The organism is Streptomyces sp. NPDC102467 (assembly GCF_044765445.1).
GTDB lineage: Bacteria > Actinomycetota > Actinomycetes > Streptomycetales > Streptomycetaceae > Streptomyces.
In genome coordinates, this window is the sequence record NZ_JBIWKA010000018.1 from 56,385 (window position 1) to 111,567 (window position 55,183).

Genomic DNA, 55,183 nt, shown 5'->3' on the forward strand with positions numbered 1-55,183 from the left:
TTCCCGTTCGGCTCGTAGGTGCGGTTCGGTGGCGTCCGACGCCCGTTCTCGTCTCCCGCTCGGCAGCCGGCTCGACCATTGAAGAAGGCTGTCGTGAAGAACTTTCTTGCCGCGGAACGCGCTGTCCGCACCGCCGCGCCCTTCGGGCTGCTGGAGGCGGTGCGCGAGACGTTGAGCGAGCACTACGGCGCCCTGAGCGTCGAACTGCTGATGGCCGACTACGGTCTCACCTTCCTGCAGCCGGTGACGGAGTTGCCGCACACCTCCGAGCCGCTGTCCGTCCACGGCAGCCCGGCGGGGCGGGCTTTCGCCAGCCAGGATCCGCGCAGTCATGCCGTGAGCGGCGGGGGAGCGGTGGATCTCTTCCTGCCGGTGACCGTCCGCGGCGACAGACTCGGCATCCTTTCCGTGCGGGTTCCGGAAGAGAGATGCACGCCGCAAGAGGTGGCGGAGCTCACCGATCTCGCGGAGATCCTCGGCCGCGAGATCGTTGTCGCCGACCGGGACACCGACGTCTATCTGCAGGCGCGCAGGGCCAGCCGACTCACCCTGGCGGCGGAGATGCAGTGGCAACTGTTGCCGGGGCGGGCCTGTACCCGTACGGAATACGCGATCGGCGCGCAGCTCGAGCCCGCGTACGCCATCCACGGCGACAACTTCGACTGGGCTGTGACCAGCGAGACACTCACCCTCACCATCACGAACGGCATGGGGGAGGGGATCGGCGCCGCGCTCCTCACCAACCTCGCCGTCAACGCCCTGCGGAACGCCCGGAGGGCCGGAATCGGCATCGCCGATCAGGCGGCCCTCGCCGACCAGGCGCTCCATGCGCAGCACCGGGGCGAGGAGTACGTCTCGACCCTGCTGCTCTCCTTCGAGCTGGAGACGGGCCGGGTGTGGGCGGTGGACGCGGGATCGCCCCAACTGTGGCGACAGCGTGGCATGACGGTGGAGCACATTCCCTTCGAGGCTCAACTGCCTCTGGGCATGTTCGAGGAGACCGACTACGTGGCGCAGGAGTTCCACGTGCGGCCCGGCGACCGTCTGCTGTTCGTGAGCGACGGCGTCTATGCCGCGCTGTCCGAGACGGGGGAGGAGTACGGCGAGCGGATGCTCGCGCGGGCGATCCAGGCCGCGAGCCTGCTGCCGGCGTCGGCGGTGCCCCGCGCGATCCTGCAAGAACTGGCGGACTACGTGAACGCTGTCGCCGACGATGACGCCCTCGTCGTGTGTTTGGACTGGTTCGGACGCGAAACCCGGTCCTGAACCCGACCCTTCGCGGGCCCCACGGCGGAGCGTCCGGGGTGGTGGTTGCCAGACACCTTCAGTCATGCAACTGTTGCCCTATGGAAACTGTGACCGTGCATGCTGAACCCGGAGCGGGGCAAGTCCGCTGCCGTCGGCGACGGTTGCTGTCCTGAGATTCCCCAGCGAAGGGTGGTGGGGATCCGCAGTGCGCGGGTCCCACATGATGATTTCCCCCACGGAGCCGACTAGCTCCCGAGGTACCGACGCGGACACCGCCGTCGGCCCGCGTGACCCGTATCCGACGGTCACCGTGGACGAGGCGGGCCGCGTCCTGTCCTGCAACGACCAGGCGAACGCGCTCCTCGAAGGCCTGCGCGCCGGGGCGTTGTTGGTGGACACGGCGCCCGCCTGGCTGGCCCAGGCGCACGCCGAGGCGCTCAAGAGCGAGGACCCCGAGCTGCCGGTGGCGTGGGGCCGGGTCGACGAGCGGACGGTGGACGCCTTTCCCAGCCGCGGACCCGACGGAGCGGTGTCCTGGTGGCTGGTCGACGACGGCGATCTGCGTTTCGCGAAAGACCAGTTGGAGAGCGAGCGGACCCGCTCGCGGGTTCTGCAGGAGGTCTCCAGCGAGCTGCTGGCATCGCTGAACGCGGACCGCTGTATGGAGGTGACCGCCCGGATGGCCGCGCAGCATCTCGCGGACGCGGCGGTCATCGTCGGTGTCCGCGCAGGCCGGACGTACCCCGTCACCCGCTGCACCACCGGGGGGCAGGTGGTGCAGGAGAAGATCACGCTGGACCCCGGCGACCTGCCGGGCCTGTCCGAGGCGCTGCTGGGCTTTCCGCCGGTGCCCTCGCGCTGGATCGATCCGGCCCAGGTCCCCGAGTGGGCGGTCCCGGCGCAGTTCACGGCCAACGGCGGACAGATCGGCTCGGTCGTGGTGGTTCCGCTGCCCGGTCACGGCCTGCCCGCCGGTGCCATCGTGATGATGCGCCACAGCGAGGAGGCGGCGTTCACCGAGGCCGAGGAGGCCTTCGCCCGGCTGTTCGCCGCCCGCGCCGGCGCGGCGCTGTCGGCCGCCCGGATATACGCCGAGCAGACCCACATCACCGATGTCCTGATGCGGGAGTTGCTGCCGCCCGTGCTGCAGGGCGTGCGCGGCGTCGACTTCTCCGGCCGCTACCGCGCGGCTGCCGCCAGCGAGCGGATCGGCGGTGACTTCTATGACGTCTACCCCGCCGACAGCGACGAGGCGGAGACGTTCGCGGTCCTGGGCGACGTGTGCGGCAAGGGCCTCGAGGCAGCCGTGCTCACAGGGAAGATCCGCAACACGATCGAGGCGCTGCTCCCGTTCGCGGCCGACCACCATCGGGTACTCACCCTGCTGAACAACGCGCTCCTGACCTCACATCACACGCGCTTCGCGACGCTGGCCCTCGCCTCGGTGAAGCGCGAGGGAAGTCGCGTACGGCTGCGCGTGTCGAGCGGAGGTCATCCCACTCCGCTCATCGTGCGAAGCGACGGGCAGGTCGAGGAAGCCGACACACAGGGCATGCTGATCGGCGCCCTGCCCACCGACATGGTCAAGGTCACCACGGCAACCGTGGAACTCCAGCCGGGGGAGACGTGCCTGCTGTACTCCGACGGCATCACCGAGGCGCACGGCGGCCCGCTCGGCGACGTCATGTTCGGTGAGCAGCGCCTTCGCAACACGCTGGCCCGGTGCGCGGGCCTGCCGGCCGAAGCGGTCACCGAGTACGTACAGATGGTCGCGTCGCAGTGGATCGACGGCGGCCCGCACGACGACATGGCCGTGCTGGCCATCACCGCACCGCGCAATAACCACCTCACCGCGGTGGACGGCCACACCCGGGGCAGGTTCACAGCATGACAACAGGTGAGACAACCGCAGGCGCCCCCGCGGCGCTGACCTACAGCGACCTGCGCGAGCAACTGTGGCGAGCACTGATCGACTGCGACGACACGCACGCTGTCGCGCTGGTGCGCTACGCCGTGGGTGAAGGCGATCCCGCACGGGTGGCGGCGGTGGCCGAGCGGGTGCTCCTCGAACTGATCGCCCCGGCGCAGGAACGAGTCGGCGTCGAGTGGGCGGCCAACAGGATCACCATCGCGCAGGAGCACGCGGCGACCGCGATCAACGAGCGATGCGTCTCTGCCGTCGCCGACGCGGCCGCGCCCGTCCTGGGCAGCCCGGTTCGGGGCCGCGTGACGGTGGCGTGCGTGGACGGCGAATGGCACGCGCTGCCCGCCCGCCTGGTCGCCGAAGTCCTGCGCCTGCGGGGGTGGAACGTCGACTATCTGGGAGCGCAGGTCCCCACCGAGCACCTCATCGCCCACCTCCACCAGCGCCCTTCCGACGCCGTGCTGCTCTCCTCCTCCATACCCTCCCATCTGCCCACGGCCCACGCGGCGATCAGCGCCTGCCGGACCACCGGCACGCCCATCCTGGCCGGCGGCGCCGCGTTCGGCCCGCAAGGCCGTTACGCGCACCGGATGCAGGCGGCGTGGGCTCCGCACGCCGTCGGCGCGCACACTCTGTTGGAGCAGGGGCTCGACCGGCCCGTCGTCGACGCGGCCCGCCTGCCCGACCTGGATCTGCCGCACCTGTCCGACCAGGAATACACCTTGGTCAGACAGACGAAACGGCAGCTGGTCAAGCAGACTCTCGCCGACGTCGAGGATGCTTTTCCACCGATGCGCTCCTACAGCGAGCTTCAACGGGAGCGCACGGCCGAGGACATCGACCACATCGTCACCTACCTGGTCACCGCCCTCTACGTCGACGACGCCGAGCTGTTCACCACGTTCGTCGCCTGGACCGTCGGCATACTCGACGCGCGAGGCGTCCCTCCGCGGAGTCTGTTGCCCGCACTGGACTCACTGCTGCACCAGCTGAACGATTTCCCGCGCGCCACCGGCATCCTCGCCGCAGCGCGCGGAGCGCTGACCGTTCCCGGACCCGGGCAGGCCGCATGACTACCCACGCCGCACTGAACCTCGAGTCGTCCGCATCGCGCGGCGGCGTGCTCACGCTCCGCGTCACCGGGGCTCTCGACTACGACACCAGTGGCTACTTCACCCGGCACGCCACCGAGGCCCTGGCCGATCACCCCGCCACCCGGGTCCTGCGGTTGCACTGCGCGGGTCTGAGCGGCGTCGACTCCATGGGCCTGTCCACGCTCCTCGGGCTGCGCCGTCAACTCGATGAGGTCGGGGCGGCGCTGCGCATCGTCGAGCGTTCCCCGCGCCTGGACCGGCTGCTGACCATCACCGGAACCTTCGAGTACCTCGTCGGCGCGGCGGAGTCGACGGAGGCCGAGCAGGACTCGGCTGCTGCCGAGTCCGATTCCGGGGCCGAGGCCGACCAGGCGGACGCTCCGAAAACTGGCAGGCATGCGGGTGGAGTGTCGGGGTAATCGTGGCGGGCAGGGAAGAAAGCCAGTTCGAAGGGGCGGGGCAGATGATTACCGTGGCGACGCAGCACCAGCAGCGGACCCAGGACGCGGACACGCAGGCTCAGCAGTTGCTGGAGCGTGCCTACGAGAACCCCGCTTCCATCGCGCCGAGGGACGCTCGCGAGGTCGGCCGCCACTTCTTCGACCGCCTCACGCGTCTTGAGGAAGGCACGTCCGAGTACAGCTACGTGCGCAACGCGCTGATCGAGATGAACCTCTCGCTCGTCAAGTACGCGGCCTCCCGCTTCAAGCACCGCGGTGTGCAGGAGATGGAGGACATCGTCCAGGTCGGCACGATCGGCCTGATCAAGGCGATCGACCGGTTCGAACTGACCCGTGAAGTCGAGTTCACCTCCTTCGCGGTCCCCTACATCACTGGCGAGATCAAGCGGTTCTTCCGGGACACCTCGTGGGCCGTGCACGTGCCGCGCCGGCTGCAGGAAGCCCGTATCGAACTGTCCAAGGCCACCGAGGAGTTGCGCACCCGACTGGGCCGCATGCCGTCCACCGCCGAGCTCGCCGAGCTGATGCAGCTCGACGCGGGCGAGGTCGCCGAGGTCCAGAAGGCGTCGAACGGCTACAACTCCGTCTCCCTCGACGCGGCCGTCGGCTCACATGACGACGAGTCCGACACGATGCTGGCCGACTTCATCGGCATCGACGAGGACCGGTTCGAACTCGTCGAGAACTTCCACGCCCTGGCCCCGCTCATCGCCGACCTGGACGACCGCGACCGCACCCTGATCCACCTGCGTTTCGTCGAGGAGCGCACGCAGCAGCAGATCGGCGAGGAGCTGGGCTGCTCGCAGATGCACGTCTCCCGGCTGATCAGCCGCGTGGTCGCCAAGCTCCGCGCCGGCCTGCTGGCGACCAACGAGGGCTGACAGGGCGCCCGGCCTCGCCGGCGCAGGGCATCGGGGACGTCCCGGTCGGCGTCGATAGGGTGTCCAGGTGGAAAGTCGTGAACCTCACCCGGATCTGCAGGCCCTCGGCGTTCAGCTGCGTCGGCTCAACGGCGAGCTGAACCGCCTGGTGCACGGCTTCGCGGCCGGGCAGGGTCTGCACCCCACGGACGTCCAGGCGCTGGCCGCGATTCTGGATTCCGAGGTCCCGCTCACCCCGAGTGTGCTGCGGCATCGGCTGGGGCTCACCTCCGGCGCGGTCAGCGCGTGTGTGGACCGGCTGGAGCGGGCGGGACACATCAACCGGGTCCGCGAGAGCGCGGACAGAAGAGTCGTTCATCTGCACTACGTGCCAGGTGCCCAGGCTCGGGCGAGGCGGTATTTCGGCCCCTTGGCGGAGGCCGCCGACCGGGTCCGGAGCGGTTTCAATGAACCCGAACTCGCCGTTGTGCTGCGGTTTCTGAGCAACCTCAACGAGGAGCTCACGGAGACCAAGAGCCCGCAGGTGTAGGCGGGCCGCCTGCATCCGATGAGGCGGCCCGAGCGGAACCCCCTTGTGAGGAAGCCCCCGCTTCCCATTTAACTCAATCATTAAGATACTTTTCCGTTGAGTTTGTTTCCGCTGTCTGCCCTGGGAGAACCATGCCCCGCACCACACGAGGCGCCCGCTGGCTCGTGCCCCTCGTCCTGCTGATCGTCTGGCTTGCCGTCGGTGGCACGCTGGGGCCCTACGCCGGGCGGCTCGGAGAGGTCGCGACCAACGACCAAGCGGCGTTCCTGCCGCGCAATGCCGAGTCGACCCGGGTGATCGACGCCCAGCGCGCCTTTCAGAAGGACGAGACCCTGCCGGCGATCGTCGTATGGACCGCGGACGACAAGGGCTCCTTGAGTGCCGACCAGCAGAGCCGGGCCACCAGCGCGCTCGCCCGGCTGCGCGGGACGGCCGGGGTGGTGGGCCAGGTGTCGCCCGCGGTGCCCTCGAAGGACCGGCAGGCCCTGCAGGGAATCGTCCAGCTCCGCCCCGACCTCGGTGACGAGCTCTCTCCCACGCTCGACCGCATCGAGCGGGCGGCGGCCGGTGTCCCGGGCGCCACGGTCGCCGTCGCCGGACCGGCGGCGAACCAGGCAGACCTCTCGGGCGCGTTCGCGGGTATCGACGGACTGCTGCTCGTGGTCGCGCTGGTCATGGTCCTGGTGATTCTGCTGCTGGTCTACCGCAGCATCCTGCTTCCCTTCGTGATCATCCTCGGTGCGGTGTTCGCCCTGGGGGACGCGTGCGCCGTCGTCTATGTCCTCGCGGATCACGACGTCGTCCGCGTCGACGGGCAGGTCCAGGGGATCCTCTCGATCCTCGTGATCGGCGCGGCCACCGACTACGCCCTTCTGCTCACCGCCCGCTTCCGGGAGGAACTCGCCACCGGCACCGATCGGTTCGCCGCGATGCGGGCCGCCCTGCGCCGGTCGACCGGGGCGATCATCGCCAGTGCCGGCACCGTCGCCCTCGGCCTGCTCGCGCTGTTGCTGAGCGACCTCACCAACAACCGCGCACTCGGCCCGGTCGGCGCGATCGGCATCGTCTGCGCCGTGCTCAGCACCCTCACGTTCCTGCCCGCCGTCCTGGTGCTGCTCGGCAACGCCGCGTACTGGCCCGCGCGCCCGCGCCCCGCCGGTACCGCGAGCGGCGGCCAGGGGGTGTGGCCTCGTATCGCCCACGCGGTGAAGAAGGCGCCGCGCAAGATCTGGGCCGTCGCGCTGGGCGGACTGCTCGTGTGCGCGGCCTTCGCCCCCACCCTGGACTCCAAGGGCGTGCCGCTCGACGAGATCTTCGTCAATGACGCTCCGTCGGTCGCCGCGCAGGCGACCTTGGCCGAGCACTTCCCCGGCGGCTCCGGGAACCCGGCCGTGGTGATCGCCGACGCACGCCATCAACAGGAGGTCAGCGAGCGGGCCGAGGCGACCGAGGGCGTGGCCGACGCGGCGGCCCTGACCGAACAGGGACGGCCCGGCGGTGGTCCGGCCCGCGTCGTCGACGGCAAGGTGCGCGTGGACGTCACGCTGAAGGACCCCGCCGACAGCGACGCGGCCAAGGCGACGGTCTCCCGGCTCCGTTCCGCACTGCACGGCATCGACGGGGCCGACGCCCTGGTCGGCGGCTACACGGCGCAGCAGTACGACACCCAGCACACCGCCGAGCGCGACCGCACGCTGATCGTTCCCGTCGTCCTGCTCATCATTCTGGTCATCCTCGTCGGACTGCTCCGTTCCCTCCTCATGCCGCTGCTCCTGGTTGCGACGGTCGCACTCAACTTCCTTGCCACGCTGGGTATTTCGTCGCTCGTCTTCCAGCATGTCCTCGGCTTCACCGGCACCGACGCCTCCGTTCCGTTGTACGGGTTCGTGTTCCTCGTCGCACTCGGCGTCGACTACAACATCTTCCTGATGTCCAGGGCCCGGGAGGAATCACTGGAACACGGTGTCCGCGACGGAATCCTGCGGGCCCTCGTCGCCACAGGCGGGGTGATCACATCGGCCGGTGTCGTGCTGGCCGCGACGTTCGCCGCGCTCGGTGTCATCCCGCTCGCGTTCCTCGCGCAGATCGCGTTCATCGTGGCGTTCGGCGTGCTGCTCGACACACTGGTCGTGCGATCGCTGCTGGTTCCCGCGCTGGTGCGGGACATCGGGCCGAAGTCCTGGTGGCCCGGACGCCTGAGCCGCCGGGAGTGATGTGACGCGCTGATCGTTCGGCCTCCCGTCGGACTCGTCCTGCGGGCGCGCCGCGAAGCGCCGGCGGGACGCTGATCACAGGGCTGGAGTCGCAGGTGCGACGTGGGGTACGTCTCAGCCGTACGACGTACATGCCGCCCCGCCCCAGGCGGCCGCGTTCCCCTACCCCTGGAGTCGATTCATGCCCTTCGATGTCGCCGCGATCCGCGCACAGATCCCCGCCCTTGCCGCCGGCTCCGCCCGCTTCGACTCCCCGGGCGGCACCCAGACCCCGCAACCGGTCATCGACGCCATCGTCGCGGCGCTGACCGGACCGCTGGCGAACCGGGGGCACACCACCGAGGGCGAGCGCAACGCGGAGCGCATCGTGACCGGTGCCCGCGCGGCCCTGGCCGACCTGCTCGGCACCACGCCCGACACGGTGGTGTTCGGCCGCAGCGCCACGCAACTCGCATACGACCTGTCCCGGATGCTGGCCAAGACGTGGAACCCCGGTGACGAGGTCGTCGTCACGCGGCTCGACCACGACTCCAATATCCGGCCGTGGATCCAGGCCGCCGCATCGGCCGGCGCGCTCGTACGGTGGGCCGACTTCGACCCGGCGACCGGCGAATTGCGGCCCGAACACATCGAGGCGCAACTGTCCGGGCGCACCCGGCTCGTCGCCGTCACCGGCGCCTCCAACCTCACCGGCACGCGCCCGGAGCTGGCATCGATCGCGGCCCTGGCCCACGCGGCGGGCGCCCTGTTCCACGTGGACGCCGTGGGCTACGCCGCGCACGCCGTCGTGGACCTGGCCGCGTCCGGTGCCGACACCCTCGTCTGTTCCCCGTACAAGTTCCTCGGCCCGCACCTGGGCGTGCTGACCGGCCGGCCCGACGTGCTGGAGTCCCTGCGGCCGGACAAGCTGCTGCCGTCCAGCGACAAGGTGCCCGAGCGCTTCGAACTGGGCACTCTGCCCTATGAGTTGCTGGCCGGAGCGCACGCCGCGGTGGACTTCCTTGCGGGCCTGGACCCGGAGGCGCAGGGCAGCCGCCGCGAGCGGTTGATCGCTTCGTTCGCCGCGCTGGAGCAGCACGAACACATGCTGTCGAAGCGGCTGGAACGCGGACTCGCGGAGCTGGACGGCATCACCGTGCACGCACGCTCCACCGGGCTTGCGCCGATCCTGCTGTTCACCGTCGCAGGGCATCAACCGGCCGAGGTGTCACGGTACTTGGCCGCGCAGGGCATCGACGCGCCGTCCGGTTCCTTCTACGCCGTGGAGGCCGCCGAACGCCTCGGCCTGGGCGCCGAAGGCGGCGTACGGGTGGGGCTCGCCCCCTACAGCAGCCCGGAGGACATCGACCGGTTGCTCGCGGCCCTGGCGATGCTCGGACGATCCTGAACCCGGGGGCGAACCCGTTGGATGGTGCCGCGTTCGCAGGGTAGGCGAAAGGCCCTGACGAACGGGGGTGTCCAGGTGACGAGCACATCGTGGAACGGGGACCGGCACGAGCACCGGCGCTGGGCGGCGCGGTGGGTGCTCGTCACCCTCATGGCATCGGCGCTCCTGGGCTTCCTGGTCGGCGTGCTGCTCGCCGGCACGGACGACTGGCTGGCGTCCGGCTGCCTCACGGGCGCGATCGCGCTGGTCTGCGCGACGGTCGCTCTCGTCGTGGTCTGGCGGCAGGAGCGGAAACGGGCGCGACGCCACGGTCTCACTGCCGGGCAACTCATGCTGATCGGCCGGGCGACAGGGCGGGGCAGCCCTCCCCTGGAGCCGGAGGTGAGGCCCGCGGTACTCGCTGTCCTGGCGCGTCAGCGCAGGGCGGTCGAGCAGCAGAGAAGCAGGGCGTACCGCTGGATGCGCATCGTGATGATCCCTCTGTGGGTGGTGATGGCTTCCGTCAGTATCGCGAGCGGATCGTACGGGCCCGCCGCGCTGATGCTGGGCGGTGCCGTGCTGTTCCTGTTGGTTCCGCTGTCGTTGCGCCGTCAGGAGCGCAGGATCGACGCGGCGCAGCGATCGGTCGGCGCCGCGCGTTGACGTGAACGCGCGCGGCGCGTAGCGCGTGGCCCGGCAGTTCACCTGCCCGGCCGGTACCTCCGCTCGATGTGGCCCTTGAGGTCGTCCGGGTAGAAGTAGACCGGGCGCAGGTCGCCCTTCGCATAGCGTTCGGCCTGGTCGTTGAAGTGCGGGGAGTCGGGGTGGCCGCTCGCGCCGCCTGCCGTGACCGCCCAGGCGCGCACCCGCGGCCCGAATTCCACCACCGCCACGAAGCTGTTTCCGCTGGTGCCGTAGTAGCGCTTCGTTCCCGGGTAGGACTTGGCGCCGAACGAGGCGAGGGAGCCCCAGCGGGACGAGGCGAAGGGCACCGGGATGCTCGGTTCGGCGTCGTTGAACTGCTGGACGATCGCCGCGTCGTTGCGCTGATAGCGGTTGATGTCGCCCCAGGGCACCTTCCAGCTGCCGAAGTCCCGCACCAGCCGCTGCGTCGCGGTCCCGAGTGCTCCGAGCCGCTGTGCGTCAGTGGCGCGGTCGGCCATGTAGTCCCATACCGACAGTCCGGCCTTCGCCGCCGCCTCGGACGTGAGTGCCCACAAGTCCTCACCCCAGAACACGGCCAGTGACGTCGCGGTCGACTTCGCCGCCCAGCGGTTGTCCCAGTCGCGCAGCAGAGCGACAGGCCCCTTCAGCGTGGCCTTCTGCCCTGAGCCCGTGGGCAGTTGGTCCCAGGCCGTCACGAGCCCGGGTATCAGCCGCGCGAAGGCGGTCAGGTACGGATCGAACGCGGCGTCGATCAACGTCCGCGGGGTGAAGTCGTCGCGCGCGGACAGGACGCGGACCGCCTGCGGCCCGCGCGGGTTCTCCCCGACCTTGTCGAAGTAGCGCGGATAGTCGGCCGCCTTCGGACTGTCCGAACCGGCCGCCGTCCACGGCCAGTTGTTGGAGTTGAACGCCCAGCCGGTCTTCGGGTTCACGACGTGCGGCATGCTGTCCAGGCTGTGCAGTCCGTGCCAGTCGGTCGCCGGATCGCTGCCGTCGACGGGCTGGAGATAGTCGAAGCGATCGGCTCGCTCCGGCATGAACTGCGGCATCAGGAAGGCGATATCGCCCTTCGAGTCCGCGAACAGCGTGTTGTTCGAGCTGTTCGCCTTCAGGCCACCTACCCGGAGGTACTCCGCGTAGTTCCCCGTCGTGGTGCGCAGGAAGCTCTGCTTCAGCGCCTCGACGGGCTTGTTCATCAGCGCGCACGTGATCCACTTGCCGTCCGCCTCGCGCACGACGGGCCCGTGATGTGTGGCGAACGTCGTGAAGCCGCGCTTCTCCTGCCCCCCGTCCTCGGTACGGAACGACAGGGTGACCGTCTTCGTCGTGACGGGGCGCAGTTCGTCACCGTAACGGTAGGAGCGGGTGCCGTCGGCCGCCGTGACGATCGTCTCGGCGAACTCGTCGATGTTGTCGACGCCGCTCGTCGTGTGCATCCAGCCGGTGTCCGCGTTGAAGCCCTGGTAGATGAAGAACTGGCCCCAGGTGGCGGCGCCGTAGACATTGAGTCCTTCGCGGCTCGTCACCTGTTGTTCCGAGCGGAAGAAGAAGCTGGTGTGCGGGTTGATCAGGAGCAGCGCGTGGCCGTCCCGGGTGTGACTCGGCGCGATCGCGAAGCCGTTCGACCCCGTGGGTTCGCGCAGCACCAGGCCGCGCTCCTCGTCGGTCATCGGCACGTCCCGGCCGGCGTAGAAGGCTTCGAGCCGGCTGAGCAGCACCGACTCGATGTCGCCGCCGATGCTGCCCTCCGAGAAGCTCAACGGCATCCACGGCTCGAACCGGTCGAGCACGCGCGGACGTACTTCGGGGTGTGTCGCGAGATAGTGGTTGAGCCCGTCCGCCCAGGCGCGCATCAACGTGCGCAGCCACTCCGGGCACTTCGCGTACTCCTTCTTCAGCGTCTCCGGGTCGAGGAAGAGCCGCTGCCGCAGGTCCTGCCAGATCGCGCTCTCGCCCTCGGCCTCGGCGAGGCGGCCCAGGGAGACCAGGTAGTTCTGTTCGATCCGGTTGAAGTCGTCCTCCGCCTGCGCGTACATCATCCCGAACACCGCGTCGGCATCGGTCTCGCCCACGACGTGCGGGATGCCCCAGTCGTCCCGCGTGATCGTCACGCGGGCGGCGTGCCGGAGCCGGCGGGCCTCGTCGGACGCGGTCCGCGCCGGTGCCGCGAACGCGGTGGTGGACGGTACGCCCGCCGCGGCCGCGGCCAGCCCCGCCGCCGTACCCAGCACACGCCGCCGGCTCACCCCGGTCTTCCGCACCTGACTCACGAGTTGCTCCACCTTTCACCCGGCATCGACGGACCCTGCGGTTCACGCGGCAGGACAGCCAGACCTCCGATGACTGTTCGCACCGACAGTCCTATCCACCACAGAGCCTCCTGACAAGACCGCGATCAAGAGTGACCGGAAGGGAAGACGGTCCGCTGGAGCACCGGTCCCTGGTGATGCGGCGCCCGGTCGGGGCAGGGGCGCCGCATCGGCCTCGCTACTTCGTGGCACCTTGGGCGAAGCCGTTGTAGATGTAGCGCTGGAGGAAGAGGAAGACGAGCAGCGTCGGCAGGATCACGAGGATCGCTCCGGCGGAGATGTCCTCCCAGTGCGCGCCGAACGGGCCCTTGAAGCGGAACAGGGCGGTGGAGATCGTGCCCTTGTCCTCGGAGGGCATGTAGAGGAACGGGATGTAGAAGTCGTTGTACGTCGTGATGCCCTTGACGATGACGACGGTGGCGATCGCCGGCTTGAGCAGCGGCAGAATGATCTTGCGGTAGATGGTGAAGGTGTTCGCGCCGTCCAGCCGGGCCGCCTCGTCCAGAGAGATCGGGATTCCGCGGATGAACTGCAGGAAGATGTAGATCGACACGATGTCCGTGCCCATGTAGAGCAGGATGGGCGCCCACCGGCTGTCCACCAGGCCGAAGCTGTTGACCACTTGGAAGGTCGCCACCTGCGTCGTCACGCCGGGCACCAGCGTCGCGATCAGGAACAGCGCCATGACCGTCTTTTTGAACCGGAATTCGAAGCGGTCGATGGCGTACGCCGTCATGGAGCCGATGAGGACGGTGCCGGTGACGGAGAACAGCAGGATGAACGCCGTGTTCCCGAAGGCCGTGAGCATGTGCCCGTCGCGGAACGCCGTCGCGTAGTTGGAGAAGTTGAGCCAGTCGTCCGGGAGGCTCAACGCGCCGCCGCCGTCGGACACTTCGCGGGAGGACTTGAGCGAGGTGAGGAACACGACGGCGAGCGGCACGAGGACCACGAGCGAGCCGACGACGAGCGAGAGATACGTCAGTGTCCTGCCGAGGCGCGGGCGCCTGCGTGCGGCGGGCCGGTCGCCGGTGGTGAGCGCGGTCATACGAGGTCCACCTTGTCGTCGGGCACGAGGCGTCGCTGGATCCACGTGACGAGCAGGATGATCAGGAGCAGCACCACGGCACAGGCCGAGGCCAGGCCCGTCTTGTTGAACTGGAAGGCGAGCTTGACCGTCTGGATGACGAAGGTCGAGGTGCCGGTCGCGCCGCCGGTCATGATGTACGGGATCTCGAAGACGGCCAGCGAACCGGAGATCGCCAGGATGACGCTGAGCCCGATGACGGGCCGGATGCCCGGCGCGATGATGTGCCGGAACTGCTGCCAGCGGCTCGCGCCGTCGAGTTGCGCGGCCTCGTACAGCTCACCGGGGATCGACTGGATCGCCCCCAGGAAGAGCACGAAGTTCAGGCCGGTGTACCGCCACACGGAGACTCCGGCCAGTGAGGTGTTGGCCGACTCCGGATCTCCGAGCCAGGCGTGGTCGCCGCCGGCGCCGAACCAGGACAGGATCGAGTCGAGGGTGCCGCCGTCCTGGAAGAAGTAGAGGAAGACGAAGCCGATGGCCACGCCGTTGATCAAGTAGGGGAAGAAGAGGATCCCCTTGAAGAGGTTGCGGAAGCGCAGGTCGAAGCTGAGGATCGTGGCGAAGTAGAGCGCGATCACGATCTGCGCGGCTGACGCGGCCAGATAGTAGAAGCTGACGAAGAACACCCGGAACAGCTCGGGGCGGGTGAAGAGCTGGGTGTAGTTCTCCAGACCGGTGTAGTTCCGGTCGGGGCTGACACCGTCCCAGTCCGTGAAGCTGTAATAGATCATGTTGGCCACGGGCACGTACGTGAAGGTGACCAGCAGCGCGAGGGGTATCAGCAGGAAGAGCCACGGAGTCATCCTGCGCAGGGGATGATCGCGCCAGGACCGGGGGAGCGGGGCGCCGCGGCCGGGGCGCACCCGGACGGCAGCGGCGCGCGGACCCGGTGCTGGTGGTGCTTTCGGTGTGGTGTCGGTCATGCGGGACTGCCCTTTCGTGGTCCGCGACGGGAACGACTGGCAGACGGGGGCCCGGCCCCGGCGGGCGGCGCGGGCCCCGTACGCCTGCGCGGGTCAGTTGCCGGCGGTCGCGGCCGCTTCGCCCCAGCGCTTGTCCAGCTCGGCGAAGTAGTCCTGCAGTGAGCCCTGCTGGGCGCCGCGGGCCAGGTCGATGAGCTTTTGGCGGTAGTCCTGCTTGGAGAGACCGATCTCGGAGGCGTTGTCGATCGCGTTGACCTGCTCTGTCCTGGCTTCCGAGCGCTCGACGAGCTTGACATCGTTGTCCTGATACGGCTTGAGGACGTCGGGGAAACTCATGGCCGTCAGAGCTGAGACGCCGCCCTCCTTGGCGGCGAAGCCCGACTTCTCGGTGAACCAGTCGATCCAGGCACGAGCGGCGGGCTTGTGGTCCGAGTGCGTGTTGACGGCCAACTGGTAGTCGGAGACCAGGGTGGCGCAGAACCGGCCGTCCTTCTGGGCCGGGAACGGCATGAAGCCGATGTCGTCCGGACTCTTCCCCGCCTTCGAGGCGGCGGCGCGCATCTGGCTGACGGCCCAGGAGCCGAGCATCATGCTGCTGATCTTCCCCTGGGCCAACTGGGTCTTGGACGCTTCCCAGTTGGTGGTCGTGGGGTCCTTCTCCGACAGCTTGTCGTGGACGATGTCATAGAGGAGCGTGTCGTTGACATTGAGCTCGCTGCCGGTGTTCCACGGCTTGTCGGTCGCGGCCAGCGCGTCCCATGCCTTGCCGTCGCAGCTGACCGAGCCGACGTTGTTGGTCCAAGCGCCGCTCAGCGGCCAGCCGTCCTTGAAATTGGTGTAGTAGGGCGTCGCGTCGGTCTTCGATTTGATCCGCTTGAGGTCGTCCAGGAACTGCGCAGGGGTGGTGGGCCAGTCGCTGATGCCGGCCTTCTTCCACACCGCCTTGTTGTAGACGAAGCCGTTGGCCGTACCGAAGTTGGCGATGCCGTACGTCTTTCCGGCGACATCGGTCTTGCCGGTGAAGCGGTACGTCTTCGCCATGTCCTCGGTGGCGCCGAGCGGGGCGAAGAACTTCGGGTAGTCACCCTTGGCGATCGCCGCGGGGATCAGCAGGACGTCGCCGTAGTTCTCGGTGTTCATCCGGATCTTGACCTCCCCCTCGTAGTCGGTGATCCCCTGGAACTTGATGCTCACCTTGGGGTACGTCTTCTTGAACTCGGCGGCGTACTTCTTCATCGTGCCGTCCTGCACGAGGTCGGTGCGGTTGGTGAGCACGGTGATGGTGCCCGACACCTTGGCGGGGTCGGAGGGCGAACCGGCCGTCTCCCCCGAGGAGCTCCCTCCGCCGCCGCACCCCGCGACGGTCAGCAGTGTGGCGGCAAGCAGCCCCGCGCTCAGCGGCTTCGTCCTCATGTGCCCAACTCCTTTCAAGGGTTACGGCTCAGGCCCTGCGGGCTGACGGCACTATGTCAGCCAGTAGTGAACCGGTAAAGCCTCGATTTCCGGCGCGATACCCAATCGTTACCCGTGCTCTGCCTGTGCACCTAGCAAGTAACCGCTCCACCAGGCCTGTTGCGTAGGTCGTCGACCACTGCTGAGGACTAGACCGGTTCATGAAAGGCGAGTTAGGTTGGCGGGCGTCTCATACGAACCGGGCCCGCGTCCGTCCGATTGGAGTCGCACTATGAAGGAGACCGCCCAGCTCAGCGAGGGATGGCGTCTCGAGCACGACGGGACGCACATCCCCGCCCAGGTCCCCGGCTGCGTCCACACCGACCTGCTCGCCGCCGACCTGATCCCGGACCCGTTCATCGGGCGGAATGAGCAGGAGATCGCCTGGGTGGGCCGCCGCGCGTGGACCTATACCCGCGACCTGTCGGCGGCCCAGACGTCCGACGACACCTACGAGCGGACGGATCTGGTCTTCGAGGGCCTGGACACCGTGGCCCATGTCACCCTCGACGGCGCGGAGTTGGGTCGCACCCGCAACATGCATCGCTCGTACAGGTTCGATGTGAGCGGCCGAGCAGGGGAGTTGAGCGTCGGCTTCGCATCCGCCTACGAAGAGGCGGCCACGGTACGGGCGTTGACGGGCGAGCGGCCCAATGTCTACCCGGAGCCGTTTCAGTACCTCCGCAAGATGGCCTGCAGCTTCGGCTGGGACTGGGGCCCGACGGTGGTGACGGCGGGCATGTGGCGCCCGGTCCGGCTCGAACGCTGGTCCACCGCGCGCATCGCCCAGGTCCGCCCGCTGGTCACCGTGGAGGGAACGCGAGGACGCGTGGAACTCCGCGTCGACCTCGAACGCACCGCCACCGGCACGGACCGGAACCTCGTCGCCCACGCGACGGTGGCCGGCGTCACGGCACGCGTCGAGGTCGACAGCGACACCGCCACACTGGTGCTCGACGTCCCGGACGTCCGACTGTGGTGGCCGCGCGGCTACGGTGAACAACCGCTCTACGACATCGAGTTGACGCTGTCCGATGGTGACGGGCCGCTCGATGCCTGGCAGCACCGGGTGGGCTTCCGGACGGTCGAGATCGATCGCGACACGGACGAGCACGGCACCGGATTCACGTTCGTCGTCAATGGTGTGCCGATCTTCGTGCGCGGGGTGAACTGGATCCCCGACGACGTACTGCCCTCCCGCATCACCCCCGAGCGCTACCGCACCCGACTGGAACAGACAGCCGCCGCCAACGTCGACCTCGTCCGCGTCTGGGGCGGCGGCATCTACGAGGACGAGGCTTTCTACACCGCCTGCGACGAACTCGGCCTCATGGTGTGGCAGGACTTCCTCTTCGCCTGCTCCGCCTACCCCGAGGAACAGCCGCTGCGCGGCGAGGTCGAGGCCGAGGCCCGTGACAACGTGGTGCGCCTGATGCCGCACCCCAGCCTCGTGGTGTGGAACGGCAACAACGAGAACCTGTGGGGCTTCCGCGACTGGGACTGGGAGGGCGAACTCGCCGGCGACTCCTGGGGCGAGGGCTACTACCTCGGGCTGCTGCCGCGCGTCGTCGCCGAGCTGGACCCCACCCGCTCCTACACGGCGGGCAGCCCGTGGTCCGGCTCCTGGGACCACCACCCCAACGACCCCGACCACGGCACGTACCACTCGTGGGAGGTGTGGAACCGGCAGGACTACACGGAGTACCGGGCGAACGTGCCGCGGTTCGTCTCCGAGTTCGGCTGGCAGGCACCCCCGGCGATGGCCACGCTGCGCCGCGCCCTGCCCGGCGAGGACCTCGCACCGGACTCGCCCGGCATGCTGCACCACCAGAAGGCCGAGGACGGCAACGGCAAGCTGAACCGCGGACTCGCCCGCCACTTCGCCCTGCCCGAGGGCGACTTCGACCGCTGGCACTACCTCACCCAGGTCGTCCAGGCCCGCGCCGTCGCCACCGGCATCGAGCACTGGCGCGCGAACTGGCCGCGCTGCGCCGGTACCATCGTGTGGCAGATCAACGACTGCTGGCCCGTCAGCTCGTGGGCGGCGATCGACGGCGACGGCCGCCTCAAGCCGCTCCACCACGAACTGCGCCGCGTCTACGCCGACCGCCTGCTCACTCTGCAGCCGGCCGCCGACGGGCCCGAACTCGTCCTGGTCAATCAGGGCCCCCAGCCGTGGACCTGTGAGGTGACGCTGCGCCTGATGCGAGCCGACGGGACCGTCGCCACGCGGGTCTGCCTGGGTCTGACCGCACCGGCCCGCGAGGTCGTACGGCTGCCGGTCCCGCCGGAGGTCACACCGGTCACGGGGTCCGACAAGGAGTACCTGGTCGCCGACTCCGACGGCCTGCGCGCGCTCCACTTCGAGACGCGGGACCGGGAGTTCGCCTACCCGGAGCCCCGCTTCGAGATCGCTGTCGAAACCGTCGGCCAGGAGCGGGATACAGTCGACGTCGTGGTAACCGCCCAGACTCTCGTACGCGACCTGCTGCTGCAGGCCGACCGCATCGCACCGCACGCCCGGGCCGACCGCGGCCTGACCACTCTGCTGCCCGGCGAAAGCACCCGCATCCGCGTGCGCGGCACCCGGGGCGCCGGAGCCAACGCCATCAGGGCCGCCCTCTTCTGTGTGGAACCCGCGTGAGCACACCCACGCAGCGCGTCACCATCAAGGACGTAGCCGCCGCCGCGGGAGTTTCCAAGGGCGCCGTCTCGATCGCGTTCAACCACAAGCCCGGCCTGTCCGCGGCGACCCGGGAGCGGATCTTCGCGGTGGCCAGGGAGATGGGCTGGGCGCCGAACTCCTCCGCGCGCAGCCTCTCCCGGCGGACCACGGACACGGTCGGCCTGGCCATCTGCCGCCCGGCGCGGCTCCTCGGCCTGGAACCCTTCTACATGGAGTTCATCTCCGGCATCGAGAGCGTGCTGGCCGAGCGCTCCTGCTCCCTGCTGCTGCGCCTGGTCAGCAGCAGGGAGGAGGAGATCGAGCTGCAGCAGACCTGGTGGCGCGAGCGCCAGGTCGGCGGGTCCGTACTCGTCGACTTCGACCGGGACGACGCGCGCATCGAACCGCTCAAGGAACTGGGTATCCCCGCGGTGGCGGTCGGCCATCCCGACCTGACCGGCGGCATCCCGTCCGTGTGGACCGACGACGCCACGGCCATGGGGGAGGCCGTCCGGTACCTGGCCGCCCTCGGCCACCGCCGGATCGGACGGGTCGGCGGACCCGCGGGGCTGGGGCACAGCGCCATCCGCGAGGAGGCGTTCCGGCAGACGCTCGAGGCCTTGGGGCTCGACGGGACGCTCCAGGTGGCGACCGGTTTCGCCGGCGAGGAAGGGGCGCGGGCCACCAGGTCACTACTGCTGCGCGCCGAGCGGCCCACCGCCATCGTCTACGACAACGACATCATGGCGGTGGCCGGTCTCGGCGTCGCCGCCGAGATGGGCGTGTCCGTGCCGGCCGAGCTGTCCCTGCTGGCCTGGGACGACTCCCAGTTGTGCCGCCTCACGCATCCGACGCTGTCGGCGATGAGCCATGACGTGCACGGCTTCGGCGCGGATGTGACGCGCGTCCTCTTCGACCTCATCGAGGGCCGTACGGTCACGTCCCACCCGGTGCCCATGCCGTCCCTGACACCGCGCGCCTCCACGGCCGCCCCGCGCCTGCCCCGGCCCTGACCCGGGGTGCTGGTGTGGCCCACACCAGTCGGCGTGGGCCACACCACCACCGCTCGGCGGGCGCTACGTCAGCTTCACCTCACCCTGATTGAGGACGCGCGGGTGGAAGTAGCCGGCCTGGAGCTCGGCATTGGTGTTGTTCCCCCGTAGCTGCTCCGACCACATCATGAAGTAGGCCCAGCGGGTCTGGCTGTCGAGCAGGGAGGCATTGGGGATCTTGCCCATCTCGGCCAGCGCGATCGGCTTGCCGGCCGCGATGGTCTGCAGCTGCTGGTAGTCGGACGAGCTCGGATAGTTCTTGTACCAGACGTCGAGCGAAGCGACGTCGACGTAGCCGGCGCCGGGGTAGTAGGTGGACCAGCCGCCCGCCGGGTTGTCCTGGACGTTCCACACCCAGATCAGGTTGTCCAGGCCCTTGGCGGCGAGATAGTCGTGGGTGATCCGGTAGAGCCGCGCACTGCCGTTCGTCCCCGGGCGGTGACCCCACCAGTTCCACGACTCGTTCATCTCGTGCAGCGGCCGGAACAGGACGGGCACGCCCGCTGCCTTCAACTGCTGCATGTACGGGACCACTTCGTCGAGCCGGCGCTTCCAGGCGGTGTTCAACGCCGTGCCATCGGTGACGACCTGAGTGAACTGCGCGTCCGTGATGGCGGACTTGACGCCGCCTTCGAACTCGCACGAGCTGCCCATGGTCGGCGGGCAGACGTGCCAAGTCAGCGCCACCAGCGAGCCGTTGGCCCACTCGGTCTTCGCCTGGTCGATGACGCGCTGCCGATCGGCCACGTCCTCGGCGCGGAACATCAGGTCGCCGCCCCACAGGCCCGGGTACTGCCCGGTGACGTCCTTGACCTGCTGGGTGTACTGGCCCGGATTGCTCGCGGGCTCCTTGTTGTGCTGACCGGAGACGATGTTCGAGCCGGTGATGGAGCGCAGGTAGTCGAGCACCTGCTGTTTCGAACGGGCGGGAAACGCCTGCGCGTCGGGGGCCGGAGCCAGCGCCACGAGTGCGCAGGCGAGCAGGGCGATGAGCAGCGCGGTGCCACGCGCTGGTGTCTTGGGCCGAGGTGTTCTGTGCAGCGATGTTCTATGCAGCGATGTTCTATGCAGTGGTGTTCCGTGCAGTGGTGTTCCGTGCAGTGGTGTTCCGTGCAGTGGTGCTCCGTGCATGGGGCAGTCCTTTCCCTGAAGGGTGGGGCACCGAGGACCGTGCCGGCGGGACACTTTGCACACGCTGGACATCGTTGTCTAGACGTTGAGCAAGTTAAGTAAAGGGCCAGTAATAAAGGAAGTTGGGCCTGGAGAGGCAGGGAAATAGCGAACTCGACCGGTCTATGGTGATGCCCCTATGAGCGAGCCACGGGTGACCATCAAAGACGTCGCGGCCCGCGCCGGGGTCTCGCGGGCCGCCGTGTCCCTGGCGTTCAACGAGAAGCCGGGCGTGTCCGACGCGACGCGCGCCCGGATCCTGCGGGCCGCCCGGTCCCTGGGGTGGCAGCCGAACCGTTCGGCGCGCGCCCTCGCCCGGCAAGGGGTGGGCGCGATCGGGCTCGCCATCCGTCGGCCCGCGCGTCAACTCGGCCTGGAACCCTTCTACATGGAGTTCATCTCCGGCCTGGAGAGCGTCGTCTCGGACCACTCCGGCGCACTGCTCTTGCGCCTGGTGAAGAGCGTGGACGAGGAGATCGGGCTACAGAGCCGCTGGTGGCGTACCGGGCAGATCGTCGGCTCGGTCCTGGTCGACTTCCGCGAACACGACCCGCGCGGGCCTGTCCTCGCCCGGCTCGGGCTGCCCGCCGTCGCGGTCGGCCACCCCTCGCTGACACGACCGTTCCCTTCGTTGTGGACCGACGACGCCACGGCCGTCGGGGAAGCGGTGCGCTATCTGGCGGCGTTGGGGCACACCGCCATCGCCCGCGTGGGCGGCGCCCCGGAGCTGGGGCACACGGCGATCCGCCGCGCCGCGTTCACCGCGGCCATGGGCGAACTGGGGCTCGGCGCGGGGCAGCAGAGGGACACGGACTTCTCCGGCGAATCGGGGGCCAGGGCCACGCGCTCGCTGCTGACCACCGTGCGCCGGCCCACGGCGGTCATCTACGACAACGACCTGATGGCCGTCGCCGGGCTGTCCGTGGCCGCCGAGATGGGCCTGCGTGTCCCCGCCGATCTCTCCCTGCTGGCCTGGGACGACTCCCAGCTGTGCCGGCTGACGCACCCGGCGCTCTCCGCGATGAGCCATGACATTCACGCCTTCGGAGCCGACGTGGCCCGCACGCTCTACGACATCCTGAAAGGCCAGCGCGTCACGGCCCGCCCGGTGCCGACCCCCACTCTCACCCCGCGCGGCTCCACGGCGGCTCCCTGCGCGACAGGAACGGCGCGGGGGCGGTCTGACACTCCCCAGTGCTATTGACCGCCCCCGCAGCACATCCTGTTGTTATGTGTCCCCGAACGTGTCGGCTACTCCTGCGATGAGGGGCGTACAGATGTGTCGCTGATCACTACCGGGTCAGGTGGCCAGTTCGCGGACGGTGTCGGCCATGCGGCTGAAGCGGGTGACGCTTTCTCCCTGGCCGTTCTCCTCCCCGGCCAGGATGCACAGCACCAGCAGGACCTGGCGCAGTTGCCCGAGCAGGGCGAGGGACAGCGGCAGGGCGGGGGAGTGCGGAAAGTCCATCCGGAGGCGCTCGAGTTGGGCGTGGACGGTGCGGGCGTCCTCGTGGTTCCGGGCGAGCCCGTATTCGAGCAGGGTGCAGATGGCCGTGACAGTGCGCTGCGGGGTGGCGATCAATCGCTCATCGGTCGGCATAGCTCACGGATAAGCCGGATTTCCGCGGTCGGCAACCGGGCGGGCGGTCGTCGACCCGGCCGCACAGGGGTGTGGCCGGGTGATTCAGAGGGCTCTCAGGGACTCGGAGTGCCGACGGCGGCGGCGCGCCGGGTCGGCGAGGACGGCCGCGCCGTAACCGGCGTCTTCAGGGTTGAGGTCGGTACCGGGCGCCACGACGCGGTCGATACGGTCCAGCACGGCGGGTTCCAGGACGATGTCCGCGGCGCTCAGCTGGCTCCGGAGGTGCTCCATGGTGCGGGGGCCGATGATCGCGGCGCTGACTGCCGGATGTGTGGTGACGAACGCCAGCGCCAGTTGGATCAGTGTCAGGCCCGCTTCGGCGGCGACGGCGGCGAGCTCGGTGGCGGCGTCGAGTTTCGCCTGGTTGCCGGGGATGTCCAGGTCGTAGTGGGAGAGCGTGGTGCGGAACGGCATGGTCCCTGTGCGGTGACTGGACAGGCGGGCGGCGTCGCGGTGCCAGCGGCCCGACAGCCAGCCCCCGGCCAGCGGGCTCCAGGCGAGCACCCCCATGCGGTACGTCTCGCACGTGGGCAGGACGTCGGCCTCGACGCCGCGGGCGAGCAGGGAGTACGGCGGCTGTTCGCAGACGAAGCGTTCGCGCCCGCGCCGGTCCGCGGTCCACTGCGCCTGCACGATCGTCGAGGGGGCGAAGGTCGAGGACCCCGCGTAACGGATCTTGCCCGTACGGACGAGGTCGGAGAGCGCGCCCAGGGTCTCGTCGAGGTCCGTGTCGGGATCAGGGCGGTGTACCTGGTACAGATCGATGTGGTCGGTGCCCAGACGGCGCAGGCTCGCCTCGCAGGCCCGGACGATCCAGTGCCGCGACGCGCCGCGCTCGTTGCGGCCGGGGCCCATGGGGCTCGACACCTTGGTGGCCAGGATGACGTCGTCGCGCCGCCCGGCGATCGCCTTCCCGACGATGCGCTCGGACTCGCCGCCCGAATACACGTCGGCCGTGTCGATGATGTTGACCCCGGTGTCGAGGGCCGTGCGGATGATGCCGAGGCCTTCGTCGAGGTCGGAATTGCCCCACGGGCCCAACATCATCGCGCCCAGACAGAGCGTGCTGACATGGACTCCTGTACTGCCCAGCGTGCGGTATTGCATGATCCGGGGCCCTTCCTGAGGTTGCGCCGCCGCAGGTAGCGGCTCGGCGTCCGGCTGCTACCGTCACCGATAAGCGGAGCCGAATCCGTTTGACCGACAGTAAGCGGAGCCTGCTCCGCTTGGCAAGGCCGAGGAGGCAACCCCCATGCCTGATCCGAACGTCCGGCGGATCCGGGCCGACGCGCGGGCCAACGAGGACAAGCTGCTCGCCGCGGCCGCCCAGGCCTTCACCCGGGACGGCGCCGCCGCGACCCTGAAGCAGATCGCGAAGGACGCGGGGGTGGGGATCGGCACCCTGTACCGACGCTTCCCGAGCCGTGAGCAACTCGTCGATGCCACCTATCGCTACGAGACGGCCCGGCTCGCGGCGCACGCGCCTGACCTCCTCGCGGAGTTGCCCGCGGACCGGGCTCTCCGGGAGTGGATGTCGCTGGTGCTGGACTACATCGCCACCAAGCACGGCATGGCCGACACGCTCAACAGCCTCCTGCAAGGAGACGCGGGGCTGAGTTCGCAGACGCGCGAGCACATGACCGGTGCGCTCGAGGAGTTCCGCCGTGCGGGGATCGCGCAGGGCGTGATCCGGGAAGACGTTCCTGCCGCCGACCTTCTCATGGCCCTGGCGGGCGTCACCCTCTCGGCCGGAACCGGCCGGCAGCGCGAGCAGGCGGAGCGGTTGCTCGACCTGCTCATGGACGGCCTCACCCGCGAGGGAGGCTGGCGCGCGGAGGTGGAGGGGTCCGTGCGATGACCGCAGAGAACCCGTGCGATGACCGCAGAGAACGCGTAAGACGACCGCAGAGAACCCTTGAGACGACCGAAAAGAAAAGGTCGAAAGACCCGCTTTTGAGGGGTCTCCGACGGAGCAGACGGTAGCTCAGGAAGGGCTTCGGGGTCCGGGATGCCGGACGGTGCTAGGAGATCGCAAATGTTGCTTCCCACGGCTCGTGACCTGCGTAGGGCGTTGACGCGTTACGCCGAGGCGGTCATCGAGGACGAGCGTTTCCCCACGACCGCCACGGCGCGGGAACGCGAGGACCGCGCGTACACGCTCTGCGTCATGACCGGGGCCGCCGAGGTTGCCGGGGCGCTGCACGCGGCGGATGCCCTTTTGGAACGGCGCGGCGCGCGAGTGCGGCGTGCGACGCGGTTGCCCGGGGGGCCTCCGCTGGAGACAGTGCTTCCGCTGGAGACAGTGCGCGGTGGCCGTGTCGGCACGCCGAAGGATGTGCCGCCCATGGTCACGCGGACGCCCGCGTCCGCGCACCGCGTCAACGATGCGGCGTGATCCTGTGAGGTGGCGCTTGCGGGCCTGGCTGAAGACCGTGGTCACCTGGGACCGGCCGGAGGATGCGGCGGACCGTCTCTCCTGAACAGCGGGCCCGCACCTGATGGTCGTCGTGGCCGTCGTGGTCATCCGGCGCTCCCGGGGGAGCGGTAGCCCAAGCGGCGCAGGTCGGCGGAGCGGCCGCCGGCGGGTTGCAGGTCGGCCCACGCGCCGATCTTGGCTCCGGCGGTGCCGTCCCGCAGGACACGCCCCTGCGCTGCCCGGCTGCCGGTGGCCGACCGGTCGTCGGCGGGTGTGGGCGCGGTGCTGTCGCGTCCGAGGAGGTCGAGGGCGGCTTGCGGACCGCGGTCGCGACGGGCGGCCGCGACGGTTTCCAGGTCCCAGACCCTCTCGCCGACGACGGTGCGGCGGGGGCCGCGGGCCTCGACGGTGCCGCGGACCAGGAGGAGCCCGGAGTGGAAGATGGTGTGGGCACAGGCGTCGTGCGAGTCCTCGAAGAAAGCGAGGTCGACGAGGCCGGCCCCGTCTTCGAGCGTCACGAAGATGACCCGCTTGCCGGACGGGATGGGCGGCGTCTGCGTGGACGCGCGCACCCCGGCGACCAGGACTTTCTGGCCGGGACGCAGACGCCGCAGATGGGTGGCGTCGGTGGCGCCGAGTTCGCGCAGCAACCGGTGGTGGTGCTCCATGAGGTGCCGGGAGACGTCGATGGACAGAACATCGAGTTCGGCGCTCATCCGCTCACGGCTGGACAGTTCCCGCAGTCCGCTGGGCTCGGAGGTGACGAGTTCGCCGCCGAGGGCGAGTTGCCCGTCGGCGGTGGTGCGGTTGCGGGCGTGCCGGTGCAGTTCACGGGCCTGCAGCAGGAGGTCGCGGCGCGTCAGGTCTCCCTTGACGGTATCCAGCGCGCCGATCCGGATGAGCCGTTCGGCGATCGGCAGCGAGGGTCTCGCACGCTGCCAGAGATCCTGCAGGCCGGCGTACGGCTGGTGGGAGGCGATGCGTGCGGCCTCGGCCTCGCTCATGCCCTTCACCGTGGACAGGGCGAGGCGCACGCCCCAGCCGCGGTCGGTGGCTTCGACCTGGTGCCCTGGCCGTGAGCGACTGATGTCGACCGGCAGGACGGGCACGTGGTGGCGGCGGGCGTCGGCGACGATGACCCGCATCGGCCACATCCCCGGATCGTGCTCGAGCAGCCCGGCGTACAGGGCGGCGGGATGGTGGGCCTTGAGCCACGCCGACTGCACGGCGGGCACGGCGAACGCGACCGCGTGCGCACGGCAGAACCCGTACGCGCCGAATTCCTTGACGATGTTCCAGACCTCGTCGACGACCGTAGGGGTGTAGCCGCGCTCGACGGCCGCGCCCTTGAACCAGGCCTCCACACGGGGCAGACGTTCGCGGTCGGCCAGGGCGCGGCGGGCGACGTCGCCTGCGGCCCGGTCGCAGCCGGTCATCCTCGCGAGGATCGCGATGATCTGCTCGTGCCAGATCACCACCCCGTTCGTGTCGTCCAGGATCGGCACCAGGTCGGGGTGCGGATAGTGCGGCGGTGCGCCGTGCCGGGCCGCGATGAACCGCGCGGGCATACCGCCCCGGACCGGTCCGGGGCGGAAGAGGCTGATGTCGGCGATGACGTCCTGCATGTGCCGCGGCTGGAGCCGCCCCACGAGGTCCATCTGGCCGGGGGACTCGATCTGGAAGCAGCCGAGTGTGTCCGAACGCCGGATCATCTCGAACGTCCGCTCGTCGTCAAGAGGGACGTGGTCGGGGTTGTCGAGGTCGAGCTGGCGGCCGGTGACGCGACGGATCTCGTGCACCGCGTGGGCCATCGCGGACTGCATCCGCACGCCGAGCACGTCGAGTTTGAGCAGGCCGAGGTCTTCTACGTCTTCCTTGTCGGCCTGCACCATGGGGTAGTCGCCACCGGGAGTGGGCTGTACCGGGAGTCGGTCCAGCAGCGTGATGTTGGACAGGATCACGCCGCACGGGTGCATCGCGTAGCCGCGCACGAGCGCGTCCAGGCCTTCCGCGAGTTCGAAAAGCGGGCCGAACTCGGCTTGCCGTGCGGCGAGTTGGCGTAGTTCGGGCAGCTCGGCGAGTGCGGATCGGATGTCACAGGCCCGGATGTGCGGGAAGCTCTTGGCGATCATGTCGACGGTCTGTGGCGCGATCCCCAGGGCGAGACCGGTGTCGCGCAGTGCGTGCCGGGCCCGGTAGGTCTCGGGCATGCCGGTCACCGCGACCCGCTCCGAACCGAACCGTTCGAAGACGCGGTCGTAGACCTCCAGGCGGCGCGCGGACTCCACATCGACATCGATGTCCGGCAGTTTCGTCCTGCGCTCGGACAGAAAACGTTCGAACAGGAGCCGGTGTTCGAGGGGGTTCGCCGTCGCTACGAACAGGCTGTGGTTGACCATCGACCCGGCCCCTGACCCGCGGGCGGCGACCCGGATGCCCATCGCCCGTACGTCCGCGACGACTTGGGCGACGGCGAGGAAGTAGCCCTCGAAGCCGAGCCGGCCGATGACATCGAGTTCGTGGTCGAGCTGCTGGGCCGCGCCCCTGTCACGGTCCAGGCCGCGAGCGGCCATGCCCGCCTCGCAGCGCAGGCGCAACAGCCGCATCGCCCCGCCCCGCTCCCGGTCCGCGCCGACCACGTGCGGTTCGGGGAAGTGCTGCGCGCCCAGGCCGAGATCGCGCACCGGATCCACGGCGCAGGAAGCCGCGGTCTCCTCCGTCTCGGCGAGCAGCGCCGCTGCCCGCTCGGGCCCGTGCCCTGCGGCCTCCGCGATGCGCGCGGCGACCGCGGTCATCTCCGTCGGACCTTTCAGCCACCGCTCGCCGCCGTCGAGGGCGCGGCGGTCGATGGGGCGCAGGAGTCGCGCCGCGTCCAGTACGTCGGCCAGCCGGTGCTGGCCGGGATCGGCGTAGCGGACGGCATTGGACACGATGACGGGCACTTTGCACCGGTCGCCGAGTTGCACGGTCCGCCCGGCCAGCCGCAGGGAGCCGGGACCGGTCCCGGTGTGCCCCAGCTGGACGGCCTCCAGGCGCAGGCCCGCACCGGCCACCACCTGCCAGGGCGCGAGCAACTGCTCCGCCACATCAGGACGCCCCGCCATGAGTGCCCGTACCGGCTCCGATGCGGGACCGAGCAGCACCAGCAGATCGTCGCCGAGGTGCTCCTGCAGCACCGGCCAGGCCGCCACGGGCACTCCGTCCTCGGGCGCGGCGTGCGCGGCGGAGACGATCCGGCACAGATGCGCCCATCCGGCCGCCGACTGAGCCAGCAAGGTCACCCGGAACCGCGCCTCCACCACGTGCGCGCCGCCGCGCACCGGTGTCCGCCCACGACTCGCCGGTCCCGGTGCGGGGGCGGCAGGGGCTACTCCGATGTCCACCCCGAAGATCGGCCGGACATCGGCGGCGACCGCGGCCTTGGCGAATCGGACCGCTCCGGCCACGGTGTCCCGGTCGGTCAGCGCGAGCGCGGTGACGCCTCGCTCGGCGGCGCGTCGGACCAGGTGGTGGGGGAGGGCGGCGCCGTAGCGGGCGGAGTAGCCCGAGGCGGTGTGGAGGTGGACCGATCCGGACATCCGGGCCACCTCCGATCACATCAGTCACGATTCAAGCCAGATGGCTGGATCTGTCACCAATGTATCGAACGTAATTCGAACACCGCGACTGTGCGGCCCCCCCCGGGGCTACGGGTGGGCTACAGGCGGGCTTCAGAGGAGAACAGGCCGACGGGCCCGACGAGCGGCAGCTCTTTCGGGTGCGCGGCCTTCGTAGCGGAGCGGTTCGTCAGGGACGACGGTTCGTCAGGGACGACGGTTCGTCAGGGACGACGGTTCGTAGGGGATGACGGTTCGTAGAGGATTACGGCCGCCATTCCTCCTGCCACAGCCCGTGCAGCTCGTAGCGCAGGGCGAGGGCCTTCAGGTTCAGCAGGGCGGCCAGTTCGTTGTGCGGCCAGGCGGCAGCGCTGTGGTCGGCTTCGCGGATCGTGGTCTCGCTGGTGCGGGCGACGGTCCTGCGGACCGCGATGTCCTGGAGCGTGCGGTGCGGCGCGCGGCAGGAGCAGCGGCAGCGGCGATGGTCGGGCGCGTCGGCCGGCGTGCATCCGGCTTCGTGGAAGAGGTCCGCGGCGGTCGCTTCCTCGTCCAGGCGGGCGCGCACGAAAGCGACCAGGGCGGCGAGCCGCATGGCAGAGGCCGTGCTGCCGAGCGGAGACGCGCTGGGCCGGGCGGGTTCGCCCACACCGTTCTCGCCGTGGCGCTGGGGATGGCGGCGCCGTAGGTCGGCGCGGATCTGCGCGGCCTGCAGCCGGATCTGTACCGCCTCGAACCGCACCTGGCGGGCCTTGGCAGTCGCGTCCCGCGCTTTGCGGCGCAGCTGCTCGCAACGCTCGAAGGTATCGGCAACCCTCAGGTTCGTCGGGCTGGGCATCGTGCCTCCTGACACATCACTCGCATCCCGTGCCGCTGCCACCGGACGGCGAGGTCCGGGTCCCTGCTGCGTCACCGTCCGGGGCGGCCGTGCGCCGAAGGTGATCCGAATCGCGGGACAGGACCTCGCGCGCACGGTACGTCCTCAGTCGGCCGACGCGCCGCGGCCCGGCGGACGCGCGACAGGCGTCGGCCGGGGGAGGCCCTGTTGGTCGATGACCTCTTGGGCGACGGTGCTCAGCGGCAGACGGTGGTGGCGCGCGTGGCGGCGCAGGGCGTCGAAGGCGTCGGAGGGAGAGATGCCGCGCCGGGCGGCGAGAAAGCCTTTGGCCTGTTCGATGAGGACGCGGCTGTGCAGGGCGGTCTGGAGCTGTTCGTTGACGGTGTCGGCCAGCTGGAGGGTACGGGCGTGGAGCAGCCCGATGGCGGCCGCGTCGGCGAACGCCTGGGCCAGAGCCAGGTCGGCGGCGGGCAGCGGGGTGTCGGCCGTGCGCAGGAGCAGCAGGCTGCCGAGAATCTCCTGCCGCGCCCGCAGGGGTACGGCACAGGCATAGGCACAGCCGGCGGCGCGGGCCCGGGTGGTGAAGTCGCGCCAGGCGGCGGGCGCACCGGCGAGGTCGCCGGGGGCGACGGCGGCGCCGCTGCGGTACGCGTCGGCGGCAGGGCCCTGGTGCACGGCGACCTCCAGCACCGAGGCCAGCGCGGGACCGGGATCGCTGGGCACCGGGCTGTACAGGGGTGGACCCGGGTAGGCCAGCAGCACCGCGGCGTCGGAGATATCGAGGATGTCGCGGCAGCGGACGGTCAGCTGCTGCAGGAAGTCAATGACGTCGAAGCCGTCCGCCAGAGTGTCGGCCAGCTCCACGAAAGTCTGGGTGATCTTCTCTTCCCTGCTCATCCCTACTCCTAGAGGTGCCGATACGGACCGCGTGCCCGTCCTACGGAACAGTCGTTCATGGGGGCGGCATTGCCGGGGCCGCGCGGGCGGACCCGGCCAGGAGCCGTTTGGAGAAGGCCACTTGGGCCCGCGGCAGGGGCGGACCCTCGCCCGCCGGAACGCCGAGTCGGCGGCCAAGTGCCCGGCCCGGCATCTCGCTTCAGGCCGATACAGACCCCGGGCTCCATCACTGTGCCTCCCACCGACGGGCATACGGGCTCACGAGGGCAGCCACGTTCCGTGTCCGAAAAGGCTACTCGCCGTCGGCCTGGCGGGCCCAGCTCTTGACCAAAGCGAACGCTGTCCGAGCGGAACGAGAGACGCACCGCGTCGAGACGCCGCCCCTGGGCCTGGCTTCCTAGGCAGAAGGGCAGGGCCCGGGGGCAGCGATTCCGTGGGGGTCTCCCTGGACGATCCGGGTGATGGCTGGTCCGATCGCGGTGAGGGGGAGCACGAAGTCCACCCGCCTCGTTCTGATCGCGGCCTTGGGCATGCCGCGGAACGGGGCGCTCTCAGGGTCCTGCACGATGACCGTGCCACCGTGCGCCTTGACCTCTTCCACTCCCTGGGCGCCGTCACCGTCCGAGCCGCTGAGCACGCAGCCGATGACCCCGGCTCCGAACGCCTTCGCCGCCGACTCGAAGAGCGGATCGGCCGCCGGCCGGGCGAAGTTGACCCGACCCTCATGGGTGAGCGACAGGACGCCGCCCTGCCGCACGCAGAGGTGGCGGTCGGGTGGGGCGATGTAGACGGTCCCGGCCCGGGGGACCTGCCCGTCCTCGGCCAGCGTGACCGTGAGCGCGGTCGCACGTGACAGGATGTCGACGATGCTCGTCTCGCGGGAGCGGTTCAGATGCTGAGCCACCAGCACCGGTACGGGCAGAGTGGCGGGCAGCCCGCCCAGCAGCACGGTGAGGCCCTCGACACCTCCGGCAGAGGAAGCGATCAGCACTGCCTCCCACTGGTTGTGGTCATCGTCCCGGTGGTGTGTCTGCACTGACGAAGAGTAACGCGTCCGCCCGGCCGAAAAGAGTCTCGGTCCCTCCGTCGTACGGGCACTGCGCGGCCGTCGTCCCGGCAGTCCGCGGTGCGCGATTCCGGCCGTTCCGTGGAGCCCGGTGTGGATCATCACTTGATTGGCGCCGACCGTGTCGGTACCCGCACGATCGGGGCCCGGGCTTCCGCCGTGGTGTGCTCGTCCGTGCGACGCCGGCGTCATGCCGTCCGCACATCCGACGTGAGGAGGCCGATGAACTGGCGTGATTTTGCTGTGCACATGGCGTCGATGGCACGCGGCTTCCTGGCCGAGGACTCCGTGCCCATGACTCTGGACAAGATCACCTCCGCGGCGGTGGGGCGGGTCGAGGGATGCGAAGCGGCGGGCATCCTGCTGCTGCGGAAGGGGCAGGCGGAGACCCTGGCCCCCACCGAACAACTCGTCATCGACAGCGACCGGCTGCAGGAAGAGCTCGAAGAGGGCCCCTGTTTCGACGCCGCCCGCACGGGCCATCCCGTCTTCCGTATCGCGAATGTGAGCACCGAAACGGTGCGCTGGCGGTCCTATGCTCCCCGGGCCGCCGCGCTCGGGGTCGGCAGCATGATGGGTTTTTCTGCTCCACACCGATGACAAGAGCGACCTGGGCGCCCTCAACATGTATTCCAGGCATCCCGGCGCGTTCACCGAGGACAGCGAGACAGCCGGTCGGCTGTTGGCCTCGCATGCGGCCGTGGCCTTCTCGGGTGCCCGGGAGCACGCCTCGATGCAGCAGGCCGTCGAGAGCCGGCACGTCATCGGCGAGGCCATGGGCCTGCTGATGGCCACGCCACAACCTGGACGAAGAGGCACCCTTTGACGTGCTGCGCCGTTACTCGCAGGACAAGAACATCAAGGTCCGCGAGGTCGCGCGGCAGCTGTGTGAAGGCGGCACGCTGTAGAGCGGGGGCGGCTCTCCTGGCTACAGCCTGAACCAGGAGAGCCTCGACGCGGCAGACCCCCGGAGGGTTTCACTGCTGCGCGCGCCGTCCCTCCTGAGTCCCCCGCCGGACGGCAGCCACACCTGTGGTCGGGGAAGAGGACCAAAGTCCTGCTATGAGCACGACTTAGGTGGGCAAACCGGACAGTGGAGAGGCCCTGAACCACGGGTGTTGGACGGATGAGCAAGGAGATAAGGAGATGACGATGCTGCTTCCCGCGGTGGGCGACCTGCGTCGCGCGCTGACTCGGTATGACGAGGCGGTCGTCGAGGACGAGCGATGGCCCACGGACGAGACGGCTCGCCTGCGCGAGGACTGTGCCTACACGCTCTGCGTGATGACCGCCACCACCGACGTGGCGGCGGCGGTACGCGCGGCGGACGCCGCCCTGGAGCAGTGCGCCGTGCCCGCCGCGCAGTCGGGTGTCGGCGAGGCGGCCTGAGCCCCGGCGCTGCCGGCAGGTCAGGCGGCGCTCTCGCCCACGGCGGGGTTCAGGTGGAGGGCGGCGGTGATGCGTTTGCCGACGGTGGTGGGCTGCATGGTGAGGGAGTGGGCGAGGATCGTGACGATCTCCAGGCCGTGCTGCCCGACCCGCTCCGGATTCGCGGTACGCGCGGTCGGCAGCATCGGGTCGCTGTCCCACACCTCCACCTGCACCGTCCCGTCGCTGATCCGCAGCTGCAGCAAGCCGGGCCCGGGTGCGTACTTGACGGCATTGGTGACCAGCTCGCTGACGATCAGCTGGGTGTCCTCCACCGCCCGGGCGCCCACCTCCACCTGGTGCTGCTCCCGGGCCTGGGCCAGGAAACGCGCGGCCGCCTGGCGGGCCTGGGCTATGCAGCCTCTGGTCCCGTCAAGTGAGATCGCCACCTCCAGCGGCCCCGCGCCGGGCAAGGTGGCGCGCGCACCTGACGTAGGTTCTTGCGGCATTCACGGTCCCCGATTTTTGTTGCTTGCCGACCGGTGCCTGTACGGGCCACCGGATACCCCCGGTACGTTACCTGCGCGCTCGGCCGAATGGGCAGGAGCGTGGGGATACGGGGGGCGCAGACCAGAGTCATCGGAAAGGTTGAGGAGCGCGTGGCGGACATTCATGACACGGCAGAGCCGTCTGCCCTGCTGTCGATCACTCGCAGTTCTGTCTCAGGTGTCAGCCTTCTCACCGCGCGGGGGGAGATCGATGCCTCCTCCGCCCCTGAGCTCGCCGAAGCTCTGGCCGGCCACGTCGGTGAGACCGGTGAGCCGCCGCGTACGGTGCTCGATCTGGGCGCGGTGACGTTCATGGACTCCACCGGCATCAACGCTCTGCTCATCGCGCACCGGGCGACGGACGCGGCGGGCGGCTGGATCCGTCTCGCCTGCCTGGACGGCCCGGTCCTGCGGGTCGTCGAACTGGTCGGCGTCGACTCGGTCATCGCGTGCCACCCGAGTGTGGATCAGGCGCTGAGCTCCTGAGCGTCCGTTTCCGCGCAGAAGGACGGTGCGTGCGCGTGGTGAGCCCGGGCCGAGGCGTGACTCAGGCCGAGCGCCGCGGCTTCTTCGCGGCGGTCTTCTGCGCCGTCGCCTTTTTCGCCGTCGTCTTCTTGGCCGGTGTCTTCTTCGCGCTCTTCTTGGCCGCGGCCTTCTTCTTCGGCATTTCGTGCACGGTGGCGTGCCCGCCGTCGGCGCGGGATTCCTTCGCCTGCTGCACGGACTGCTCCAGGGCGGCCATCAGATCGACGACCCGGCCGGATGGGGCCTCCTCGGGTTCCACGGCCGGCGGCTGCTTGCCCTCGGCCTTCGCGTGGATGACGTCCTGCAGCGCTTCGGTGTAGCGGTCGGTGGCCCATTCGGCGTCCTCGATGGGTTCCTCGCGGGTCATCGAGTCGATGAGCAGGAGGGCCTCGTCGACTTCCTTGTCGGTGATGTCCACGGCCTTCGGCGCGAGCTGTTCGGGGGAGCGGACCTCGTCCGGCCACCGCAGGGCGTGCAGCGCGATCACGCCTTCCTTCACCCGCAGCAGGCCCAGCCGCTCGCGGCCGTGCCACGCGAACTTCGCCACGGCGGCTTTGGCGTTGCGCTCCAAGGCCTTGCGCAGCAGTGTGTACGGCTTGTTCGCGACCTGGCCGTCGGCCTCGAGGTAGTAGCCCTCGCCGATCTGGATGGGGTCGATCGACTCGTACGGTACGAAGGCGACGATCTCGATGGCCTTCGCGGTCGGCAGCGGGATCTCGCGCAACTCCTCGTCGGAAACGGCCACGACCTGGTCCTTGGAGACCTCATAACCCTTGCCGATCTCGTCCTGCGTGACCTCACGGTCCTCGAGCTCGCACACCTTGCGGGTGCGCACCCGTGCCATGTCCTCCAGGTGGTACTGGTGGAAGCGGATGCTGTGGTTCTCGGTCGCGGACGTGACCTTGATGGGGATGGTCACCAGTCCGAAGCTGATCGCGCCGGTCCACACGGGGCGGGGCATACGAGACCTCCTGTCGGCCCCGAGCTCTCCCAGGCTATGCCGACCGGCTTTTCCGGGCATCCGGTGATCGGTGCGACAAAACCCCTGCGGCGCGTTGTACTGGAGCAGGCATTCGGTGTATATGCGAAGACGTGGGTTCGGCAGTGAGCCCGCCGTACGCTCCCCGGCGCCTGCGCCGGGGAGCAAGGGCTCTACCGAGGGCTCTACCGAGGGCTCTACCGCCGCGAGCGAGCGGCGACACCGTGCCGCCGCGGCCGTCCCATCGGCTCGGAGTGATACAGCGGCAACTGGCGTCGCAGTTCGCCGCTGATCTCCGGAATGAGGTCGCCGGTCCGTGCCCAGGCGATGAGCTGTCGGGCCACGGAGCGCAGCCTGATGTCCGTATGCATGGACACTTCGCGCAGTGCGTCCCACGCCTCGGCGGGTGAGATACGGCCCACCGCGGCGAGGACGCCGACCGCCTGGTCGACGTCGCTGCGGGCACCCATCACCTGCTTCAACCGCGCGATCTCGTCCTTCAACTCGGCCGCGTGCCCCGCACCTTGTGCGGCGGCGGCCGCGTCGTGCTGCGGGGCGGGGGCCATGGCGTCCCTCCGGGTCGCGGGCGGCGGTTCGTCTTGAAGGTGCCTGCCCTGGCCCGGGGATGCGACACGTATTGGGGCGTGAACAGTCGGCCCCGCGCTCTTCGCGGTGCGCTTCACCCCAAGCACGGCGGCTGTCCGCTGCCGTCCACGCAGCTGCGTCGGTGTCACCCGCGTGACCGGAGCTCCCCCTGTTGACGTCGCAACTCCCCTTGTTAATCAGGGCGGTTGAGGTAGCGCGGCATCGGCCGGATGCATGAGATGCGGGCGCTCGGCAACTGTCGGATCCTCGACACCCCGACGGCGCGCGAGTAGCTTTGTCACTAGTCCGTGGAATATGCCTCACCGTCAGCGCGGCGATGTTCTTCCGGCGATCTCTCGGGCCCTGCCAGGGTCCTCACGCCAGCGGCTACTTTTCGCGGGAGTCTGCGCCCGCTTCCATCAGCACTGTCGCAAATCCTGCGTGGAGCCTGGCCCCTCTGTTCTGTGCGACGGCGCATTGCCTTCGGGACACCATGATGCCCGCCTACTTCGTAGATGAGCTCCTTCTCATCGCTCCCCTCCACCATCCCGTCGGTGTGCGCCTGTTCGGCGAGGTCGTCGGCGCCCACAAAGGCCCCTTGTCGCGCGCGGTGGCGGAACAGACCCGGGCAACGGATGAGATCACCGTCGACCTCACCCGCGTCCATTATCTCGCCAACAGCGCCCTGGAGACCCTCGTCGCGCTGGCACAGACGCTGCACCCGCCCCAACGCCTGCACATACTGGCCTGCCCCGAACTCGAGGTGCGGCAGCGTCTCGCCGCCCACGCGTGGGACCAGGCCGAAACGCTGCGCCTGACCTCGTGAGGGACGCGCGGTGTCAGGCGGTCAGCCGGCGCTCGACACTGTCCCGGGTGGCGTGCTCGCGTACCTGGGCGCAGCTGCGGGCGATGAGGCGGGAGACCTGCATCTGGGAGAGGCCGACCTTCTCGGCGATGCGCAGTTGTGACAGGTCTTCGAAGTAGCGCAGGTAGAGGATGGTGCGCTCGCGCTCGGCCAGCTGTTTGATGCCTTGTTTGGCGGCTTCCCGGTCGTTGATCAGTTCGTACGCGCCGTCGGACCGGCCCAGCGTGTCGGCGAGGGTGAACCCGCGGTGGTGCGTGCCGTACTCGGCGTCCAGGGACAGGCTGTTGTAGCTCTCCAGGGCTTCCATGCCGTCGCGTGCCTCGTCCAGGGTGAGTCCGGCCTTCGCGGCGATGTCGGCGAGGTCGGGTTCCTGGCAGTGGCCTGGTGCGTCGAGGAGGTCGCGGCGGGCGGCACGCACCTTGTTGCGCAGGTCCTGGACCCGGCGGGGGACGCGCACGTCCCAGCCGTGGTCACGGAAGTGACGCCGTAGTTCGCCGGTGATGGTGGGCACGGCGTACGCCTCGAAGGCGCCGCGCTCGGGTGCATAGCGTTCGATGGCCTTGAGCAGGCCCAGGGCCGCGACCTGTTTCAGGTCCTCGAGGTTCTCGCCCTTGCCACGGAACCGGGTGGCCAGCCGGTGCGCCATCGGCAACCAGGCCTCCACGAGTTCTTCTACCAGTACATCGTGCTCACGTCCCGCAGGGGTGGCCGCGAGGCGGACAAAGGCCTGTTCGGTGCGTGGGGCGTCGGTGTGCGGGTGGCGCGCGGGCATGGTTCGCTCCTCATCCCTCCAGAGAGCGCCTGTGGTCTCAAGCACACGAGTGTCGTCTGCCCTTCGACTTTACGGACATAAGACCTGTAACGACCACTCGTCGACCTGGTTTGACTCGGGCGGTGGCTGGCTACTCGTGCTTCTGACGTGGGCTGATTGCTCAGGTCCACCAGACGGCGCTTGGATTTTCGACCTCGGCCTCGGAACAGTACGAAACGGTACGGATATGACCAGCGACAACACACTTGCCGGCGCGGGCCCGGCCAGCAGCACGGTATTCGGCGCGCCCTGCTGGGTCAGCCTGTCCACCCGTGATCTGCGTACTGCGGAGAACTTCTACCACGCCGTGCTCGGCTGGGAGTGGCGCACCGGGAAGCTGGGTGACCAGTACCGGTTCGCGAGCGTGGACGGCGTGCCGGTGGCGGGCCTGTCGGCGGTGGAGAGCACGCTGCCGACGACGGTCGCCTGGACGCCCTTCTTCGCCGCGTCCAGCGCGGACGCCACCGTGGCACGCAGCCAGGAGCGCGGCGGGACGACCGCCGTGGGCCCGCTCTCCTTCCCGCCCGGGCGGGCCGCCCTGCTGGCCGACCGCGACGGCGCGGTCTTCGGCATCTGGGAGGGCGAGCTGGTGGCCGACTGGGAGAAGTGGCGCCAGGCCGCACCGACCTTCGTGGAACTGCACACCCGCAACGCCTTCGACGCGGCCATCTTCTACGGGGAGGTCCTCGGCTGGGCGTCCGCCGCCCCCGGCTCCTGCGACGTCCAGTACGAGGACGAGGAAGTGGTGCTGCGCAGCGGCGGCGACGTGGTGGCCCGTATCCATTCAGGGGCGGTGGAATCCGCGCCCGATCCCGCGATCCGGCCGCACTGGCAGATCCACTTCATGGTCGCCGACGTGGAGGCGTGCGTCCGGGCCACCAGGGACCACGGCGGCCAGGTCCTGGAAACCGTCAGCGACTCGACCGAAGCAGTACTGACCGATCCCGACGGCGCACGCTTCGTAGTAAACGCACAACAGTGAACGCACAACAGTGAACGCACAACAGGGAACTCACAACAGTGAACCGGCACGCGGTTGATGTGCGCGAACGGGGGCACTCAGGTGCCGATGTTGATCAAGTGGTCAACAGAGGCGAGCTGTCAGAGGGTGAGGAAATGAGAACGTCCCCGCACACACCGCACAGCATCTGACACGCATGACGACGCAGCCACGGACCCCGCGAGCGCCCGCGGCCAAGCGCCCCCGTCTGCTGGCGCCGCGCGGTGTGTACGCGCCGCAGCACGACACGGAGCTGCTGACGCGTGCCCTGCGCCGTGAGTCGATCACCGGCCGGACCCGAGTGCTGGACCTGGGCACCGGATCGGGAGCGTTGGCGGTGGCCGCCGCCCAGCTGGGCGCTCACGTCACAGCGGTCGACATCTCCTGGCGTGCCGTGTGGACCGCGCGCCTGAACGCACGTCTCAACAGCGCTTCCGTCACCGTGCGGCACGGCGATCTGGGCCTCATGCCGGGGCCCGGCGCCTTCGATCTGGTCGTCAGCAACCCGCCGTACGTGCCCTCGCCCGCCGCTCTGCTGCCCTCGCGCGGAGCGGCCCGGGCCTGGGAGGGCGGCGGGGACGGGCGCAGCGTGGTGGACCGGGTCTGTGCTGCCGCGCACCGGGCCCTGCGGCCCGGGGGCAGCCTGCTGATGGTCCACTCCGAGCTCTGTGGACTCGCCGAGAGCCTGGACCGGCTCGCAGGGCTTGGCATGAAAGCGGCGGTCATCGACCGGGCCCGCGTGCCGTTCGGCCCGGTCCTGCGCGAACGCCGCGACTGGCTGTGCGCGCAAGGGCTCCTCGACGGCGCCGCAACGGCGGAAGAACTGGTGGTCATCCGTGCCGAACGCCCCTGACCGTGCCACGTCCGGACCGGGTGGGTCCACGTCCACGGGGACGGATCAGCCCACCGGGCTCAAGAAGACACTGACGACCCCGCTGCTCTACTTCTTCATCCTGGGCGACGTCCTGGGGGCCGGCGTCTATGTCCTGGTGGGCCAGGTCGCCGCGAAATCGGGCGGCGCGGTGTGGGTGCCCCTGGTCCTTGCCCTGCTGCTGTCACTGCTGACGGCAGCCTCGTACGCCGAGCTCGCCACGAAGTACCCGCGTGCCGGTGGCGCCTCCCACTACACCAGGCTCGCCTACGGCCCCTTCGCCGGCTTCCTCGCCGGGTTCTGCATGCTGGCGGCGGGCATCGTCTCCGTGGCCGCGCTGGCCAGGGGGTTCGCCGGCGACTACCTGACGGCGTTCGTCAGTCTGCCGGTCGTGGTGGTGGCAGCGGTCTTCCTGTGCGCCCTGGCCCTCCTCAACGCGCGCGGCATCAGCGAATCCACCCGTGCCAACGTGGTCGCGACCGTCATCGAGGTGAGCGGTCTCCTGCTCGTGGTCGGCCTCGGAGTCGTGCTGTTCCTGCGCGGCGAAGGCGATCCCGGCAGACTCGTCCACCTCGGCACCGCCGACTCGGGCGCCGCCGCCGGGGTACTGGCCGGCACCGTACTGGCGTATTACTCCTTCGTCGGCTTCGAGACCTCCGTCAATGTCGCCGAGGAGACCCGCGATCCACGCCGTTCCTACCCCAGGGCCCTCTTCGGGGCCCTGCTGACGGCGGGAGCTGTCTACGCCCTCGTCGGGATCGTCGCTTCCGCCGCCGTCCCCACCGCGACGCTGGCCCGCTCCAGCGGTCCGTTGCTCGAAGTGGTCAAGGAGGCCGGCGGGGTGCCGCCGAAGCTGTTCAGCGCCATCGCCCTGGTCGCCGTCGCCAACGGCGCGCTGCTCACCGGCATCATGAGTTCCCGGCTGGCCTACGGCATGGCGCGGGACGGCCTCCTGCCCAGCTTCCTGACCCGGGTGCTTCCCGGGCGCCGCACCCCGTGGGCGTCGATCGCGGCCACCACGCTCCTGGCCTTCCTGCTGGCCCTCACCGGCGACGTGGCGACCCTCGCCTCCACGCTCGTGCTGCTGCTCCTCGTGGTCTTCTTCCTGGTCAACACCGCTGTACTCGTCCTGCGCCGCGACCGTGCCGCACGACCGCACTTCCGGGCCCCCACCGCCCTTCCTGTCCTCGGCGCGGTCTCGTGCGTGGTGCTGGCCACGCAGGTCGAGGGCGACGTGTGGGTACGGGGACTGATCGTCCTCGCGATCGGCGTGGCCCTGGGAGCAGTCGCCGCAGTGCACCGCCGTCGCAAACCCGTCCCTGAACGGTGACCGCCAGGTTCTGCTCAGTTGGCCGAGGACAGCCTCCCTCCTGTCGTACGCCGACGGTCAGTCGAGCGCGGTGTCGGGGCGGCACTGCGCGCAGGCCGGGACCGGTCCGTGGCGGAGGGCGTCGCGGGCCTGGTCGGCCGTGATGGAGCGGGTGCGGCTGCCTGCCGACCGACAACTGCCGGTGTGGACGTGCACGGCGGCGCGGCCGGTGGGCCCCAGCTCCAGCAGCCACCCCGACGGTACGGTGCGGGCGGCGCGGCGGCGCTTCTCGTCCTCGATCCAGCGTCGCGTCCTGGCGAGGTCCTGCAGTTGCACGCGCTCGAGGAACTCCAACTGCGCGAGCCGGCCCGCTGCGGGCTGCTCCGTGTCCACGGTGCTCAGGCCGCCCTGTGCAGCAGCGCGGCCGGGCCGACGCTGCCGTCACCGAACCGCTGGTTGGCCCGGTCGACGGCCTGCTCAGCGCGCAGGCGCATCTCGCGGCCGCGGTCGAGGGAGATCTGTTCCGCCGTAGGACCGGCCGCCACCAGGTCCTCGGCCCGGACCAGCAGGCCTACGAGGCGGCCGCGCTGCAGGCCTGCGCGGTCCATCAGCCGGTAGGCGGCGGTGCGCAGGTCTTCGTCGTGAGCCGACGCCTCGGGCAGGCGCAGGGTTCTGGTCCAGCGGGCGCCGGCGGCGAAGTCGAGTTGCAGGGTGAGGCCGCGGGCGACCTGGTCGCGGGAGCGCAGGGTGGCCGCGAGCCGGACGACGAGGTCCAGGAGCCGGGCGCGTACGGTGGCGCCGTCCATTTCCTGGCGTTCGAAGCGGTGCCGGACGGCCGCGGACAGCGGCAGTGTCTTCGGGGTGACCGGCCGCGGATCGATGCCACGGGCGCGGTCGGAGGCCAGACGTCCTGGCCGCCCGCCGAGTACCCGCTGGATCGTGGCGAGCGGCAGGGCGGCGAGGGCACCGGCGGTGTGAATGCCGTAATCGGTCAGCGCGGCCGCGTGCACCGGGCCGATGCCGTGCACCGCCCCGACCGGCAGCGGGGCGAGGAAGTCGGCGACCTGGCCCGGCGCGACGGCGACGATGCCACCGTGCTCCGGCGCCCGCGCCGACGCGGTGGCCGCCACGGCCCAGGTCGGCGCGAGACCGATCCGCATGTCGACGGAGAGCCGGGCCAGGCACCGCACCCGGGCGCGCTCGGCCAGCCGGACGGCCGGCACCCCGTGGTAGCGCAGCGCGCCGCGCAGTTCGACGACCGCGGCGCCGGGTGGCAGGGCCTGCACGACGGGGGAGAGCTCCGCGAGCAGCTCCAGCACCTCTCGGTAGGCAGGCTCCGCGAGACCTCCCGGCATGCGTACGTGCATCACCGACGCCTCATCTGCCACATCGTTCGTCCTGGTCATCACAGCACCTCCCACACCCCACAATATCGAACTGGAATTCGAACACGCGAGGTGAGCGTGCTCGTCGTACTGCCACTCGGGGCGATCCGGCCGCGGCGGCGATATGCGCGGCGGGGCGGCGGGGACCAGTGGGACATGAGCGAGAACGAGGATGGGCCCGCCCGTGCACACCGGCGGCCCGAGGGCGTAGGCGACGCGACGGTGGAAGCGCTGGGGTCGGTGTCGAAAGCGCTGGAGACGGTGGAGCAGGCCCGGGGCCACCTCTACGCGTTCCACCAGCTGACAGGCTCCGCCGATCTCGAACTCGGCCGCGCTGTCGAGCTGTTGCGCACCGCGGGGCATGACGAGTGGGCGGAGCGGATCGACCGTGAGCTGGTGGGGCGCAACGTTCTCGAGGGACGGTGGACCTTCCAGCTCGTGGAGGAGTACAACGCCACCTTCTACGAGCCCTACAAAGACCTGGAGCGCGAGGTGCGCGACGATCTCGCCCAGGGGCGCGAACACATCTACGAGGCGGAGATGAAGGAAGCCCGCCGTTCGGAAGGGCACCCCGATCACACCGCGCGTCCCTCCGACGGGACGTGAGGGGGGAGCGCCCTCGTAAGCTGAGCCGGCCGATGCGGAGGAGGGGCCCATGTCGACGTGGGGACTGATCGTCGAGACGACTACCGGAACAGGGGAGCGCAAGCACATCGAGGCGTATGTGCTGGCTCAGCTGGACGGGACGCGGGACGACGCCCTGAGGGAGCTGGAACAGCGGGCGCGCCACTATCAGCCCTCGCATCCCATGAGCCCGAAGCGGCGACGGCTGTTCCGGACGGGCGACGGCTTTCTGCTCGCCGTGGACGGTGCCTGGCAGTCCTTCAGTACGCGGTTCACGCTTGCGGAGTTGCTGCACGACTCCGCGGCTCCGACGCCCGCCCCCGTCGCCGAGCCCGCCCCCGAGCCCGTACAGGCACCGGAGCCCGCGGACGCGGTGCCGACCGCGACCGTTCCTCAGCCGGCCACGGAGCCGGAGCTCGATCCCGTGGCGCGCTACGACGACGGTGTGCCGGTGAGACCGTCGTGGCTCGGGCGGACCGATCTGTCCTGACGGCGGATCGCGGCCGGGACCGGCCGGGGCGCCGAGGGGTTGTGCTCAGGTCTTGCTCAACTCCCTTCACCTTCGTGGGGTTTGCGGCGATGATCCACTCACTGATGGGCGAGCACGTACGGGAGAGTGGACATGGCCAAAGCGGTGCGGGCCTCGCTGGGGGAGATGTGGATCACCTGCCAGGTCTGCAAGAGCGAACTCTTCCGCGAACGGAGCGTGAAGCTCAACAGCACCGGCGGGGAGCTCTTCAATCTGGCCTGGGCGGACGAGAGTGCCACAGGGCTGATCTGCTGGCGTTGCGGTTACGTGCACCTCTTCGTCAACCGGCAGATTCAGCTGCATCGCGCCAAAGACTGACGCGTGGCCGTACGGCCGCGGGTCGACGCGGCCCGAGTGCTGCGGCCACGAACGACGCGACCAGCGGTCGACGGTCCTGTTCGGGCCAGGCGAGTACGAGGCTGCTGGGCGGCGCGTCGGTCACCGGGACGGAGACCAGGCCGGCGGGGACCGGTTCGACGAGCGAGCGGGGCAGTACCCCGATCATCCGGCCCGCCGTCACCATGTGGAACAGCTGGACCACATCGGCGACTTCAGGACCTGTTACATGTTCCCCGGGGATCCCCCTCCAGCGAGGCAGGGTCTCGCCCTCCAGGTCGGACAGCCGCACCGCGGCGCGCCGGGCCAGCCGGTGCCCGGACGGGACGACGGCCACGCGGTCCTCCGTGTGGAGCGTCTCGTGGGCCAGGCCGTCGAGGTCGTCGAACGGTGTGTAGAGCAGGCCGACATCGGCTCGGCCGTCGTGCAGGAAGTCGGCGCGGTCTGCCGGGCCGCTGAACAGGATGTCCACCCGGCGGGCATCGGGTTGGCGGGCGTACTCGGCCAGGAGCCCGGACAGCAGACCCGCGTCCCCGCCCGGCTTGAGTACGAGCCGCAAGGGGGCCTGGCTGTCGCCGGCGCGCCGGGCCTTGCGGACGGCGGCGCCGACCGCGTTCAGTGCGTGCCGCCCATGCTCCTGCAACGCCTCTCCGGCCGGGGTGAGCTCGACGTGCCGGCTGGAACGGATGAACAGCGGAACGCCGAGCCGGGTCTCCATGCGGCGGATCGCCTTCGACAGCGCCGGCTGGGCGATCGACAGCTGGACGGCGGCCCGGCCGAAATGCAGCTCGTCGGCGACGGCGATGAAGTACCTGAGTTCCCGGGTCTCCAGATCGGTCATGCCTCCAGGTTATCGCTGGGTGCCCAACCGGTCTTGGACACCGGGGAGCTACGACACCGAGAATTGCCGCATGATTCACCACACGATGATGGTCGCCTTCGACCACGCCCTTCCCACCGCCGAGCTCGATCAATACCTCGCAGACATCGAACGGGTCATGCTCGACTCGGGTCTCGTGCAGTCGTTCGTGGCCCGGCGGCACCTCTCCACCCCCGGTGAGGAGGCCATTCCGGCGCTGATCGCGACCGTGATCGTGCAGTTCGCCGTGGCCGACATCGACGCCCTGACGAAGGCGTTCAGCGCGCCGGGCCTGCACGACGTCATCGAGCGCTGGCAGGCCCGGCACCCGTACAAGGTCGCCTGGGCGAACCACGAACCGCTGGCATGAGCGACCTGCGTTCAGGACGGTCGGGCCCATCGGCTTATCCGGCCCTGAGCCGACCTTCAACGCAGCCTTAAAGATCACGGACCGGGCCCGGCAGCGACCGATTCACGCCCCGCCGACGTCTACGTTCGGCCTGTGAGTTCCGAAGCAGCCGTCCCAGATCCGTCCATGTACCCAGCGCTCTCCTCCTACTTGACGCGCCCAGCGGGTCGAGTACGGCAGTCGGCGTTCGGGATGCCTTACCCCGTGGCGGGGCCGACGTACACGGCGCCGTCGAGCAGCGCGTCGACCCGCCACGGGGAGGGGCGGGGGCGCCACCGCGCCGCCGCCTCCCCGCGTCGCCGGTCCCGTCGGCACGTCCTGTCCCGGCGCAACCCGCCGGCCCCGTTCGCCTACGCGTCCGCGGCCCTGCTCGCCCTCGCCACCGCCGCGCTCCTCGCCCCGTCCCACAGCCCTGACCCCGGCAGGCCGCACGCCGCGCCCCCGCAGCAACCGGACACACCCGGCCGGCTGTCTCCGCCCGCACCCGACGAGGCGCCCACCGTGCCGGCCCCGACCGACAGGCCCACCCCGGAGAGTGCCGAGGCCCCAGCTCCCCGTTCGACGCCGTCGGCGGCAGGCGCATCGAGCGTCCTGCGCTTCGGCAGCACGGGGAGTCCGGTCCTGCGATTGCAGGAGCAGCTAGGACAACTGCGGCTCTACACGGGCCCCTTGGACGGCTACTACAGCCACGACGTCGCCGCCGCGGTCGCCCGCATGCAACAGGCACGCGCCATCGACGAACCGCTCGGCGTCTACGGTCCGGCCACCCGCAGCGCCATCAGCACGGCGGCTCTGTGACCTTGGCCGCCCCCGCGCTCGCAGGCCGCCGCGTCCGGGCGGGCCGCCGCGCGGCGGACGTGACGGCAAGGACGGCTCCCGCCAGGAGGACGAGCGCGCCCGCGCCCTGGAGCACGCCGAAGGTCTCGCCGAGCAGCAAGGTCCCGCACGCGGTGTTCACGACCGGCACCGTGAACATCATCAGCGAGGCCGACGCCGGCCCGACGGCAGCCACCGCGCGGTAGTAGAAGAGGTTGGCCACGGCGGCGGCGCCCACCGCCAGATAGACCGCGTTCAGCCAGACGCTGCCGGGCAGCGCCGACCACCGCACATCCGGCAGGTCGGGCACGGCGAGCGCGCCGAGCAGCACCGCGCCCGCGCAGGTCGCGTACGTCGTGGCCCGCAGCGGCTCGACACCGGACATCACCCTCGGCCCTGCCAGCGTGAACGCGGCCCAGCACACGGCGCTGAGCAGGAACAGCGCGTCCCCGGCGAGCCGGGTGCCGCCCCCGCCCGCACCGCCACCCGCGCCGACGAAGAAGACCGCGGCGCCGCACACGCCGAGCCCGAGCCCGGCCAGCCGCTGCCGCGAGGCCCGCTCACGTCCTCGTACGAGCAGATATGTGCTGGTCAGCACCGGGCTCATGACGGGGATGAGGATGCCCGCGTCGAGCGAGGGCGCGAGCGAGAGGCCCCAGAAGAAGAAGCCGTTGTACGCGAACACACCCAGGACACCCGCGGCCGCCGCGCGCCGCCCGGCCCCCGCGGGCACCGGCGCCGCGCGTTTGCCGAGGACGGCGAGGGCAACGAGCAGGGCGAGGGCGGCGCCGCCGAAGCGGAGCGCGGCCGCCACCGTGTGGGGCACCTGCCCCACCATCGACTTGGAGCTGGAGAAGGCGCAGCCCCACAGCACCATCGTGAGCGTGAGCAGGAGATACGGGTGGGCGGACCGCCTTGCGGCCGCACCGTTGTTCGGGTCCATGGTCCGACGATGCCCGTCGGCCCCCCGGCAGGTCTTGAACGCTGGTGCGCGCGGCACAATCGGAGTCATGGGGACGGCAGAGCGCACACCAGATCCGGACGGCCGGGGCGGAGGAGACGGGCGGACGCGGTACTGGAGGGACGCTGCCCTCCCGCTTGAGGCCATGCACGCGCGTTTTCGGGAGCACGTGTACCCGGTGCACAGTCACGACTCGTACTCCTTCGGCATCACCGAGGCCGGCGCCCAGCGCTTCCGTTGCCGGGGCGCCGCCCACACCAGCGGCGCCGGGATGGTCATGGCCTTCAACCCGGACGAGGCGCACGACGGGCAGAAGGCCGCCGAGGCCGGCTACCAGTACCGCATCGTGCACCTGGGCCCGGAACTGGTGCGCGAGGTGCTCACCGACGCCGCCGACGGCCGGCCCGGGGCGCTGCCGCTGTTCGCCCGGCCGGTCCTCGACGACCCCGTGCTCGCCGCGACCCTCACCCGCCTGTACACGGCGGTGGCCCGCCGCGCGGACCCGCTCGTGCGCGACGAACGGCTCACCGCGACCGTCCTCGCGATGACCCGCAGGGGCGCCACCCGGACCATCGGGCGCCACCCGCAGACCACCCCCGGACAGCGCCAAGTGGCCCAGCGCGTAAGGGAGTTGCTGCACGACGCGTACGTGGGAAAGGTCTCGGCCGAGGAGCTGGCGGCCGCCGCGGGCTGCAGTCGCTTCGCCCTGTACCGCGCCTTCCGGGCCGAGTACCACATGTCGCCCAGCGACTATCAGCGGCAACTGCGGCTACGGCATGCCCGCGGGCTCCTGGCCGCCGGCACGGCCCCCGCCACCGCGGCCGCCGACTCCGGCTTCGCCGACCAGCCGCACCTGGCCCGCTGGTTCCAGCGCACGTACGGCATCACCCCAGGGACGTTCGTCCGCGCACTGTGACGCCACCCGCCCGCGCGGCGCTGAGTGTGGCGGGGCGGGCGACCCTGGACCCCACCGACAGGCGCCACCCGCCCGAGCCACTGGCGGACCCATGGACGGGGGGCGTTGCACGGGTCCGCGTGCTGTCCGAATGCCCCGTGCGCGGCTGTGCACACGTCTACGGTGACGCACACGAGAAGTCGTACACGGCCCAGTCGGTGAGAGGGACGTATCCGATGCGTCGGTAGAGGGCGTTGCTGGTGGGGTTGGCCGGGTCCGCGTACAGCACGACGTCCGTGGCGCCCGCGGCCAGTGCGGCCCGGCTCGCCGCGACCGTCACAGCGCCCGCGTAGCCGCGGCCCCGCAGGTGGGCCGGAGTGTAGACGGGGTCCACCCGGACCATGCCGGCGACCATCGACGTCGCGGCGGCCATGGAGACGGGAGTGCCGTCCGGGGTCTGCCAGAACGTGAAGCGCCGGTCGGCGAAGCGCGAGGCGGCCCAGGATTCGGCGTCCACGGTGGGGACTTCACCTACGGTGTCGCAGAACTCCCTGCACCAGCGCACCACTTGCTCATGATCCCGCACGCCCACGCGCCGCCCGCGGCCCGCCGGGACGGGTTCCGCAGGGGTGAGCGTGCCGAGACGGTACAGACGGATCCGCTTGCCGAGCGTCGGCAGTGCGCCTGTGTGCCGCTGCCATGCCTCGGCGAAAGCGGTGGCGGTGTCGTGGGCCGCGCTGACGTAGGGAAGGGAGTGCCCGAGCCCGGCCAACTGGGCGGCGAGCGCGTCGGCATGCTCGGGGGCGACGGGGGTGAGACTCAGGCCTCGGGACGGGAGGCGGTAGAAGACGGCGCAGACCTCGCCGTTCAGCTCCAGTCGGCCGAACGAGGTCGCTCCGGCGCCGAACGCGTCCGCCCCGCGCGTGCGCAGTTTCTCGATCGTCGTCAGCGGTGTGTTGTGCAGCGCCGGCCGTGAGCGCAGGAAGCCTCCGGCTCGGGCGAGAAAGTCGTCCACGTCTTCGGTGTCTTCGCTGAGGTGCCAGTCGTTCGGGCGCATGCCTGATGATCTCCGATGCCCCCGGCACGGGGCTACCGGCTGTACCCTCAGCCCACATGAGCTGGCTGCCGGACGACTTCGTCCACCCCGTCCATGTGCCCGTGCCCACCACCGCGCTGCATCTGCGGCCGATCCGGGAGGCGGACACCGCGATCGACTACCCGGCCGTGATGGGTTCACGTGAGCGCTTGTGGGAGATCTTCGGCCCCGCCTGGGGGTGGCCCACAGCGACGATGACCTACGAAGAGGACCGCGTCGACCTGCGCCGCCACGAGCAGGAGATAGCCGCACACCAGTCGTTCAACTACGCCTTGTTGGACGAGGACGAGACGGTGCTTCTCGGCTGCGTCTACATCGACCCGCCCGAGCGCACCGGCTCCGACGGCGACATCTCCTGGTGGGTCGTGGACGACCTGGCCGGCGGTGCGGCGGAGCGCGCGCTCGACATGCTGGTGCCCCGGTGGATCGCCGACAACTGGCCCTTCCGGCAGCCCCGTTACCTGGGCCGCGACATCACCTGGCAGGACTGGCTGGCGCTGCCGCCCACATCCTGACCCGCAGGCCGGCGTCCGCCGCCCGCCCACCAGGGCACCGCGCTGCATGATGTCTACGCAGACCGGTGTTTCGTCGGTGGCCCCGTCGAGGTTGCCGTAGCGGCGGATGCGCAGCTTGCGGTGGAACTTCAGGTGTCGTAGCGCAGGCTCCACACGCCGTAGCCGTCCGCTGCCCGAGGTCCTCACGCGGCGCGGCTGCTTTCAACAGGAACACCATGCGCGGCGATGGGAAGGCGAACACAGGGCAGCCCGGCGAGGCGCGCACAATGTGTAAGAACGTGTTCCGCTTCGTGGAGGTAGTCCCGCATGCGCTTGCTGCTCATCCGTCACGGCCAGACCCCGTCCAACCTCAAGCACCTCCTGGACACCGGCAGGCCGGGCCCGGAGCTCACACCGCTGGGGCAGGACCAGGCGGCCGCGCTGCCGCAGGCGCTGGCGGAGGAGAAGATCGAGGCCCTCTACGTCTCCACGCTCGTGCGTACCCAGCTGACCGCCGCGCCGCTGGCCGCCGCCACGGGGTTGGAGGTCCAGGTGCGGGACGGCATTCGGGAGCTGATGGCGGGGGACCTGGAGATGCGAGGTGATGAGGAGGCGGCCGCGACCTATCTCGCCACGGCGTTCGCCTGGTCCGCGGGCGACCTCGGGCGGCGGATGCCCGGGGGCGAGGACGGGGCGGAGGCTCTCGGCCGCTTCGACGCCGTGGTCGCCGAAGCGGCCGGAACGGGGGCGGGGACCGTGGCCATGGTCAGCCATGGCGCGGCGATCCGCATGTGGGTGGCCGCCCGGGCCACCAATGTCGATGTGGCCTACGCGTCCGCGCACGCGCTGGGCAACACAGGCGTCGTCGTGCTGTCCGGTTCGCCCGACGAGGGCTGGCAGGCACTCGTGTGGGAGGGCCGCCCGCTGGGGCCGGAGGGACGCTCCCCGGAGGACGGCGGCCCGGCCGGAGAACCCACTCCGGCGCCCTGACGCAACCGCGCTGTCCGCTCAGGCGGAGGGCGGTGCGCCCGGCTGGACGCCCCGCCCCGCGCCCGTGTCCGACTGCGAAGCCAGGAGCTCGGCCAGGCCCTGCCGGGTGGCGGCCAGGACGACCCGGTCGGTGGGGCGCAGCACGTAGCCGGGGTGCAGATTCCAGATGAGGCCGGGTGGTGCGGCGGGGCTGTCCTCCTGCGGCGACGCGGCCAGGTCGGGGCGCCGCTCGCCCGGGGCCGTGGAGTCGACGGCGATCACCCGCCAGGACCCCGCCCGAAACGATTCCGCGACGGTGCGCCCCTCCAGCGGCGAATGACCGGTGACATCGAGTACGGCGAAGAGCAGCACCCTGCGTTCGACCGGTATCGCGCCGAGGATCTGGCGGCCCATCATCGCTCCGGCGAAGGCCGGCGCGGCGAGCGTGGTGACACTGCGGCTGCGGGTCAGAGCGCGGGGATGAGCGGCGCGCAGGGTGCGGTAGACGGCCGTGGCGAACGCGTCGTCGTACAGGCGCAGCGAGACCCGCAGATTCGGCTTGACGGACCGGGCGTACAGGGCGGCTTCGAGGTTGGTCGTGTCATGGCTGGTGAGGGCGAGCAGGGCGTGTGCGCGCTGGACCTTGGCGGCCTCCAGGACGCCTTCGTCGCGTACGTCGCCGAGGATCGTCGGCACATGCAGGCGGCGGGCGAGCGGGATGCCCCGGGCATCGGGGTTCTCCTCCACGCACACCACGGGGATGCCGAGTTCGTGCAGCCGGGCCAGGACACGGGTGCCCACCTTGCCGAGGCCGAGCAGGACGACGTGCCCCGACAGGCCGCGCGGCGGGCGGCGCAGGGTGGTTGCGGTGCGGAAGGTGCCCAAGGCTTCGAGCACGGCGGCGAGGAGCACGGGCAGCAGCAGCAACCCGGCCAGACCGGTGAGGAGTTGGAGGATCTGACGCGCGGCCGGCTCACCGATCGCGGGATCGTCGATGGCGAACAGGTCGAGCAGAGTGAGGTACGCCGCGCCCAGCGGATGGCGCTCCGTGGTCGCCCAGGTGGCGAGGGCCAGGCCGAGGACACAGACCGCGAGCCCGGCCAGCGACCAGCGCAGCCGGCGGGAGAACAGCGAGCCGAGCGGCAGCCCGCGCGCGGTCAGCCGCCGTGGTGCCACGGCGGGGCCCGCCGGGGCGACGGTGTCCAGGACGACGGTACCCCGGCCGGTGGCCGCGGCGACCGTTCGGTCGTCGGGGAGGAGCAGGGGGCCGTCCTGGCCCGACGCGTCCGACCCCTCCGCGCCCGCCGGGTCGTTCGTCGTCGCCGACAGAAGGGCGAGGGTGCACAGTCCGGTGCGGGCTACTGCGCCGGGCCCCGGCGGGTTGCGTTCCACCGCGCGCAGCAGCAGGCCGTCCGCCTGAATGACCTTGCTGGTGCCCGCGACCGCGGTCCCGGCGAGCGCCGGGGCGGCGGTGTCCGCATCCGACAACACCGTCGTGGACGTGTCCAGTGTCTCCGGATCGAGGCCGGGCGACGCCAACGCGGCTGCCTGATCGAGGAGTTGGGCGAGGTGCTGGCCGAGCCTGCGATCGTAGAGCCGGATCACCAGGCGCAGGCGCGGGTTGAGCCGTCGGGCGGCGAGCGCGGCACGGATGTTGGTCTCGTCGTCGTCATGTACGAGAGCCAGCGCGTCGGCTTCCGCGACGCCCGCCTCCGTGAGGACCTCCTCGTCGAGCAGCGCCGCCTCCATGACACGGGGTGCCTGCCCGGCGAGCGAAGCGGTGGGGGACGGGGCCGCCCGGTTCATCGCGGCCTGTACGCGGCTCAACAGGGCCGCGGCGCGGACCCGGCCGCCGTTGCCGACCTGTGGTTCGGCGGCGACGCGCATCGGGGGAACGACGATGGTGACCTGGGCACGGTAGAGATCACGCAACTCCGCGCCCAGCCGCTCGGCGAGCGCGTCGTCACCGCAGACGATCATATGGCGTGGAAGAGGCGGGTGTTGAGTCTGGTGGGGAAGTGACACAAGGGTCATCGTGCGGTGTCGACTCCGCTCGCGTCTACCGGGCCAGTGTGTGACGGAGCCGTCCGGACAGGCACCGGCGTCCACGCTCTGCGCATGGGTGCGCTCGCGGCTGCTCTCCCGCCGCACCACGCCCGCGCCCAGGGAGTACTCGGACCGGACCGCTGACCGGTGTGACGGCGTTCGCGCGGCGGATCGTATCGGGTCCGGCTTCGGAAGGGCCGAACGCGCGGACCTTGCCCGCGGCGATCAACTCGCCCACAGCGCCCGCCGTTTCCTCGATGGGGACGGTCGGTTCGACGCGGTGCTGGCAGTAGAGGTCGATGTGATCCGTGCCGAGTCGTGGGAGCGATCCCTCGACGGCGGTGCGGATGTCGCCGGGGCTGGAGTTCAGCTTCCCCGGACCGTCGCCGCCGTGCGACAACAGCAGGCGGCGTACCTTCTCCGGCCGGTAGGCGTTCCACAACGCGGGCAACAGGTGTACGGGACTGACTTGCGCCACACGGGGCACACGGTTCTCATGAAGATTCTGATCGTCCTGGTCGTCATCGCCGTTGCCGCCGTGTGGTTCGTGAAGTCGGGCAAGGGGCGATGAGCACCCGTCGCGGAGGTGCGGCGAACGGCGCGATAGGCGTGCACGCTCCGCTCGGGACGGGCGGCAGGCGGGTGACGGCGCGTGGACAGATCCTCGGCCTCGCGCACTCGGATGCCGAAGTCGTCGAACTTCTGCGCGGCGCCGGGCTGGCCGACGCCGAGGTGGTGCTCGCCGACCCGGCACGGGTCACCTGGCGCGGCGGACGGGCCCACCACTACGAGGCGGCTTGAGCGCGGGCTCACCATCCGGTGGATCACCCGTCCAGGTGACGGCGTGTGTAGCCGGAGCCGGGCAGGGCAATCGGTCGGAGCACCAGGGGTGCCCCGGCGCGTTGCACGGCGGTGCAGGGCGCAGTGGTCGGGGCCGGCCGCATTGGGGTGCGGCCGGCCCGGCCCGAGTCCGGGGACGTGATCATGACGATTGGGCTAGTCGGGCCTGCGGTCTCGGCAGTCCTCGGCAAGCCTGAAGGGGTGGAGATCCCCGTCGCTGTCGCGCTCGCCGAGTCCGTGGCCAACCTTCCCGCCGGTCCGGGCTGGTGGTACGAGCCCAAGTTCGACGGGCTCCGGCTCGTCATGCACCGTACGCAGGAGACCGTGAAGTGTCAGGCCCCATCGGGGCGCACCATCACCGGGGCGTGGGTGGACCTCGCTGTCGCCGGGCAGGCCGCGCTGCGCCCCGGCACGGTCCTCGACGGCGAGGCCGTCGTCTGGACCGACGGCAGACTCGACCCCTCGGCGGCGCAGGTCCGCGGGAACTCGACGCCCCGCAGGGCATCCGCGCTCGCGGCGGAGTACCCCGCGTACTACGCCGTGTGGGACTGCCTAGCGGTCGACGGCGTGGATCTGCGCGACCGGCCCTACGTCGAACGGCGCGCGGCCCTGCTCGAGGTGCTCGCCGACGTGCCGCCGCCGATCCAGCCCGTGCCGGCGACGGACGACGTGGATGTCGCGCTCGTCTGGTTCGAACAGCTGCGGAGGCAGGGGATCGGCGGGGTGGTCGCGAAGCGTGCGACGTCGCCGTACCGGCCGGCCCGCGTCTGGCAGAAGGTCAGGCACTCGGTGACCATGGACGCGGAAGTCGTCGGCTATGTCGGGCCCGCGGTCCAGCCGCAGCGGGTCGCGGTGCGGCTGCCGGACGGGCGAAGCGTGCTGTCGCAGGCGGTGATCGCGCAGGTCGCCGCCGAGATGGCCCGGCACATCACGGAGTCGGGGCCGGGGCGGCGGGCGCGGACGGATGCCGGCGAGGCGTACACGACGACGGGGCAGGGTCTGATGGTGGAGGTCGTGGCGGGAACGGCGCGGCACTCGACGGTGGCTGTGATCTGCGTGCGCTGACCGGGGCTTGCCGCGGTTGTCCTAGCAGGGCGCCGGTCTTCGTGATCGGCGCCCTGCGCTGTGCGCGGTGTCCGTAGGAAGGCCGCGCGGTCCGGTCGCCCATGGGGCGAGGGCGTGCCCGGCGGAGCCCGGGGCGCCGGACGGCAGGGCGTTCACGGCGATGGGTTCACCCGCCTGGCCGATCGCGTGTGCTGCCGCGGTCTGGTCTGATCGGCTGCCAGGTCCGCGCCGGAGAGGTTCGCCGAGAACGCGGACTCGGCCCTGCTGAGCGCGACCGCGAGATGGTGGCAGCGCAGGAATTGTGCACGGGGACGACGGGACGCGACTGCGGTGAGCGCGGCTCAGGGGTGTTGCCCTCGGCCCTCGTAGTAACCCGCGAGCCTGCTGGGAGACAGGTCCGTCGGGTCCTCGCCCGCCTCCAGAAGGGTGTCGGCAGGCCCGATGACGAGCGGATCGGCCTTCCCGACCGCGTTCTCGTCGCGCGCCTCGTAGTCGAACCGCAGCAAGAGGTGGCGCATGGCTTCCAGGCGTCCGCGACGCTTGTCGTTGGTCTTCACCACGGTCCAGGGAGCGTGGTCGGTGTCCGTCGTCCGGAACATCTCCACCTTCGCGTGGGTGTACGCGTCCCAGAGGTCCAGCGAGGCGACATCCGTGTCCGAGAGCTTCCACTGGCGTACGGGGTCGACCTGGCGGATCGCGAAGCGCGTGCGCTGCTCGCCGCGGGAGACGGAGAACCAGAACTTGATCAGGACGACGCCGTCATCGGTGAGCATCTTCTCGAACAGGGGGGCCTGCCGCAGGAATTGCTGGTGCTGCGCGGGGGTGCAGAAGCCCATGACGGGTTCGACTCCGGCCCGGTTGTACCAGGAACGGTCGAAGAAGACGATCTCGCCGGCGGCCGGAAGATGCGTGACATAGCGCTGGAAGTACCACTCGCCCGCCTCCCGCTCGGTCGGCTTGTCCAACGCCACGACCCGGGCCCCACGCGGGTTGAGCCGCTCGGTGAAACGTTTGATGGTGCCGCCCTTGCCGGCCGCGTCGCGTCCTTCGCAGACCACCACGACGCGCCGCCCCTGCTCGCGGACCGACTTCTGCAACTTGAGCAGCTCGATCTGCAGGACACGCTTGCCGCGCTCGTACTCCTTGCGCCTCAGCTTCTGTGCGTACGGGTAATTCTCCCGCCACGTGCGCAGCGGACGGCCGTCTTCGTCGAGGAGTATCGGCCGCTCGGGGCGGCTCTCGTCGACCTTCAGCCCATCGAGGAGATCTTCCTCTTCGTTGCCGTTACCGTTCAACGGAACCTCCTCACGGGTGTGACCGCGCGGGCCGAGGTCGCCGCGCAGAGGACAGCGGCCGTGGGCAATGAGCGAGGTCGTGCACTGCGGGACATACCCCCATCATCGCCCCTGGCGAAAACAGCCTACCGAGCGGACACCGGAATGCGTCAGGTGTCTGCGCCGACACGTCACCGCCTGTCGATGTCCGATTGTCGCCGGCGTGACGTGC

Annotated in this window: 52 protein-coding genes and 2 pseudogenes; 31 read left to right on the top strand and 23 right to left on the bottom strand. The window is 70.3% G+C overall.

Translation table 11 applies throughout. The annotated features are described in order from the left end of the window. Positions 1-93 precede the first annotated feature (93 nt). The 9 genes from ACIREE_RS33005 to ACIREE_RS33045 all read left to right on the top strand — a co-directional run bounded on the left by ACIREE_RS33005 (position 94) and on the right by ACIREE_RS33045 (position 10,379). On the top strand, positions 94-1,266 hold the full coding sequence (locus ACIREE_RS33005) for a PP2C family protein-serine/threonine phosphatase (protein ID WP_404160483.1): 1,173 nt from the start codon (positions 94-96) through the stop codon (positions 1,264-1,266). 202 nt (positions 1,267-1,468) lie between these two features. After that, complete coding sequence (locus ACIREE_RS33010) at positions 1,469-3,139, top strand: PP2C family protein-serine/threonine phosphatase (protein ID WP_404160486.1); 1,671 nt, start codon at positions 1,469-1,471, stop codon at positions 3,137-3,139. Then, positions 3,136-4,245: a B12-binding domain-containing protein gene (locus ACIREE_RS33015; protein ID WP_404160488.1), complete on the top strand. Its 1,110-nt coding sequence runs from the start codon at positions 3,136-3,138 to the stop codon at positions 4,243-4,245. Before ACIREE_RS33010 ends, ACIREE_RS33015 begins: the two co-directional genes overlap by 4 nt. After that, positions 4,242-4,685, top strand: coding sequence for an STAS domain-containing protein (locus tag ACIREE_RS33020; protein ID WP_404160491.1), 444 nt, complete (start codon positions 4,242-4,244; stop codon positions 4,683-4,685). Before ACIREE_RS33015 ends, ACIREE_RS33020 begins: the two co-directional genes overlap by 4 nt. A 44-nt stretch (positions 4,686-4,729) precedes the next feature. After that, complete coding sequence (locus ACIREE_RS33025; protein WP_404160494.1) at positions 4,730-5,608, top strand: SigB/SigF/SigG family RNA polymerase sigma factor; 879 nt, start codon at positions 4,730-4,732, stop codon at positions 5,606-5,608. Between the two features lie 67 nt (positions 5,609-5,675). Further along, positions 5,676-6,137 carry a MarR family winged helix-turn-helix transcriptional regulator gene (locus ACIREE_RS33030; RefSeq protein ID WP_404160496.1) on the top strand — a complete coding sequence of 154 codons (462 nt, stop codon included), beginning with the start codon at positions 5,676-5,678 and terminating at the stop codon, positions 6,135-6,137. A 131-nt stretch (positions 6,138-6,268) separates the two neighbouring features. Next, positions 6,269-8,350, top strand: a complete 2,082-nt coding sequence (locus ACIREE_RS33035; RefSeq protein ID WP_404160499.1) for an MMPL family transporter — start codon at positions 6,269-6,271, stop codon at positions 8,348-8,350. Between the two features lie 181 nt (positions 8,351-8,531). After that, complete coding sequence (locus ACIREE_RS33040; protein ID WP_404160502.1) at positions 8,532-9,737, top strand: cysteine desulfurase-like protein; 1,206 nt, start codon at positions 8,532-8,534, stop codon at positions 9,735-9,737. Positions 9,738-9,812: 75 nt separating this feature from the next. Beyond that, complete coding sequence (locus tag ACIREE_RS33045; RefSeq protein ID WP_404160505.1) at positions 9,813-10,379, top strand: hypothetical protein; 567 nt, start codon at positions 9,813-9,815, stop codon at positions 10,377-10,379. A 38-nt stretch (positions 10,380-10,417) separates the two neighbouring features. Here ACIREE_RS33045 and ACIREE_RS33050 read toward each other — a convergent pair whose 3' ends face one another. From ACIREE_RS33050 to ACIREE_RS33065, 4 genes are all read right to left on the bottom strand, one after another. Next, entirely contained in the window at positions 10,418-12,652 is a 2,235-nt protein-coding gene (locus ACIREE_RS33050; protein WP_404160508.1) for a penicillin acylase family protein, read from the bottom strand. A 217-nt stretch (positions 12,653-12,869) separates the two neighbouring features. Then, complete coding sequence (locus ACIREE_RS33055; RefSeq protein WP_404160511.1) at positions 12,870-13,736, bottom strand: carbohydrate ABC transporter permease; 867 nt, start codon at positions 13,734-13,736, stop codon at positions 12,870-12,872. Continuing rightward, entirely contained in the window at positions 13,733-14,701 is a 969-nt protein-coding gene (locus tag ACIREE_RS33060) for a carbohydrate ABC transporter permease (RefSeq protein WP_404160514.1), read from the bottom strand. Before ACIREE_RS33060 ends, ACIREE_RS33055 begins: the two co-directional genes overlap by 4 nt. A 93-nt stretch (positions 14,702-14,794) precedes the next feature. Then, a complete protein-coding gene (locus ACIREE_RS33065) occupies positions 14,795-16,114 on the bottom strand; it encodes an ABC transporter substrate-binding protein (RefSeq protein WP_404160517.1) in 1,320 nt (439 codons plus the stop codon). Positions 16,115-16,385: 271 nt separating this feature from the next. On the opposite strand from ACIREE_RS33065, the gene ACIREE_RS33070 reads away from it, so the two are divergent. Beyond that, positions 16,386-18,797 (top strand): glycoside hydrolase family 2 protein, encoded by a 2,412-nt coding sequence (locus tag ACIREE_RS33070; RefSeq protein WP_404160520.1) that lies wholly within the window; start codon positions 16,386-16,388, stop codon positions 18,795-18,797. After that, positions 18,794-19,831 (top strand): LacI family DNA-binding transcriptional regulator, encoded by a 1,038-nt coding sequence (locus tag ACIREE_RS33075; RefSeq protein WP_404160523.1) that lies wholly within the window; start codon positions 18,794-18,796, stop codon positions 19,829-19,831. The genes ACIREE_RS33070 and ACIREE_RS33075 overlap by 4 nt, the downstream gene beginning before the upstream one ends. Positions 19,832-19,894: 63 nt before the next feature. Here ACIREE_RS33075 and ACIREE_RS33080 read toward each other — a convergent pair whose 3' ends face one another. Further along, positions 19,895-21,001, bottom strand: coding sequence for a glycosyl hydrolase (locus tag ACIREE_RS33080; RefSeq protein ID WP_404160525.1), 1,107 nt, complete (start codon positions 20,999-21,001; stop codon positions 19,895-19,897). Positions 21,002-21,179: 178 nt separating this feature from the next. Between ACIREE_RS33080 and ACIREE_RS33085 the strand changes: the two genes are divergently transcribed. After that, a complete protein-coding gene (locus ACIREE_RS33085) occupies positions 21,180-22,244 on the top strand; it encodes a LacI family DNA-binding transcriptional regulator (RefSeq protein ID WP_404160528.1) in 1,065 nt (354 codons plus the stop codon). Positions 22,245-22,340: 96 nt separating this feature from the next. Here the strand turns inward: ACIREE_RS33085 and ACIREE_RS33090 are convergent, their stop codons facing one another. After that, positions 22,341-22,640 carry a hypothetical protein gene (locus ACIREE_RS33090; protein ID WP_404160531.1) on the bottom strand — a complete coding sequence of 100 codons (300 nt, stop codon included), beginning with the start codon at positions 22,638-22,640 and terminating at the stop codon, positions 22,341-22,343. A gap of 84 nt (positions 22,641-22,724) precedes the next feature. After that, positions 22,725-23,789, bottom strand: a complete 1,065-nt coding sequence (locus ACIREE_RS33095; RefSeq protein WP_404160534.1) for an aldo/keto reductase — start codon at positions 23,787-23,789, stop codon at positions 22,725-22,727. A 145-nt stretch (positions 23,790-23,934) separates the two neighbouring features. Here ACIREE_RS33095 and ACIREE_RS33100 point away from each other — a divergent pair, with 145 nt between their 5' ends. Beyond that, positions 23,935-24,540: a TetR/AcrR family transcriptional regulator gene (locus tag ACIREE_RS33100; protein ID WP_404160536.1), complete on the top strand. Its 606-nt coding sequence runs from the start codon at positions 23,935-23,937 to the stop codon at positions 24,538-24,540. 177 nt (positions 24,541-24,717) lie between these two features. Continuing rightward, on the top strand, positions 24,718-25,077 hold the full coding sequence (locus ACIREE_RS33105) for a DUF5133 domain-containing protein (RefSeq protein WP_404160539.1): 360 nt from the start codon (positions 24,718-24,720) through the stop codon (positions 25,075-25,077). 125 nt (positions 25,078-25,202) lie between these two features. Here ACIREE_RS33105 and ACIREE_RS33110 read toward each other — a convergent pair whose 3' ends face one another. From ACIREE_RS33110 to ACIREE_RS33125, 4 genes are all read right to left on the bottom strand, one after another. Continuing rightward, positions 25,203-28,676 carry a DNA polymerase III subunit alpha gene (locus tag ACIREE_RS33110; protein WP_404160541.1) on the bottom strand — a complete coding sequence of 1,158 codons (3,474 nt, stop codon included), beginning with the start codon at positions 28,674-28,676 and terminating at the stop codon, positions 25,203-25,205. Between the two features lie 283 nt (positions 28,677-28,959). Further along, a complete protein-coding gene (locus ACIREE_RS33115; RefSeq protein WP_404160544.1) occupies positions 28,960-29,529 on the bottom strand; it encodes a DUF6221 family protein in 570 nt (189 codons plus the stop codon). A gap of 144 nt (positions 29,530-29,673) precedes the next feature. Further along, positions 29,674-30,426, bottom strand: coding sequence for a GAF and ANTAR domain-containing protein (locus ACIREE_RS33120; RefSeq protein ID WP_404160547.1), 753 nt, complete (start codon positions 30,424-30,426; stop codon positions 29,674-29,676). A 397-nt stretch (positions 30,427-30,823) separates the two neighbouring features. After that, positions 30,824-31,462 carry a chemotaxis protein CheB gene (locus ACIREE_RS33125; protein WP_404160550.1) on the bottom strand — a complete coding sequence of 213 codons (639 nt, stop codon included), beginning with the start codon at positions 31,460-31,462 and terminating at the stop codon, positions 30,824-30,826. 252 nt (positions 31,463-31,714) lie between these two features. On the opposite strand from ACIREE_RS33125, the pseudogene ACIREE_RS33130 reads away from it, so the two are divergent. Together ACIREE_RS33130 and ACIREE_RS33135 are read left to right on the top strand one after the other, a co-directional pair. Then, positions 31,715-32,400 (top strand): annotated as a pseudogene (locus ACIREE_RS33130) (GAF and ANTAR domain-containing protein). A 238-nt stretch (positions 32,401-32,638) separates the two neighbouring features. Next, entirely contained in the window at positions 32,639-32,881 is a 243-nt protein-coding gene (locus ACIREE_RS33135) for a DUF5133 domain-containing protein (protein WP_404160552.1), read from the top strand. Positions 32,882-32,901: 20 nt separating this feature from the next. Here ACIREE_RS33135 and ACIREE_RS33140 read toward each other — a convergent pair whose 3' ends face one another. After that, positions 32,902-33,369, bottom strand: a complete 468-nt coding sequence (locus tag ACIREE_RS33140) for an ATP-binding protein (protein WP_404160555.1) — start codon at positions 33,367-33,369, stop codon at positions 32,902-32,904. A gap of 150 nt (positions 33,370-33,519) precedes the next feature. Between ACIREE_RS33140 and ACIREE_RS33145 the strand changes: the two genes are divergently transcribed. Next, positions 33,520-33,894, top strand: a complete 375-nt coding sequence (locus tag ACIREE_RS33145; protein ID WP_404160558.1) for an STAS domain-containing protein — start codon at positions 33,520-33,522, stop codon at positions 33,892-33,894. A gap of 61 nt (positions 33,895-33,955) precedes the next feature. Here ACIREE_RS33145 and ACIREE_RS33150 read toward each other — a convergent pair whose 3' ends face one another. Together ACIREE_RS33150 and ACIREE_RS33155 are read right to left on the bottom strand one after the other, a co-directional pair. Beyond that, positions 33,956-34,894, bottom strand: a complete 939-nt coding sequence (locus ACIREE_RS33150; RefSeq protein ID WP_404160561.1) for a Ku protein — start codon at positions 34,892-34,894, stop codon at positions 33,956-33,958. 215 nt (positions 34,895-35,109) lie between these two features. Then, positions 35,110-35,478, bottom strand: a complete 369-nt coding sequence (locus ACIREE_RS33155) for an ANTAR domain-containing protein (protein WP_404160564.1) — start codon at positions 35,476-35,478, stop codon at positions 35,110-35,112. 515 nt (positions 35,479-35,993) lie between these two features. On the opposite strand from ACIREE_RS33155, the gene ACIREE_RS33160 reads away from it, so the two are divergent. Beyond that, the gene (locus ACIREE_RS33160; RefSeq protein WP_404160567.1) at positions 35,994-36,323 is read left to right on the top strand and encodes an STAS domain-containing protein; all 330 of its coding nucleotides are present in this window, start codon (positions 35,994-35,996) and stop codon (positions 36,321-36,323) included. A gap of 13 nt (positions 36,324-36,336) precedes the next feature. Here the strand turns inward: ACIREE_RS33160 and ACIREE_RS33165 are convergent, their stop codons facing one another. Beyond that, positions 36,337-37,134 (bottom strand): SigB/SigF/SigG family RNA polymerase sigma factor, encoded by a 798-nt coding sequence (locus ACIREE_RS33165; protein ID WP_404160570.1) that lies wholly within the window; start codon positions 37,132-37,134, stop codon positions 36,337-36,339. Between the two features lie 226 nt (positions 37,135-37,360). Here ACIREE_RS33165 and ACIREE_RS33170 point away from each other — a divergent pair, with 226 nt between their 5' ends. The 3 genes from ACIREE_RS33170 (at position 37,361) to ACIREE_RS33180 (ending at position 40,374) form a co-directional block, all read left to right on the top strand. Next, a complete protein-coding gene (locus ACIREE_RS33170; protein ID WP_404160573.1) occupies positions 37,361-38,155 on the top strand; it encodes a VOC family protein in 795 nt (264 codons plus the stop codon). A gap of 175 nt (positions 38,156-38,330) precedes the next feature. Beyond that, entirely contained in the window at positions 38,331-39,026 is a 696-nt protein-coding gene (locus tag ACIREE_RS33175) for a HemK2/MTQ2 family protein methyltransferase (protein ID WP_404160575.1), read from the top strand. Between the two features lie 82 nt (positions 39,027-39,108). Further along, positions 39,109-40,374 (top strand): APC family permease, encoded by a 1,266-nt coding sequence (locus ACIREE_RS33180; RefSeq protein WP_404160902.1) that lies wholly within the window; start codon positions 39,109-39,111, stop codon positions 40,372-40,374. Positions 40,375-40,431: 57 nt separating this feature from the next. Here the strand turns inward: ACIREE_RS33180 and ACIREE_RS33185 are convergent, their stop codons facing one another. Beyond that, positions 40,432-40,746: a DUF6233 domain-containing protein gene (locus tag ACIREE_RS33185; protein ID WP_404160578.1), complete on the bottom strand. Its 315-nt coding sequence runs from the start codon at positions 40,744-40,746 to the stop codon at positions 40,432-40,434. Between the two features lie 5 nt (positions 40,747-40,751). Beyond that, positions 40,752-41,759 carry a hypothetical protein gene (locus ACIREE_RS33190; RefSeq protein ID WP_404160581.1) on the bottom strand — a complete coding sequence of 336 codons (1,008 nt, stop codon included), beginning with the start codon at positions 41,757-41,759 and terminating at the stop codon, positions 40,752-40,754. Positions 41,760-41,894: 135 nt separating this feature from the next. Here ACIREE_RS33190 and ACIREE_RS33195 point away from each other — a divergent pair, with 135 nt between their 5' ends. The 3 genes from ACIREE_RS33195 to ACIREE_RS33205 all read left to right on the top strand — a co-directional run bounded on the left by ACIREE_RS33195 (position 41,895) and on the right by ACIREE_RS33205 (position 43,209). Then, on the top strand, positions 41,895-42,344 hold the full coding sequence (locus ACIREE_RS33195) for a hypothetical protein (protein WP_404160583.1): 450 nt from the start codon (positions 41,895-41,897) through the stop codon (positions 42,342-42,344). Between the two features lie 49 nt (positions 42,345-42,393). Further along, positions 42,394-42,852, top strand: a complete 459-nt coding sequence (locus ACIREE_RS33200; RefSeq protein WP_404160585.1) for a hypothetical protein — start codon at positions 42,394-42,396, stop codon at positions 42,850-42,852. A 132-nt stretch (positions 42,853-42,984) separates the two neighbouring features. Then, positions 42,985-43,209 carry a hypothetical protein gene (locus ACIREE_RS33205; RefSeq protein ID WP_404160587.1) on the top strand — a complete coding sequence of 75 codons (225 nt, stop codon included), beginning with the start codon at positions 42,985-42,987 and terminating at the stop codon, positions 43,207-43,209. Here the strand turns inward: ACIREE_RS33205 and ACIREE_RS33210 are convergent. Next, positions 43,172-44,068, bottom strand: a complete 897-nt coding sequence (locus tag ACIREE_RS33210; RefSeq protein ID WP_404160589.1) for a LysR family transcriptional regulator — start codon at positions 44,066-44,068, stop codon at positions 43,172-43,174. The genes ACIREE_RS33205 and ACIREE_RS33210 overlap by 38 nt on opposite strands. A 70-nt stretch (positions 44,069-44,138) precedes the next feature. Between ACIREE_RS33210 and ACIREE_RS33215 the strand changes: the two genes are divergently transcribed. Together ACIREE_RS33215 and ACIREE_RS33220 are read left to right on the top strand one after the other, a co-directional pair. After that, positions 44,139-44,456 carry a hypothetical protein gene (locus ACIREE_RS33215; protein WP_404160592.1) on the top strand — a complete coding sequence of 106 codons (318 nt, stop codon included), beginning with the start codon at positions 44,139-44,141 and terminating at the stop codon, positions 44,454-44,456. Between the two features lie 231 nt (positions 44,457-44,687). Further along, a complete protein-coding gene (locus tag ACIREE_RS33220; protein WP_404160595.1) occupies positions 44,688-45,293 on the top strand; it encodes a peptidoglycan-binding protein in 606 nt (201 codons plus the stop codon). Here the strand turns inward: ACIREE_RS33220 and ACIREE_RS33225 are convergent. Further along, positions 45,274-46,254, bottom strand: coding sequence for a DMT family transporter (locus tag ACIREE_RS33225; RefSeq protein ID WP_404160598.1), 981 nt, complete (start codon positions 46,252-46,254; stop codon positions 45,274-45,276). The two genes, ACIREE_RS33220 and ACIREE_RS33225, sit on opposite strands and share 20 nt — an antisense overlap. A 163-nt stretch (positions 46,255-46,417) precedes the next feature. On the opposite strand from ACIREE_RS33225, the gene ACIREE_RS33230 reads away from it, so the two are divergent. Continuing rightward, complete coding sequence (locus ACIREE_RS33230; RefSeq protein ID WP_404160602.1) at positions 46,418-47,188, top strand: AraC family transcriptional regulator; 771 nt, start codon at positions 46,418-46,420, stop codon at positions 47,186-47,188. Between the two features lie 157 nt (positions 47,189-47,345). On the opposite strand, the gene ACIREE_RS33235 is transcribed toward ACIREE_RS33230, so the two are convergent. After that, on the bottom strand, positions 47,346-48,224 hold the full coding sequence (locus tag ACIREE_RS33235; protein WP_404160605.1) for a GNAT family N-acetyltransferase: 879 nt from the start codon (positions 48,222-48,224) through the stop codon (positions 47,346-47,348). A gap of 56 nt (positions 48,225-48,280) precedes the next feature. Here ACIREE_RS33235 and ACIREE_RS33240 point away from each other — a divergent pair, with 56 nt between their 5' ends. Together ACIREE_RS33240 and ACIREE_RS33245 are read left to right on the top strand one after the other, a co-directional pair. Further along, on the top strand, positions 48,281-48,778 hold the full coding sequence (locus ACIREE_RS33240; protein ID WP_404160608.1) for a GNAT family N-acetyltransferase: 498 nt from the start codon (positions 48,281-48,283) through the stop codon (positions 48,776-48,778). A gap of 306 nt (positions 48,779-49,084) precedes the next feature. Continuing rightward, positions 49,085-49,747 carry a histidine phosphatase family protein gene (locus tag ACIREE_RS33245; protein ID WP_404160611.1) on the top strand — a complete coding sequence of 221 codons (663 nt, stop codon included), beginning with the start codon at positions 49,085-49,087 and terminating at the stop codon, positions 49,745-49,747. Positions 49,748-49,765: 18 nt separating this feature from the next. Here the strand turns inward: ACIREE_RS33245 and ACIREE_RS33250 are convergent, their stop codons facing one another. Together ACIREE_RS33250 and ACIREE_RS33255 are read right to left on the bottom strand one after the other, a co-directional pair. After that, entirely contained in the window at positions 49,766-51,706 is a 1,941-nt protein-coding gene (locus tag ACIREE_RS33250; RefSeq protein WP_404160904.1) for an NAD-binding protein, read from the bottom strand. Positions 51,707-51,889: 183 nt separating this feature from the next. Next, positions 51,890-52,175 (bottom strand): annotated as a pseudogene (locus tag ACIREE_RS33255) (aldo/keto reductase); the annotation flags it as partial. Between the two features lie 164 nt (positions 52,176-52,339). Here ACIREE_RS33255 and ACIREE_RS33260 point away from each other — a divergent pair. Both ACIREE_RS33260 and ACIREE_RS33265 read left to right on the top strand, forming a co-directional pair. Continuing rightward, positions 52,340-52,573: a hypothetical protein gene (locus ACIREE_RS33260; RefSeq protein WP_404160614.1), complete on the top strand. Its 234-nt coding sequence runs from the start codon at positions 52,340-52,342 to the stop codon at positions 52,571-52,573. A 183-nt stretch (positions 52,574-52,756) separates the two neighbouring features. Continuing rightward, complete coding sequence (locus tag ACIREE_RS33265) at positions 52,757-53,677, top strand: DNA ligase (protein ID WP_404160616.1); 921 nt, start codon at positions 52,757-52,759, stop codon at positions 53,675-53,677. 341 nt (positions 53,678-54,018) lie between these two features. Here the strand turns inward: ACIREE_RS33265 and ppk2 are convergent, their stop codons facing one another. Beyond that, the gene (gene ppk2 / locus ACIREE_RS33270) at positions 54,019-54,972 is read right to left on the bottom strand and encodes a polyphosphate kinase 2 (protein ID WP_404160618.1); all 954 of its coding nucleotides are present in this window, start codon (positions 54,970-54,972) and stop codon (positions 54,019-54,021) included. Positions 54,973-55,183 lie beyond the last annotated feature (211 nt).

Excerpts from the sequence above, each read along its gene's own strand:
- ACIREE_RS33080 (WP_404160525.1), bottom strand. The coding sequence starts at position 21,001 with ATGCACGGAGCACCACTGCACGGAACACCACTGCACGGAACACCACTG.
- ACIREE_RS33160 (WP_404160567.1), top strand. The coding sequence starts at position 35,994 with ATGCCCGCCTACTTCGTAGATGAGCTCCTTCTCATCGCTCCCCTCCAC.
- ACIREE_RS33240 (WP_404160608.1), top strand. The coding sequence starts at position 48,281 with ATGAGCTGGCTGCCGGACGACTTCGTCCACCCCGTCCATGTGCCCGTG.
- ACIREE_RS33245 (WP_404160611.1), top strand. The coding sequence starts at position 49,085 with ATGCGCTTGCTGCTCATCCGTCACGGCCAGACCCCGTCCAACCTCAAG.
- ACIREE_RS33235 (WP_404160605.1), bottom strand. The coding sequence starts at position 48,224 with ATGCGCCCGAACGACTGGCACCTCAGCGAAGACACCGAAGACGTGGAC.
- ACIREE_RS33095 (WP_404160534.1), bottom strand. The coding sequence starts at position 23,789 with ATGCAATACCGCACGCTGGGCAGTACAGGAGTCCATGTCAGCACGCTC.
- ACIREE_RS33155 (WP_404160564.1), bottom strand. The coding sequence starts at position 35,478 with ATGGCCCCCGCCCCGCAGCACGACGCGGCCGCCGCCGCACAAGGTGCG.
- ACIREE_RS33135 (WP_404160552.1), top strand. The coding sequence starts at position 32,639 with ATGACGATGCTGCTTCCCGCGGTGGGCGACCTGCGTCGCGCGCTGACT.
- ACIREE_RS33195 (WP_404160583.1), top strand. The coding sequence starts at position 41,895 with ATGAGCGAGAACGAGGATGGGCCCGCCCGTGCACACCGGCGGCCCGAG.
- ACIREE_RS33215 (WP_404160592.1), top strand. The coding sequence starts at position 44,139 with ATGATTCACCACACGATGATGGTCGCCTTCGACCACGCCCTTCCCACC.
- ACIREE_RS33060 (WP_404160514.1), bottom strand. The coding sequence starts at position 14,701 with ATGACCGACACCACACCGAAAGCACCACCAGCACCGGGTCCGCGCGCC.
- ACIREE_RS33100 (WP_404160536.1), top strand. The coding sequence starts at position 23,935 with ATGCCTGATCCGAACGTCCGGCGGATCCGGGCCGACGCGCGGGCCAAC.
- ACIREE_RS33175 (WP_404160575.1), top strand. The coding sequence starts at position 38,331 with ATGACGACGCAGCCACGGACCCCGCGAGCGCCCGCGGCCAAGCGCCCC.
- ACIREE_RS33150 (WP_404160561.1), bottom strand. The coding sequence starts at position 34,894 with ATGCCCCGCCCCGTGTGGACCGGCGCGATCAGCTTCGGACTGGTGACC.
- ACIREE_RS33165 (WP_404160570.1), bottom strand. The coding sequence starts at position 37,134 with ATGCCCGCGCGCCACCCGCACACCGACGCCCCACGCACCGAACAGGCC.
- ACIREE_RS33120 (WP_404160547.1), bottom strand. The coding sequence starts at position 30,426 with ATGAGCAGGGAAGAGAAGATCACCCAGACTTTCGTGGAGCTGGCCGAC.
- ACIREE_RS33010 (WP_404160486.1), top strand. The coding sequence starts at position 1,469 with ATGATGATTTCCCCCACGGAGCCGACTAGCTCCCGAGGTACCGACGCG.
- ACIREE_RS33035 (WP_404160499.1), top strand. The coding sequence starts at position 6,269 with ATGCCCCGCACCACACGAGGCGCCCGCTGGCTCGTGCCCCTCGTCCTG.
- ACIREE_RS33210 (WP_404160589.1), bottom strand. The coding sequence starts at position 44,068 with ATGACCGATCTGGAGACCCGGGAACTCAGGTACTTCATCGCCGTCGCC.
- ACIREE_RS33260 (WP_404160614.1), top strand. The coding sequence starts at position 52,340 with ATGAGCACCCGTCGCGGAGGTGCGGCGAACGGCGCGATAGGCGTGCAC.
- ACIREE_RS33020 (WP_404160491.1), top strand. The coding sequence starts at position 4,242 with ATGACTACCCACGCCGCACTGAACCTCGAGTCGTCCGCATCGCGCGGC.
- ACIREE_RS33265 (WP_404160616.1), top strand. The coding sequence starts at position 52,757 with ATGACGATTGGGCTAGTCGGGCCTGCGGTCTCGGCAGTCCTCGGCAAG.
- ACIREE_RS33220 (WP_404160595.1), top strand. The coding sequence starts at position 44,688 with ATGCCTTACCCCGTGGCGGGGCCGACGTACACGGCGCCGTCGAGCAGC.
- ACIREE_RS33040 (WP_404160502.1), top strand. The coding sequence starts at position 8,532 with ATGCCCTTCGATGTCGCCGCGATCCGCGCACAGATCCCCGCCCTTGCC.
- ACIREE_RS33200 (WP_404160585.1), top strand. The coding sequence starts at position 42,394 with ATGTCGACGTGGGGACTGATCGTCGAGACGACTACCGGAACAGGGGAG.
- ACIREE_RS33250 (WP_404160904.1), bottom strand. The coding sequence starts at position 51,706 with ATGATCGTCTGCGGTGACGACGCGCTCGCCGAGCGGCTGGGCGCGGAG.
- ACIREE_RS33065 (WP_404160517.1), bottom strand. The coding sequence starts at position 16,114 with ATGAGGACGAAGCCGCTGAGCGCGGGGCTGCTTGCCGCCACACTGCTG.
- ACIREE_RS33140 (WP_404160555.1), bottom strand. The coding sequence starts at position 33,369 with ATGCCGCAAGAACCTACGTCAGGTGCGCGCGCCACCTTGCCCGGCGCG.
- ACIREE_RS33090 (WP_404160531.1), bottom strand. The coding sequence starts at position 22,640 with ATGCCGACCGATGAGCGATTGATCGCCACCCCGCAGCGCACTGTCACG.
- ACIREE_RS33115 (WP_404160544.1), bottom strand. The coding sequence starts at position 29,529 with ATGCCCAGCCCGACGAACCTGAGGGTTGCCGATACCTTCGAGCGTTGC.
- ACIREE_RS33025 (WP_404160494.1), top strand. The coding sequence starts at position 4,730 with ATGATTACCGTGGCGACGCAGCACCAGCAGCGGACCCAGGACGCGGAC.
- ACIREE_RS33085 (WP_404160528.1), top strand. The coding sequence starts at position 21,180 with ATGAGCGAGCCACGGGTGACCATCAAAGACGTCGCGGCCCGCGCCGGG.
- ACIREE_RS33190 (WP_404160581.1), bottom strand. The coding sequence starts at position 41,759 with ATGACCAGGACGAACGATGTGGCAGATGAGGCGTCGGTGATGCACGTA.
- ACIREE_RS33105 (WP_404160539.1), top strand. The coding sequence starts at position 24,718 with ATGTTGCTTCCCACGGCTCGTGACCTGCGTAGGGCGTTGACGCGTTAC.
- ACIREE_RS33055 (WP_404160511.1), bottom strand. The coding sequence starts at position 13,736 with ATGACCGCGCTCACCACCGGCGACCGGCCCGCCGCACGCAGGCGCCCG.
- ACIREE_RS33070 (WP_404160520.1), top strand. The coding sequence starts at position 16,386 with ATGAAGGAGACCGCCCAGCTCAGCGAGGGATGGCGTCTCGAGCACGAC.
- ACIREE_RS33230 (WP_404160602.1), top strand. The coding sequence starts at position 46,418 with ATGCACGCGCGTTTTCGGGAGCACGTGTACCCGGTGCACAGTCACGAC.
- ACIREE_RS33110 (WP_404160541.1), bottom strand. The coding sequence starts at position 28,676 with ATGTCCGGATCGGTCCACCTCCACACCGCCTCGGGCTACTCCGCCCGC.
- ACIREE_RS33225 (WP_404160598.1), bottom strand. The coding sequence starts at position 46,254 with ATGGACCCGAACAACGGTGCGGCCGCAAGGCGGTCCGCCCACCCGTAT.
- ACIREE_RS33170 (WP_404160573.1), top strand. The coding sequence starts at position 37,361 with ATGACCAGCGACAACACACTTGCCGGCGCGGGCCCGGCCAGCAGCACG.
- ACIREE_RS33205 (WP_404160587.1), top strand. The coding sequence starts at position 42,985 with ATGGCCAAAGCGGTGCGGGCCTCGCTGGGGGAGATGTGGATCACCTGC.
- ACIREE_RS33015 (WP_404160488.1), top strand. The coding sequence starts at position 3,136 with ATGACAACAGGTGAGACAACCGCAGGCGCCCCCGCGGCGCTGACCTAC.